At 39.6% G+C, this 57,671-nt stretch carries 46 protein-coding genes (1 of these 46 only partly in view); 20 read left to right on the top strand and 26 right to left on the bottom strand.

Annotated elements, in window-relative coordinates; all coding sequences use genetic code 11:
• Positions 1-370, top strand: the 3' portion of a protein-coding gene (locus tag LOS73_RS00245) for a hypothetical protein (RefSeq protein WP_033030526.1). Its footprint begins 95 nt before the window's first position; only the last 370 of its 465 coding nucleotides appear in the window; its start codon lies off the left edge, out of view; the stop codon is at positions 368-370.
• A 254-nt stretch (positions 371-624) separates the two neighbouring features.
• On the opposite strand, the gene LOS73_RS00250 is transcribed toward LOS73_RS00245, so the two are convergent.
• From LOS73_RS00250 to LOS73_RS00260, 3 genes are all read right to left on the bottom strand, one after another.
• A complete protein-coding gene (locus tag LOS73_RS00250; RefSeq protein WP_457934289.1) occupies positions 625-921 on the bottom strand; it encodes a hypothetical protein in 297 nt (98 codons plus the stop codon).
• Between the two features lie 11 nt (positions 922-932).
• On the bottom strand, positions 933-2,249 hold the full coding sequence (locus LOS73_RS00255) for a tetratricopeptide repeat protein (RefSeq protein WP_457934290.1): 1,317 nt from the start codon (positions 2,247-2,249) through the stop codon (positions 933-935).
• Between the two features lie 77 nt (positions 2,250-2,326).
• Positions 2,327-2,854, bottom strand: a complete 528-nt coding sequence (locus tag LOS73_RS00260) for a sugar O-acetyltransferase (RefSeq protein ID WP_033030529.1) — start codon at positions 2,852-2,854, stop codon at positions 2,327-2,329.
• A gap of 138 nt (positions 2,855-2,992) precedes the next feature.
• On the opposite strand from LOS73_RS00260, the gene LOS73_RS00265 reads away from it, so the two are divergent.
• Positions 2,993-3,757 (top strand): DeoR/GlpR family DNA-binding transcription regulator, encoded by a 765-nt coding sequence (locus LOS73_RS00265; RefSeq protein ID WP_457934291.1) that lies wholly within the window; start codon positions 2,993-2,995, stop codon positions 3,755-3,757.
• 40 nt (positions 3,758-3,797) lie between these two features.
• Entirely contained in the window at positions 3,798-5,618 is a 1,821-nt protein-coding gene (gene glmS, locus LOS73_RS00270; protein WP_033030540.1) for a glutamine--fructose-6-phosphate transaminase (isomerizing), read from the top strand.
• Positions 5,619-5,673: 55 nt separating this feature from the next.
• Here glmS and LOS73_RS00275 read toward each other — a convergent pair whose 3' ends face one another.
• Genes LOS73_RS00275 through LOS73_RS00285 form a run of 3 tightly spaced genes read right to left on the bottom strand, consistent with a single transcriptional unit; the run spans position 5,674 to position 7,127 of the window.
• Positions 5,674-6,027, bottom strand: coding sequence for a hypothetical protein (locus LOS73_RS00275; protein ID WP_131649253.1), 354 nt, complete (start codon positions 6,025-6,027; stop codon positions 5,674-5,676).
• Between the two features lie 12 nt (positions 6,028-6,039).
• Complete coding sequence (locus tag LOS73_RS00280; RefSeq protein ID WP_457934292.1) at positions 6,040-6,960, bottom strand: hypothetical protein; 921 nt, start codon at positions 6,958-6,960, stop codon at positions 6,040-6,042.
• Between the two features lie 20 nt (positions 6,961-6,980).
• Positions 6,981-7,127: a hypothetical protein gene (locus tag LOS73_RS00285; RefSeq protein WP_157847575.1), complete on the bottom strand. Its 147-nt coding sequence runs from the start codon at positions 7,125-7,127 to the stop codon at positions 6,981-6,983.
• A gap of 263 nt (positions 7,128-7,390) precedes the next feature.
• Between LOS73_RS00285 and LOS73_RS00290 the strand changes: the two genes are divergently transcribed.
• Positions 7,391-8,692 carry a DEAD/DEAH box helicase gene (locus tag LOS73_RS00290; protein ID WP_457934293.1) on the top strand — a complete coding sequence of 434 codons (1,302 nt, stop codon included), beginning with the start codon at positions 7,391-7,393 and terminating at the stop codon, positions 8,690-8,692.
• A gap of 77 nt (positions 8,693-8,769) precedes the next feature.
• On the opposite strand, the gene LOS73_RS00295 is transcribed toward LOS73_RS00290, so the two are convergent.
• The 4 genes from LOS73_RS00295 to LOS73_RS00310 form a co-directional block, all read right to left on the bottom strand.
• A complete protein-coding gene (locus tag LOS73_RS00295; RefSeq protein WP_457934294.1) occupies positions 8,770-11,655 on the bottom strand; it encodes a tetratricopeptide repeat protein in 2,886 nt (961 codons plus the stop codon).
• Entirely contained in the window at positions 11,642-12,802 is a 1,161-nt protein-coding gene (locus tag LOS73_RS00300; RefSeq protein ID WP_149613730.1) for an ATP-binding protein, read from the bottom strand. Before LOS73_RS00300 ends, LOS73_RS00295 begins: the two co-directional genes overlap by 14 nt.
• 219 nt (positions 12,803-13,021) lie before the next feature.
• Entirely contained in the window at positions 13,022-14,392 is a 1,371-nt protein-coding gene (locus LOS73_RS00305) for a 5-methyltetrahydrofolate--homocysteine methyltransferase (RefSeq protein ID WP_457934295.1), read from the bottom strand.
• Positions 14,393-14,420: 28 nt separating this feature from the next.
• A complete protein-coding gene (locus LOS73_RS00310; protein ID WP_457934296.1) occupies positions 14,421-16,820 on the bottom strand; it encodes a TonB-dependent receptor in 2,400 nt (799 codons plus the stop codon).
• 140 nt (positions 16,821-16,960) lie between these two features.
• Here LOS73_RS00310 and LOS73_RS00315 point away from each other — a divergent pair, with 140 nt between their 5' ends.
• Positions 16,961-17,359, top strand: coding sequence for a MerC domain-containing protein (locus tag LOS73_RS00315; protein WP_033030558.1), 399 nt, complete (start codon positions 16,961-16,963; stop codon positions 17,357-17,359).
• A 401-nt stretch (positions 17,360-17,760) separates the two neighbouring features.
• On the opposite strand, the gene LOS73_RS00320 is transcribed toward LOS73_RS00315, so the two are convergent.
• From LOS73_RS00320 to LOS73_RS00330, 3 genes are all read right to left on the bottom strand, one after another.
• The gene (locus tag LOS73_RS00320; RefSeq protein ID WP_007377376.1) at positions 17,761-18,009 is read right to left on the bottom strand and encodes a DUF3297 family protein; all 249 of its coding nucleotides are present in this window, start codon (positions 18,007-18,009) and stop codon (positions 17,761-17,763) included.
• A 232-nt stretch (positions 18,010-18,241) separates the two neighbouring features.
• A complete protein-coding gene (locus tag LOS73_RS00325; protein WP_007377377.1) occupies positions 18,242-18,451 on the bottom strand; it encodes a cold-shock protein in 210 nt (69 codons plus the stop codon).
• A gap of 185 nt (positions 18,452-18,636) precedes the next feature.
• Positions 18,637-18,846, bottom strand: a complete 210-nt coding sequence (locus LOS73_RS00330) for a cold-shock protein (protein WP_006792548.1) — start codon at positions 18,844-18,846, stop codon at positions 18,637-18,639.
• An 851-nt stretch (positions 18,847-19,697) separates the two neighbouring features.
• On the opposite strand from LOS73_RS00330, the gene LOS73_RS00335 reads away from it, so the two are divergent.
• The 7 genes from LOS73_RS00335 to LOS73_RS00365 all read left to right on the top strand — a co-directional run bounded on the left by LOS73_RS00335 (position 19,698) and on the right by LOS73_RS00365 (position 26,371).
• Positions 19,698-21,287 (top strand): alkaline phosphatase, encoded by a 1,590-nt coding sequence (locus tag LOS73_RS00335; protein WP_033030560.1) that lies wholly within the window; start codon positions 19,698-19,700, stop codon positions 21,285-21,287.
• A gap of 11 nt (positions 21,288-21,298) precedes the next feature.
• Positions 21,299-23,089 (top strand): alkaline phosphatase, encoded by a 1,791-nt coding sequence (locus LOS73_RS00340; protein ID WP_341604062.1) that lies wholly within the window; start codon positions 21,299-21,301, stop codon positions 23,087-23,089.
• Between the two features lie 139 nt (positions 23,090-23,228).
• Entirely contained in the window at positions 23,229-23,942 is a 714-nt protein-coding gene (locus LOS73_RS00345) for a hypothetical protein (protein WP_457934297.1), read from the top strand.
• Positions 23,943-24,323: 381 nt separating this feature from the next.
• Complete coding sequence (locus tag LOS73_RS00350; protein ID WP_008136059.1) at positions 24,324-24,674, top strand: hypothetical protein; 351 nt, start codon at positions 24,324-24,326, stop codon at positions 24,672-24,674.
• Complete coding sequence (locus LOS73_RS00355) at positions 24,659-25,399, top strand: hypothetical protein (RefSeq protein ID WP_008136061.1); 741 nt, start codon at positions 24,659-24,661, stop codon at positions 25,397-25,399. Before LOS73_RS00350 ends, LOS73_RS00355 begins: the two co-directional genes overlap by 16 nt.
• 64 nt (positions 25,400-25,463) lie before the next feature.
• Entirely contained in the window at positions 25,464-25,985 is a 522-nt protein-coding gene (locus LOS73_RS00360) for a YcxB family protein (RefSeq protein ID WP_457934298.1), read from the top strand.
• 2 nt (positions 25,986-25,987) lie between these two features.
• Entirely contained in the window at positions 25,988-26,371 is a 384-nt protein-coding gene (locus tag LOS73_RS00365) for a hypothetical protein (protein WP_457934299.1), read from the top strand.
• A gap of 99 nt (positions 26,372-26,470) precedes the next feature.
• On the opposite strand, the gene LOS73_RS00370 is transcribed toward LOS73_RS00365, so the two are convergent.
• The 10 genes from LOS73_RS00370 to LOS73_RS00415 form a co-directional block, all read right to left on the bottom strand.
• Complete coding sequence (locus tag LOS73_RS00370) at positions 26,471-28,360, bottom strand: monovalent cation:proton antiporter-2 (CPA2) family protein (RefSeq protein WP_457934300.1); 1,890 nt, start codon at positions 28,358-28,360, stop codon at positions 26,471-26,473.
• A 163-nt stretch (positions 28,361-28,523) separates the two neighbouring features.
• Positions 28,524-30,920: a PKD domain-containing protein gene (locus tag LOS73_RS00375; protein ID WP_457934301.1), complete on the bottom strand. Its 2,397-nt coding sequence runs from the start codon at positions 30,918-30,920 to the stop codon at positions 28,524-28,526.
• Between the two features lie 223 nt (positions 30,921-31,143).
• Positions 31,144-32,037: a DUF4097 family beta strand repeat-containing protein gene (locus tag LOS73_RS00380; protein ID WP_007377385.1), complete on the bottom strand. Its 894-nt coding sequence runs from the start codon at positions 32,035-32,037 to the stop codon at positions 31,144-31,146.
• 206 nt (positions 32,038-32,243) lie between these two features.
• Positions 32,244-34,772: a TonB-dependent receptor plug domain-containing protein gene (locus tag LOS73_RS00385; protein ID WP_457934302.1), complete on the bottom strand. Its 2,529-nt coding sequence runs from the start codon at positions 34,770-34,772 to the stop codon at positions 32,244-32,246.
• A 543-nt stretch (positions 34,773-35,315) separates the two neighbouring features.
• Positions 35,316-36,161, bottom strand: a complete 846-nt coding sequence (locus LOS73_RS00390; RefSeq protein ID WP_008136072.1) for a DUF4198 domain-containing protein — start codon at positions 36,159-36,161, stop codon at positions 35,316-35,318.
• Between the two features lie 34 nt (positions 36,162-36,195).
• Positions 36,196-36,705, bottom strand: coding sequence for a DUF2271 domain-containing protein (locus tag LOS73_RS00395; RefSeq protein ID WP_008136074.1), 510 nt, complete (start codon positions 36,703-36,705; stop codon positions 36,196-36,198).
• Entirely contained in the window at positions 36,705-37,337 is a 633-nt protein-coding gene (locus LOS73_RS00400) for a PepSY-associated TM helix domain-containing protein (RefSeq protein ID WP_008136076.1), read from the bottom strand. The genes LOS73_RS00395 and LOS73_RS00400 overlap by 1 nt, the downstream gene beginning before the upstream one ends.
• A 118-nt stretch (positions 37,338-37,455) precedes the next feature.
• Complete coding sequence (locus tag LOS73_RS00405; RefSeq protein ID WP_033023731.1) at positions 37,456-37,851, bottom strand: YbaN family protein; 396 nt, start codon at positions 37,849-37,851, stop codon at positions 37,456-37,458.
• A 279-nt stretch (positions 37,852-38,130) separates the two neighbouring features.
• Positions 38,131-39,444, bottom strand: coding sequence for a porin (locus LOS73_RS00410; protein ID WP_008136080.1), 1,314 nt, complete (start codon positions 39,442-39,444; stop codon positions 38,131-38,133).
• 97 nt (positions 39,445-39,541) lie between these two features.
• Positions 39,542-40,024 (bottom strand): MarR family winged helix-turn-helix transcriptional regulator, encoded by a 483-nt coding sequence (locus LOS73_RS00415; protein WP_007377393.1) that lies wholly within the window; start codon positions 40,022-40,024, stop codon positions 39,542-39,544.
• A gap of 427 nt (positions 40,025-40,451) precedes the next feature.
• Between LOS73_RS00415 and LOS73_RS00420 the strand changes: the two genes are divergently transcribed.
• The 4 genes from LOS73_RS00420 to LOS73_RS00435 all read left to right on the top strand — a co-directional run bounded on the left by LOS73_RS00420 (position 40,452) and on the right by LOS73_RS00435 (position 46,341).
• Positions 40,452-41,300, top strand: coding sequence for a D-hexose-6-phosphate mutarotase (locus tag LOS73_RS00420; protein WP_033028889.1), 849 nt, complete (start codon positions 40,452-40,454; stop codon positions 41,298-41,300).
• 28 nt (positions 41,301-41,328) lie between these two features.
• Positions 41,329-41,862 carry a PH domain-containing protein gene (locus tag LOS73_RS00425; protein WP_457934303.1) on the top strand — a complete coding sequence of 178 codons (534 nt, stop codon included), beginning with the start codon at positions 41,329-41,331 and terminating at the stop codon, positions 41,860-41,862.
• Positions 41,855-43,402 (top strand): PH domain-containing protein, encoded by a 1,548-nt coding sequence (locus tag LOS73_RS00430; RefSeq protein WP_033028891.1) that lies wholly within the window; start codon positions 41,855-41,857, stop codon positions 43,400-43,402. The genes LOS73_RS00425 and LOS73_RS00430 overlap by 8 nt, the downstream gene beginning before the upstream one ends.
• Before the next feature lie 122 nt (positions 43,403-43,524).
• A complete protein-coding gene (locus tag LOS73_RS00435; protein ID WP_033028892.1) occupies positions 43,525-46,341 on the top strand; it encodes a TolB-like translocation protein in 2,817 nt (938 codons plus the stop codon).
• Positions 46,342-46,357: 16 nt separating this feature from the next.
• On the opposite strand, the gene LOS73_RS00440 is transcribed toward LOS73_RS00435, so the two are convergent.
• Both LOS73_RS00440 and LOS73_RS00445 read right to left on the bottom strand, forming a co-directional pair.
• Complete coding sequence (locus LOS73_RS00440) at positions 46,358-47,503, bottom strand: tetratricopeptide repeat protein (RefSeq protein ID WP_457934304.1); 1,146 nt, start codon at positions 47,501-47,503, stop codon at positions 46,358-46,360.
• Positions 47,504-47,551: 48 nt separating this feature from the next.
• Complete coding sequence (locus LOS73_RS00445; RefSeq protein ID WP_033028894.1) at positions 47,552-48,685, bottom strand: PepSY-associated TM helix domain-containing protein; 1,134 nt, start codon at positions 48,683-48,685, stop codon at positions 47,552-47,554.
• Positions 48,686-48,974: 289 nt separating this feature from the next.
• Between LOS73_RS00445 and LOS73_RS00450 the strand changes: the two genes are divergently transcribed.
• The gene (locus LOS73_RS00450; protein ID WP_033015705.1) at positions 48,975-49,589 is read left to right on the top strand and encodes a PQ-loop repeat-containing protein; all 615 of its coding nucleotides are present in this window, start codon (positions 48,975-48,977) and stop codon (positions 49,587-49,589) included.
• 72 nt (positions 49,590-49,661) lie between these two features.
• The gene (locus tag LOS73_RS00455; RefSeq protein WP_033028895.1) at positions 49,662-50,450 is read left to right on the top strand and encodes a PhzF family phenazine biosynthesis protein; all 789 of its coding nucleotides are present in this window, start codon (positions 49,662-49,664) and stop codon (positions 50,448-50,450) included.
• A gap of 72 nt (positions 50,451-50,522) precedes the next feature.
• Here LOS73_RS00455 and LOS73_RS00460 read toward each other — a convergent pair whose 3' ends face one another.
• Positions 50,523-53,030, bottom strand: a complete 2,508-nt coding sequence (locus LOS73_RS00460) for a zinc-dependent metalloprotease (protein ID WP_457934305.1) — start codon at positions 53,028-53,030, stop codon at positions 50,523-50,525.
• 289 nt (positions 53,031-53,319) lie between these two features.
• Between LOS73_RS00460 and LOS73_RS00465 the strand changes: the two genes are divergently transcribed.
• Together LOS73_RS00465 and LOS73_RS00470 are read left to right on the top strand one after the other, a co-directional pair.
• A complete protein-coding gene (locus LOS73_RS00465; RefSeq protein WP_033028897.1) occupies positions 53,320-54,498 on the top strand; it encodes an efflux RND transporter periplasmic adaptor subunit in 1,179 nt (392 codons plus the stop codon).
• 14 nt (positions 54,499-54,512) lie between these two features.
• Positions 54,513-57,668, top strand: a complete 3,156-nt coding sequence (locus tag LOS73_RS00470) for an efflux RND transporter permease subunit (RefSeq protein WP_033028898.1) — start codon at positions 54,513-54,515, stop codon at positions 57,666-57,668.
• Positions 57,669-57,671: the final 3 nt, after the last annotated feature.

Raw genomic sequence — 57,671 nt, forward strand, 5'->3', positions numbered from 1 at the left:
GCAAAACTGCCCTAAAAAGCAAACAATATTGCTCGCTTCGATGAAAATATCGACAGGAACGTTTTCATTTTTAAAAAGTGATACAAGTAGTGGGTGTACGGAAAAAAGGCTTTCTGCATCAGGTCGAGAAAGCCCGATGTTAGATTGTGGTCAGTTTGATGATTGGCGCTTAGCTTACGACATGGGAAACAATATGTGTGAGTCGTTACACTCAAATATGATGCGTTTTGACAATACATTAAACCCAGATATGCAAATATTTACTCGCTTTGAAGGCCCTTATGAATTTAAAGGGGACGAACATCATCAAAAATTTAAAGCCAACATGGGCGTTACATTAGCGTGTTATATCTGTGATACAGCAAAATAGTTAAACCGTAGCACGAGGTGATATAAGTGATACCTTGTGCTTTTTAATTCTGATTCAGGTTAAGTAACCTGAACTCTGGATAATAAATCTATCTCTAGCAGCTCTTTTCAGCGCTAACTGCGTTGAATTTACTTGCAATAGGCCAGCTATTGACGCGTAAATTCGTCTTGTTTTCATTGAAAATCTCTGGCTAGAGAAAAATAAATTTAAATATCACCATGATTCAATACGTTAGTAAATCTCTTAACCAGAGTTCAAGTTAAATAGTGAGGTGAGGCTTTAGCAAGTACTTCAAGCTTTTGTATTTGTTGTTTTAGTTTATGTAAATCATCATGCTCTTCATTGCAGTGGTTAATAACATAATGTGCGGTTTTTATTATATTACGCCAGCGTGGTTTTTTAGGCAGTGTTTTAATCGCTAAATAGCGCTCTAATGTACGCACCCGCAGCCGACCATCATCAATGTTTACTTTCCACATTTTACTTTCTTCTGCTAGCTCAATTCTTGTTTTTGAGCTTGTTTGTTCCCAAATGCTCAGCGATAGCGTCATAACTTCTACAATTAATTGGCGAGTGTCTTGCTCTGTGTAGGTAGCTTCGTTGGGGCGGCGTTATTCACTGTATTTGGCGGTTTGCTTATTTGTGCTAAATATTTATAGCTGAGCAACATTCCTGCCATAAAGGCACTAAATACTGCTAATACATTATAAAGAGTGAAATAATTATGTTGTGGCTTATTTGGGAGAATATCGGCTTGCTTCAAGCGTAGCTGGTATAGATTGGCCGTATCAGTTCGATTTTGGCGTAACATTGTATTGTAATCTTCAAGCGTACTTAGCGCATCACGGTATTGTTTTGATTGCTGTTGTGATTGAGCGAGTGCGATGTAAAATAACTCTGTTAGTTGGCTGTTTTGATTGTGGTTTTTAGCTAACCCTTGTTTTAATAACACTTGTGCTTCAGTGTCATTACCTTCTAGTTGTTTTAGCTTTGCCTCTATTAATAGCGCCCGTTGGTCGACTTTGTCATTTTGAATAAGGCTACGGGTACGTTTTTGTGTTGCTAGCCATTTATGTGCCTCATTAAGTTTATTTTGAGCTAAAGCGATTTCAGCAAGTAGTAAGTAGGCGCGTGAAGCTTGAGTATGTGCACCACTATTGTTTAACTGCGTAAGCGTTGAATTTATAAGATTTATAGCTTTATCAAACTGTAACTTTTTAAAAAACACCTCAGCTAAGCTTATCAGCGTATGGTTTGCCTTTGTTTGATTGCCAAGTTGTGTATGTAGTAAATGTGCTTGTCGAAATGACACGATAGCATCATCTAATTGATTAATATCTCGCGATATATTACCTAAATTATTTAAAGTAACTGCTTGGCGTTTTAAGTCGTTTAATTGCTTAGCAATGTCGTAACTGTTTAAAAATAAAGTTAAAGCGGTGTCTAAATCCCCAAGCGCTTGATATACATTAGCAAGATCATTCGATGTTTGACCTTCATAACTTAAGTTTTTTAACTGCGTAGCAAGCTTTTGTGTTTTATGAAAATAAGTAAGAGATTGAATATAACCTCTTTGTCTGTATGCATTAATACCGAGTTGTCGCGTTACATGATATTGCTGTGAAATACTTAAACTTTGGCTAAGTAGTTGCTCAAGCTCTGAATTTGCTAAGGCTAAATCACCAGCTTGCCTATACAGTACAGCTAATTCTAATTTAGCCTCAAATGATGCTGTTGAGTGTGGCTTGAGTTTACTGATTTTTTGCTTGCAGGTTAAAATGTCACTCGTTATATCAACAGATTTATTTTGCTCACAAACACTTGCCGATACCGGATAAGAAAAAAGTAAAAATATAATAAAAACAATATTTAGAAACATCACTAAGTACGAGTTGCATTTTTGTTAAATTAAAAGTAACACAGTATTAACTTTACGTCATAAAGATTGTGTGACTATTAAATGTCACGTATTTTTTGTGCTGGATTTCCTACAACCACGGTATTAGCGGTTACGTCTTTGGTGACTACCGAGCCAGCACCAATCACGCTATTATCGCCAATGGTAATACCTGCTAAAACAATAGCTCCCGCGCCAATCCATACGTTATTACCTATAGTTATTGGTGCTGCAAAGTTTTCTTTCTGTAGTCTTTGTTTGGGCTCAACTGCATGAGATACCGCTAATAGCTGAACATTAGGGCCAATTAAGCAGTCACTGCCAATCGTTATTGCACCTTCATCAATTGGTGCATCTAATACAGTGCAATTAATGTTTATAAAAGTACGATCACCAATAGTGATCTGATTGCCGTAATCGCAGTGAAAACCAGCTTCAATTATAACGCCCTCACCACATTCCAAAAATAACTCTCTAATACGTTTTAAGTTGCCTTTGCTCGGACTTTTATTAAATAGGCGGCAGGTGTCGCCAGTTTGTTTGCGCAGCGCTAAATATTCTTTGTTTAAACTAGTAAATACTTGCATGTGGTTTCTTTTAAAATAAAGCTTATGGCATTCTACCTTTATTATTATTTGATTAAAGCTGCTTTAATTTCATTCATTCACTTGTCATTTAACTTGTTTCGTTTAAAATCTAATAACTTTCGAAACGAAACTTAATTTATGACTAAACGAAACACACAGCAACGTCGTCACAATATCTTGGTTCAAGTTAATGAGCTAGGTGAAGTCGTGGTTGAAAAGTTAGCAGAACAGTTTCAAACCTCCGAAGTAACCATTCGAAAAGATTTAACCGCGCTTGAAAAAAGTGGTTTATTGCTGCGCCGTTACGGTGGTGCTATTGCACTGCCTAAAGAGATTGTTAGCGATGAAGTAGATTCAAAGCGCAAAGTAGCGATAGCTAAAGCTGCAGCTGCCCTCATAAAAGATCATAACCGAATTATTATAGATAGCGGGCGCACTACTGCTGCGATGATCCCCGAGCTTGCAAATAAGCGTGGGTTAGTTGTTATGACCAATGCCATTAAAGTTGCGAGTCGTTTACTATCACTTGAAAACGAGCCGACACTTTTGATGACCGGTGGAACATGGGACCCGCATTCTGAGTCGTTTCAGGGGCAAGTTGCCGAAAATGTATTATGCTCTTACGACTTCGATCAGCTATTTATTGGTGCTGATGGCATAGATGTAAAACGTGGCACAACCACTTTTAATGAGCTGGTGGGTTTGAGCCAAGTTATGGCAAAAGCGGCACGTGAAGTAATCGTAATGGTTGAATCCGACAAGATTGGCCGAAAAATACCAAATTTAGAATTACCGTGGAAAATAGTAACCACATTAATAACCGACAATGGCTTAGCTGACGATAAACGCAAGGCAATTGAGGCGTGTGGTGTAAAACTAATTTGCGCAGAGATTATACAATAGCTACTTAGTAGCAAGTATTTAAAAAATTAATGGAGACACTATGTGTGGAATAGTCGGGGCAGTTGCAGAACGTCCAGTAAACAAAATTTTAGTTGAAGGCCTTAAGCGTCTTGAATACCGTGGTTATGACTCAGCAGGCGTAGCATTGCTTGATGGCAACACACTTAATACTGTTAAAGCAGTAGGTAAAGTAGTTAACGTAGAAGCAGCGCTAGAAAAAGCAGGCGTTAGCGGTCATACAGGTATTGCACACACTCGCTGGGCAACACACGGTAGCGTAACAGAAGCCAATGCACATCCACATGTTTCAAATAGCCAGCTTGCACTTGTCCACAATGGTATTATTGAAAACCATGCAAGCTTACGTGCTGCGCTTAAAGGTGACGGCTATGAATTTTTATCAGACACCGATACCGAAGTTATGGTGCATTTAATTCATCAATTACGCCAACAACACACTACATTGTTAGCCTCTGTTCAAGCTGCTGTTAAACAGTTTGAAGGCGCTTTTGGTACCGTTGTATTTGATAAAGACAACGACAACGAAATTATTGTAGCGCGCTCAGGCAGCCCACTTGTTATTGGTTTAGGCCTTGGTGAAAACTTTATTGCCTCTGACCAACTTGCATTATTACCAGTTACTCGCAGCTTCATCTTTTTAGAAGAAGGCGACGTAGCGCGTATTACACGTGACACAGTAGAAATTTTTGATGAAAATGGCGACGCTGTAGAGCGAGAAGTGATTGAATCAAACATTACGCAAGATGCATCAGGCAAAGGCGACTACCGCCATTACATGCTAAAAGAAATTTACGAGCAGCCACTTGCTGTACGTAATACCCTTGAAGGACGTTTAAACGACGACCGCGTAGCAATTGATGCCTTTGGCGAAAGCGCTCAGCAAATATTTAAAGATGTGAAACACGTACAAATTATTGCCTGTGGTACGTCTTACCATTCAGGTATGGTTGCACGTTACTGGCTTGAGCAGTTTGCGGGTGTTAGCTGTAATGTAGAAATAGCTTCTGAATTTAGATACCGTCAGTCGTTTGTACACGAAAACAGCCTACTAGTTACTATTTCTCAATCGGGTGAAACAGCCGACACGCTAGCCGCATTACGCTTAGCTAAAGAGCAAGGTTACATGGCCTCAATGACCATTTGTAACGTACCGGGCTCATCGCTTGTACGCGAATCAGACCTTGCCTTTATGACCAAAGCGGGCGCTGAAATTGGCGTTGCATCGACTAAAGCGTTTACTACGCAATTAGTTGGTTTGTTAATGCTTACTGCGTCTATCGCGCAAGAAAAAGGCCTTGATCAAAGCGCGATTGTAAATGCAATTAAAGTACTTCCAGCTAAGTTAGAAGAAACATTACTACTCGCTGATGGTATTGCAGACCTTGCAGAAGAGTTTGCCGACAAGCACCATTCATTATTTTTAGGTCGTGGCTCGCAATACCCAATTGCAATGGAAGGTGCGCTTAAGCTTAAAGAGATTTCGTACATTCACGCAGAAGCCTACGCAGCGGGCGAGCTTAAACATGGGCCACTCGCGCTTATTGATGCCGACATGCCAATTATTGTTGTTGCACCTAATAACGAATTGCTAGAAAAGCTTAAATCAAATGTAGAAGAAGTACGCGCACGTGGCGGCATTATTTACGTATTCGCAGATAAAGATTCACACTTTGAGTCAGACGACACAATGCGTGTAATCAACGTAAACCACACTGACGACATTATTGCGCCAATTGTTTACACACTGCCATTGCAGCTACTGTCATACTACGTAGCGGTAATTAAAGGCACTGACGTTGACCAACCACGTAACTTAGCTAAATCGGTTACGGTTGAGTAAAATCAATAGGTTGGTAATTACCTGCTAAAGATAAAAAGGCGCTTAATGCGCCTTTTTAATATGTGCGCTCACTTAAGTCATAAGCAAAGTAGCCATAGGCAATTACTAACATCAAACCTAAAAATGATATGTGCATTATACGAGCTAAAATTAAGTCTATAGGCCGCGCGTGTCGCAAAATCGCTTCATCATTAACTATCGTAGCTTTTACTGACTTTTGCCGTCTAATAACTTTGCCATACATGCTTACTCTTATGCCTATTCCTTTGTCCCAAAGCGGCTCATGTACCCCTTCTTCGCGCAATTTTCTCTCAATGTGTTTCATTGTAATGCGAGTGAAGCATAAGGTTGAAATAAGATAGCTCATTATTATTGGTAAAGAGATAAATAAAAATATTTTTTCAGGCATTACATACATAATTTAAAACCAGTCAATGCTTGAGCTTAAATCATATAATTCGCCAGAAATAAACTTACCAACTTCATCACCCGCTTTACCGACCATGAATCCAGCCCCGAGGCCGGCTCCAATTAAGATAACCCAACCAACTGGCCCCATGGCAATTGCTATACCTACACCAGCTGTAACTGTTGCACTTCCGGCGCCAATGCCTGCGGCTGTCCCTAAACCAAGCCCTGTTGTTTCAACAATGGCACGTCGCTGCCAATCTTTACCTGCTTTGTAATCTTTATAAACGCTATCAGCTCGAAGACCAGCATCAACAGCAATGATAAACTTTCCTGCAAAATTAGAATTTTGTTCTAGTCTACGTAAGTGCTGTATGTTAGCTAAAGAAGTTAATTTGAGGGGAGTAGAAGTTCTTGCGCTTCTTGCTGTATCAATGCCTCGCTGTGCACTAGACCATATATTACCTTTCGCAGATGCTTTCACCTGGCCTTTGAATTTGACCATTTCCCTCTTAAATACAGTATTAAGCTCTAGGTGAGCTTGCTTAGCTCTGTTACCTAGCTTGATTAGTTCTAACTTAGGTTGTTTGTTTTGCGATGCTTTTCTTATTTCAATTAAGCTAGTTTGGTATTTTAGAATTGCTTTTCCAAATGAGCTCAATCTTACTTGGCTTGACTCTAGGGAAGTAAATGCCGCACCAGTAGCGGCAATAGCGTCAAAATTTCTACCTGAAAATTTTAGTTCTGTCAGTTTTCTTACTTTGTCCACGTATGGGGAGATTTCTGCGTCATATAGTGCGGCAATAGCCAAGGCATCTTCATCACCGAAGCTGTTTACTATAGTGCTGACATTTCTTTTTGTATGCTGAGGCCAAGACACAGTACTGTCAAGTGCGCAAGCTATGTCAGGACGAGAACGCCTAAAGTCGCTCATATCCCCAGACTGTGGGGATCTTAAAATAAAGGGGTTCCTTGAGGTATAAAATTACCTATAATATGAGGGTTATCTTCTCTAAATCGCTTTAGTTGCTCTAAATCACTGGTGTTAAATGGTAGACTTGCTCTGCTTTTTGTATTAAAGCATAAATCAAATTGAGACATGATATTTCCTTGTATCTAAAATTTATCCATCAGATTACAAAAAATAACACACCTGAAATGTTGAAATCAAGAGTACAGCGTGTTTAAGTTATTTTCGTAATGATTGATCTATTTGAAAAATAGTATTAATACAAAGCAATATCCAGGGGATAATCGTTGAATAAAACAAGGTTCATTTTATTAAAACCACTAATCTCTACTTAATAAGCGCTAAATACGCTAAAATTGCAGGCTACTTTTTTAGCAATAAGCCCGTAATAAATATGACCTCAGCCATAAGCCCTAGCACTTTTTCCGAACTTGGCCTTATTCCAGAGCTATTAGCTCGTTTAACCGATTTGGAATATACCCAGCCTACACCTATTCAAGCTAAGGCTATACCTAGTGTGCTTGCGGGTAGTGACCTAATTGCAGGGGCAAATACGGGCTCGGGTAAAACAGCAACGTTTGCATTACCTATGTTGCAAAAAGCTTTCCTAGAGCAGGGCGCTAAAAGTACTGCGAGCAAAGGTAACTTTGTAACAGGGCTTATTTTAGTGCCGACTCGTGAGCTTGCTACTCAAGTGGCCGATAGTGTTAAGTCGTATTCTGCAAATTTTAATGGTGCGATTAAAACGGTTGCGGTGTTTGGTGGTGTGTCGGTTAATACACAAATGCAGGCGCTACGCGGCGGCGCTGATATTATTGTGGCAACACCAGGTCGTTTACTCGATTTAATCTCAAGCAATGCTATTAAGCTCGATAATGTAACTACCCTTGTGCTTGATGAAGCCGACCGTATGCTAAGCCTTGGCTTTACCGAAGAGCTGGCTAATTTGTTGGCTCTTATGCCTGCTAAAAAACAAACTATGTTGTTTTCAGCGACTTTCCCAGAGCAAGTAACCCAATTAACGCAAGAGCTGCTAAATAATCCAGTTGAAATACAAGTACAAAACAAAGAAGAGAGCACACTTGTACAACGCGTGTTTACGGTAAATAAAGGCGAAAAAACCACTGTTTTAGCGCATTTAATTAAAACCCATAAATGGCGCCAAGCGCTGATCTTTGTGAACGCTAAAAAAGATTGTGAGCACTTAGCCAGCAAACTTGAAAAACGCGGTGTTAATGCACAAGTTTTCCACGGCGATAAAGGCCAAAGTGAGCGTACTCGGGTAATAGAAAAATTTAAAGCGGGCGAAATCGAAGTACTTATTGCAACCGATATTGCAGCTCGTGGTTTAGATATTGAAAAGCTGCCAGTGGTAATAAACTTTAACTTACCGCGCAGCCCTGCTGATTATATGCACCGTATTGGCCGAAGTGGCCGTGCTGGTGAAGTTGGCTTAGCGTTATCACTAATTGATTACGAAGACTTTCATCACTTTAAGGTGATTGAGAAGAAAAACAAACTACGCCTAGAGCGCGAAGAGGTAACAGGCTTTGCCGTAAACCAAGCCAACCTTGATGCCGCTGATGCGCTTAAAAACGACAAGCCAATGGCCAAGCCTGAAGGCACAGGTAAGAAAAAGAAGAAAAATAAAGCCAACCAAGAAGATGACGTATGGAGCGGCTGGCGCCGTAAATAAAACTATTTTATGACGATAGAAAACGAAAAAGACGCGATGGCGTCTTTTTCGTTAAGCTTATAAAACTTAGAGAACACTTAAGTCAGCGCATATTTTTCCTCAAATTCAGCCGCTTGCTGTAAAACCTCATCAACACTTTCTTGTAATTCACTGCCCATTTTAGTGAGCTCATGGGGGAAGTCATCTTGCATCAAGGTCATCAAGGCATACCAAACAGGTTTGCACTTATCTTTTAAGGCGTAATTGGGTAATTCTAGTAACTCTTTTGTTTTATAAAGCTGTTTTTTAGCGATAAGCAAAGTTAAATAAAGCGTAATGTCATAATCACTGTGCTCTCGATCCATATCTAGCCATTTTAAAAACATCTCGTGACTTTGTGATAGGTTTTCTCCCCAAAGTAAAATGGTAGTGAGAGTATGAGTGTTAAAATAATCAGGTTTTCGTTCATAATCAGTTCTAGCTAGCTGCAATGCCTCTTTCAAGTTACTGCCTAGTTCAAAATAAAGCCAAGCTAACTGATTTATAGCATCGACAACTCCAGCATCAACTGCTTTGATAAAACTGGCTTTAGCCTTATCAAGTTTTCTTTGCTTTTGGTATAAGCCACCTAAATTAAGTAACGCATCATGATCACCACTTTCTGCAGCTTTGATGTAATAAATTTCTGCTTTATCAAGTTTATTCTGCATTAAATAAAAGCTGCCTAAGTTAAACAGTGCATCTACAACGCCATTTTCTGCAGCTTGTAAATAATAACTCTCAGCTTCATCAAGGTTACCTTGCTCTCGACAGGCATTACCTAAATTAAGTAATGCATGGTTATCACCATTTTCAGACGCTCTTAAAAAGTAATCCCTAGCTTTATTTAGCTTTCCTTGCTTACTATACAAGTTACCTAAGTTAAATAGCGCATCTCTATCACCACTTTCAACTGCTTTTAAAAAACAATCTACAGCTTGCTCGAGCTGTCCTTGATCTTGGTATAAATTACCTAAAGGAAGTAGGGCTATGGTGTGGCCTTCCTCGCAGGCCTGCAGATAGCAAGTTTTGGCTTTCTCAAATGAGCCACTCTCACTATATAGTTCACCTAAACTCAGGTATGCTTCGCTCTCGCCAAGCTTGCAGGATTCAATAAAGCAGCTTTCTGATTTTTCAATTTTCCCTTGTCGTTTGTAGAGTAGTCCTAAATTAAATAAAGCATTTACATCGTTATTCTTTGAAGCTTTTAAATAGTAATACTCAGCTTTATCAAACTGACTTTGTTCTTCGTGCAAATAACCTATATTTGTTAGTGCATTATCAAAGCCATTTTTAGCAGCTTTCAAATAGTACTTCTCTGCGTTATCAAAGTGTTTCTTTTTATGGTACAGGAGGGCTAAACCAAATGCAGCATGGTCAGCACCACGTTCAATAGCTTGTAAGTAATAATATTCGGCTTCATTAAAGTTCCCATTGTTTGCATACAAATACCCTGTAAAAAATAAAATTTCAGCGCTATTTTTTTGCGATTTTATGAGTAGTTTAATTGCTTCATCGGTCTTTTTTTCATTATATAGTTGTTGCGCTTTTTTAATAGTTTCTTTGTCTGATGCTGAAAGGTCATTTATGAAACTAGAGTTTTTTGAAGTTAAATAGGCTTTGGTGCTTTCCTTCATTTCATGTTCGATGTGTATATCTAAACCAGCGTAGCTGAGTGCTTCACACATGTGATAAACGTACGACTCATGAATTTTACCGCCGCGAATAGCGCTCATAAAACCTTTGGCTCTATGCTCAAGATCCGCAGGGCTGCACCACGACGTTAAAAAGTTAACTAGCCACTCGACTTTTTGACGATCTTTTTTACGGCCAAAGCGCATTAAATACCAAATATTAAAAAACCGTTCTTCAATTTTATAAATTTTATTTTTACCAATGGAAATAGATTCAACAATGCCGTACTTAGTTTCTAATTGCTTAAGCTGGGCGGATACAGTTTTACTTTCTAAACGGGTTTTTTTTGCAATTTCTTTAGTGCTTATACCGTCCCAGTTCATTGCTATGGTGTGCGTTATATCTTGTAACGTTTCAGGTAGGTCGTCCATACGGTGTTTATACAAAGGGGTAGCATCATCGAGTATTTTTAATAAGTCATCAAATGCATTACCGCCATCATCGACAAAAATATCAAATAGCATCACCATTGTTCTTGGTACACCACCGGTTAAACGGCGTAAAGTTTCTATGCGCTCGGGGGTATTTTTAATAATATAGGCTATTTTTTTCTTTTGTTGTTCATCGCCCATGCTGACAAGAAAATCAAAACACTCTTGTTTGTTTAAGCCGATAAGTTTAATAATTTTGAAAAACTCGTAAAACGGTTTTCCGTAGTCAAAATGCTGCTCGAGCATTTTGGTTGAACCACCAATGATTTTGAGAGTTGGCGATGTGAGGAGTACTTCTCTGAGTCTACGTTGCTCTTTTTCTTTTAATTTGCCTAGTAGCTCGTCAATGTTGTCTATCAGCAGTAATAGTTTTTTATTTTTAGCTTTTACTGCTTTCTCCAGATATGAAAAGCTTTTTAGTTCGTAATCGGCATCATCAAAATGGCTTTCCATATCATCATGTATGGTAGCAAAGTCACCTTCGGCTGTGCATTGTAAATAATCAGCAATTTCTTCCCATAGGCGACTAAGTGAACGAATTTGATATTGTTCTTCTGAGAATTTTATTGGGATTAAAAGATCAGCTAGCGTTGGCTCAGCTTGTACTGCGAGTTTTATTTTTCTTAATAGAGTTGTTTTGCCCTGACCTCGCTGGCCGACAATTATAAAGTGTTGGCTAGGAACTGTGTAATCACTGTTTTTGATGTCATCAAAAATGTCGTCAAAATCATGATTACGCACAACAAACTTAGCTAAAAATTCTTTTTCATCAATTTCATCAGGCGTGTATTTATAGCGCGAGTAATTAGTTTGCGACATTTTTGTTCCACCACATTCTTAAGATCGGAGAGTTAAATTGATAGGTTTTATTCTCGTCATTATTGTTAATATAGCCATCGTATATTAGTGAGTGCAGGCAATCTTTTGCTTCACTGTCGTTTAAGGTATGTTTACTGGCAGTATTCATAATATCGAGCAAGCTAATCTTTTTTTCGTTCGAAATATCGTTCAGTACTTCTTTACTAAATAAATACTCATTTTTACCTAATGCGGTTTTGAGCTTACTTTGCCAGCTCTCAAAGTGATTGCGATTATCTAGTGCATTATGAATTGCTTGATCAATCACAGTTTGGTCAAGTTTTTGCTCTCTGCGGTATATTTTTTTAATTTCTTGCGTAATGAGTTGTATATAAAACGGGATCAGCCAGTGTATGGTATTAAGTAAATAATCAATATCTGTTTGATTGATTTTAATCTCTGCACTTTGAAACAGTGCTATTGTAAACTTCTCTGCTTCGGGGGGAGTTAAAGGCGGGACTTTTATATTGTTTAAATCGTTGATGTGTTTAATAGCGTCAATTTTGGATACTACGCTTTCTAGACCTATTGAACCTGCGTAGATAAAAGTCACTTTTTGTGAAAACTTTTGATCTTGCCTTAACTCTCTATGGGCTTTGAGTAGGCTTATTGCGTTTTTAGGTTCTTCGTACTTTATTATGTTTTCAATGGTTTGAGCAAACTCATCAATCATAATAATGAGCTTTTTATCATGATCTAAATCTTTAATTAATCTGTGAAAAGCCTGCTTGTGATCTAGCATTTTGCCATCACCAAACTCAACGCCGTCCATCGTTATTGAAGCTATTTTTATGCTTTTAATTTTATCCCAGAAGTTTTTAGTTTTTGTTTTCAGGCTGGCAATGAAGTCTTCTTCCATTAGTGCATTAAAAACTTTTGACCAAAATTCTGCCTCGGAATCAGCAGACTCTGTATCAATATAAATGGGGATATAATTTGCTTTAGGTTCATCAACTATTTTATACATTATTGATGTTTTACCTACACGGCGAGGGGCGCAAAGGAGAATATGGCTACCGTTGTCTATTGCTTCCCATATGTCCTCTAGTTCATAGGGTCTATCCCAAAAGTTCGCACTTCTCGCAGCCTGACCAACAATGTTTTTCATATGCATCTCCTGACAAATTATATTTTGTTAGATTAGTTGGCAAATTATTTTTTGTCAAACGTTATGGCAAATTATAATTTGTTATTTTTTAAATTAGAGGAATCGTTTTTAAACGTATATTTGAGTAGATATAAAAAACCCGTGATTAGAAATCTAATTACGGGTTTTGTCATTTTGTGGCTTTGGCCCAAAACTTTAACTGGTCAATACACTATAAACTTAGTGTTCGTGAGCATGCTCTTCTTGTGCTATACCTAACCAAGTGATAGCAGCAGGTGGGAAGGTTAACTCTAGTTCACCTTCCACTTCTAGGTCTTCTAAGTGCACCTGTACAACGTGTTGAGCAATTGGGTCTGCAACGTAAGCAAACTGACTATTTTGCGCCACTGTCATACTAAAATTCATGCCTTCAGGCATGGTTGTTACGTCTTGTTCAGTGATATCAACTTGACCTGCTAGTTCCCAGTGCGTGTGACCGTCGTGCGCATGTGCCTCAAGTACGTTTAAAAAGCCTAAACTGTCGAGTACTAAAAAGTGTTCACCACTGGCTGAAAAAGAATAAGATACAGCACTTGCGCCATCAGCAAGTTGCCATTCTACTTCTTCGATTTCTGCGGTTGCTGGTTTAATAGTTACAATGACAGCCTCGCCTCCGCCATGGCCAGATGCTATGCCAATAAAGCTCTCGCTATCTTCGTGGCCATAAATACTACCAATACGAAGATCGCCTACAGCTACAATGTTTGCTATTTTTTCAGCTTCGTACTCATCACCTTGCTGGTGGGCAATCAATACACCATCGCCACAACCAAATACAACATAATCGTGATTTTGTGCTGCGCCGTGTAAATCGGGGCAGGTTACTTCTAACGTTTGCTCTAGTTCGTAATTACCATCGTGAAGATGATATACACCCACTTGATCGGGAAGTACTTTGGCATTAGATGTGCTACTTGCATCGTCTCGACGAATGGTTGAGAGTAAATGTTCACCGCGAGGCTCAGCTACACCATGCATGTTAATATCGTAGTTAATGCCAGTAAGTGTGGCTGTTGCATTGGTAATATCGTTATCGGTTAATACTTCAACCGAAGCAGAAGCGCCTGAATCTGCATCGCCATCGTAAAATATTGCTAATTGTCCGTCGTGAGTTATTAAGTGTGTAGGGCGGCTGCCGCTTGTAAGCTCGTAACTACTAAACACCGGGCCTTGCTCGTAATCATGTAAATGAGCGCCGTGATCTTCACGCCACATACCGCCGTCTATAAACCCTAGGTAATCTTGAGTACGATTAGCAATAACAGCATAACGAAAGTCAGGTGATGCAGATAACGTGTTTGAGTCATCGTTTAATACAAACGTATCAAGTATTGCGTTATCGTCTAAATCAAAAAAGCTCGCTTCGTTGCTGTCACCTGCCAGAACAGCAAGCCTGCCAAATGAGCTTATGGTATAGCCGTCGTCATGCTCGTCATCTACCACAGCAATAGGATCTTTTTCTACAATGTTGGTTTCTGCATCGCCACAGGCGGTAATTAATGTGCTGCTTACTGCAAGTGCTATCAATTTTAGTTTGAATAATTTGGTCATATTAGTTTCCCTTTATTTAAAATTCTTTTTAGAAGTAACCGCGAATACCAAATGCGAAACTTCGTCCTGGGCGTGGCGCTATCTCTTTTAAAAATGAGCTATGCACGCGTGCTTCTGTATCTGTTAGGTTTGTACCTTTTAAATACAGAGATAGGTCTTGATTAAGTATCGATAGGTCGTAACTCACACTGGCGTCAATTAGGGTGTAACCGTCTGTCGCAGTTTCTTCAGGAGCCGTGCGATCTTGATCTTGGTAGCGAGTTACATGAATATGCGCACTTAATTTTTCGGTTTGGTAGCTAAATTCAGTACCGAAACGCAGTGGAGGTGTGCGCGGCAGGTCACCGCCGTCTTTAAGGCGTGCACGTACATAATCTGAGAATAAATCTAACTTAAACTCATCTGTTAATTGCCACGCAATTTGCGCTTCAAAACCATGTAAAATTACATCATCTGTTTTAAATAAATAAACGGGTAGCTCTTCTGAGTGCTCGTCCTCGTCGTCATGATTGTGCTCATCTTCATCATGGTTGTGGCCACTTTCGGCGTATAAGCCGGTATTTATTTGGTAGTAATAGTTGTCTACTTGGTTATAAAAAGCGTTAAATATAAAGCCAATGTCACCTTGGGTTTTACGAAAGGTTAAATCAATATTATTGGCAGTTTCTAGGTCTATTGTTTGCTCAGACAAGCCTAAATGGCCATCTTCATCTAAATCAAATAAGGCGCCAACTTCATAAGTTGCGGTGCCAATATGTGGCCCAAACGACAATAATTCAGACGCAGAAGGTGCGCGCTCTGAGCGCGATACCGAAAGCCCTAAGTTATAGTTAGGTGTAAAGTCCCATACTACACCGGCCGATAAACTGACTGGCGTAAATTCATGCTCTGCATCAAATACGCGAGTAAAATTGGTTTCTTCTTCGTGATTATGATCGTCATGTATATCAATTTCATTATGTGCATGAGCATCAATACTTGGCAGTAATACATTGCTTGCGTTAAGTTCTACGCGCTCTATTCGGCCACCTAATTGCACTAAAAAGTCGCCAAAGTGCCTTTCTTCCATTAACGCTACAGCAAAGCTTTCGGTCTCTGATGGCGGTGTAAAAGCTTCTTCACCTTGCGCCTCTACATCACTATTTTTATAGTGAAAACTCAAGCCGCCATTCCACTCGCTAAATTGGTTATGTAGTAGGTCTATGCGTAATTCGTTTGTTTCGTTTTTAAAGGTAGTGCCAACAGCGCCACCCTCAATTTCAGCGTGTTCGTAGTCGGTATGGCCAGCGCGCAGATTTACCTTGTTTAGCCACTTATTATTTAGATTGAATTCACCTAGTAATTGCACTTTGGTTTGCTCTAAATCGGCAAATACGCTTTCCTCGTCACTATGCTCACTTTCATCACCATGAGAATGACCCGGAATACCGTATTGGCGATTAAATTGCTCTACTGCTAAGCCAATAAATCCGTTATCCATTAAATAGCTAGCACCAACAGTAAAACCGTCAGACTCTTCATTACTGTTTTCAACAGTGTAATCGCCATTATGGCTTTCACCATCGCTATCTATATCGGCAGCTACAGGCACCTCATAGTCGTTGGCCTCACGCCAAAATGCATCGGCGTAAAAAGCCACCGAGTCTGTGCCTGTGGTGGCATTAAACGAGGCTACTTTTTGATTATCTACTGAGTTGTGCTCTACGTTCCATTCGCCGCGTGTTGTGCTGTCGGTTGGTACGCGATTATCAACTATATTTACAACGCCCCCAATAGCGCCACTTCCGTAAAATAAGGTCGCAGGACCGCGTAATACTTCAATTTGTTGTGCGGTAGAAGCCTCTGATGCTACCGAGTGATCGGGGCCAACGCGCGACACATCACTTACATCAAGGCCATTTTGAGTTATAAGTACACGGGGGCCACTTAGTCCACGAATGATTGGTGTACTCGCCACCTTGCCATGAAAATTGGTATTTACACCGGGGAGTTTTTCAAGGGTGTCACCTAGTGTAGCGGCTTGATCGCGCCTTAATTGTTCGCCTGATAAAACGCTGACTGGTGAGGCTGACTCCATAGCCGACATATGAATTGGTGTTGCCTCAATGTCTATTACTTCAATAGGTGAGCGCTGAAGCGTAAACGATACAGAGCGTGTTTCATCTGTGTCTATAGTAATATCACGATGTAAATGCGCATAACCTGGCGCAACGATGTGAAGCTCTTTGAGTCCATTGTTTAGTTTGGCTATTACAAAGTGACCGTTTTTATCGGTGGTGACTTTTATGTCTGAGCCTTCAAGTTCTATTACAGCATTACTTATAGCGCTGCCTTGTGTATTTACCACTGTGCCTTGAATGGTTTTTGCAAGCACACTCGTGGGCAATAAAGCGGCTATTAAAAGAGCTAACTGTGATCTTTTTTTCATTCTACCTTACTCTTGGTATGTTATATTGTATCAATTGTGCTTCAAATGTTATAATGTATCAAGTGTAATTAACGATTGTTATTTAAATGCTCATGCAAAAGTAAATATTTATTTGTAGACATTGATTAGTAGAGGAAAAAATGAAATCGAGTCAAAGTGTAATGGATCGTCTAGCAATAGGGCTTTCGTTAATGTGTACAGTGCATTGTTTTGCAACGCCAATTATTTTAGTACTTCTACCTAGTTTGGCAGCACTACAACTAGATAACGAACAGTTTCATATATGGATATTAATGGCTGTGCTACCCACAAGTTTACTTGCGTTAAGCTTAGGCTGTAAAAAACATAAACAGTTTAGTTATATGGCTTTTGGGATTGTGGGGTTGTGCTTAATGTTACTTGCTATTTTTATAGGGCATGAAGGTGCAGAAAAGGCGCTAACTTTAACTGGCTCAGCTTTTATAGCTGTAGCACATTGGTTTAACTACCGCCAGTGTCTTAAAAAAGAAGATGAGGATTGTCCGTGCTCAGGTAATTAATCTGATCAAATAGTTTAATGCCTATATTATGGTGGTATAGCTCTCATCGACTAAATGAATATTGATTTATATTAAAGACTCAGCTTTAAAAGGCGAGTTTTATACCAATCAGCAGTAATACTTGATTAATTTGAGGGCTTAAACCTGATGCTAACTGTGTTAAAAGTTTCTGATATACGACTGCATGGATGCAGGAGATAGAGCAATGCAGGAGCAATTAGTGATAACAACTAAATAACGAAATTTTTGCTTTGTAATCGACACGATTTTCTTACCTAAAAATAGCTCACTTAATTAAGCAGATTGGTATTAAATTTAAAAACACTATAAAAACACTATAAAAACACACAAAAAAAGCGACTACCCAATATGGTGTCGCTTTTTTAGTGAATAGTATTAGCTTACTTGTAAAAGGCTTCAACAGTGCCTTTTCTTGTAAGTAAAAGTGGTTGCCCGCGACGATCAAGCCCTTTTGGAGATGCAAATTTTATCCAACCTTCGCTGATGCAGTATTCTTCAACATCAAAACGCTCTTTGCCGTTGAACGTGATACCAATATCGTGTTCAAAAACGTCTTCCACATGATGTGGGCTGCGTGGATTAATAGAAAGGCGATCTGGTAAAGCAGGTTTTGCGGTAGTGTCGTTCATGGTCATATTCTATATTGAATGAAGTATGCGCTATTGTAGGCAATACAAAGCTTTCGCTCAAGAGAGATAGTCGTAAATGTGTTTAAAAATGTACTAATTAATGAGTTGTGTATACAAATGAGATTGAGCTTGGAAAATATTTACAGAGGAGGATTTTGAAGATATTTGACTAAAAAATGATAAAGGTAAAAATATTAATGGGTTATCTCTAACCCACTAAATTGTTTAGCAATTAGATGCAAACAATGTTTTCGGCTTGTGGGCCTTTTTGACCTTGTGTAACAGTAAACTGTACACGTTGGCCTTCAGCTAAAGTTTTAAAACCGTCGCCAGAGATTGCGCTAAAATGTGCAAAAACGTCTGCGCCAGATTCTTGCTCGATAAAACCAAAACCTTTTGCTTCGTTAAACCATTTTACTGAACCAGTAGTTGTATTAGACATAATATGTATCCTAAAAAATTAATATAAGTGTGCCTGAAAAGAGGCAATTGAGCCGGAAAAAATAGTTAACTTGAGGATATCGTGTAGGATTATTACTAAAACAACTCGGTACTAACAAATAAAACAGAACTTCTTTCAAACTAGTATTCAAAATGGGTTATTGCTAACCCATTTAACGAAAGCAATTAGATGCTAACGATGTTTTCAGCTTGTGGGCCTTTTTGACCTTGAGTAACAGTAAACTGTACACGTTGGCCTTCAGCTAAAGTTTTGAAACCGTCACCAGAGATTGCGCTGAAATGAGCGAAAACGTCAGGACCAGATTCTTGCTCGATGAAACCAAAACCTTTTGCTTCATTGAAAAATTTAACTGTACCAGTTGTAGTATTAGACATAATAGTATCCTAAGAATTAATAAAAGTGCGCCTTAAATTAAGGCAATTTAACAGGAAGAAAACATACATTTAACTGAGGATAACGCGAAGGATTATTACTAATATCAACGTGGTACTTACAAATAAATAGGGTTTTCTATCAACCCGATGCGAAGCAGGATAACAGTAAGTTAAGCCGTATACCAAGCTTTATTGTGATTTTATTTTAGAAGTACTACTTTTTTATCTGTTAATTATTAGCCAGTTTACTAACGCCTATGCAGATTTGTTTTTTAAAATTAAATTAAAGCTTTTTAAATCAGTTTGTTATGTTATATGTGGTGTTCTTTGAAGTGAATTAAATAGAAACCTCAAGTGCTTAAAACGTCTATCACTTATCTGTTTAATTTTTATATGGATCTTAGATTATTTAATTGACTGGCTCTAAATTGCAAATTTAGGTGCTAATAATGTAATCCAAAGTGTTTCAGTAATTATTTTAATAATCGATTTTATGTCCACTTTGATGAGTTTTACCTCTTTTTATATTTATGGAGGCAAGCGTAATTAAAAAATAACAAAAGGTTATTGGCGTTTTTAATCACTATATAAAAGGTGAAAAGTAACTACTTGTTATACGGGCGATACTCAGTTCTATCAACATAGGCGAGTGTAACTCAGTCGCTTTAAGCCAGAGTTATAGCATTTAACATGCTGCGTTTTTTTATGTCTTTTTTTTGTAAAGTATTAGTCACTTTTTATTCACCAAAATTACCTTTTTTAGTCATATCTTTTTTCTATAGTGCAGCGGTTACTCATTTGAGATTTTTAACTTCAAGCAAAAAATAACCACTAAACAATGGGAATTATGAATGAAAATTAAAAAAGTCGCTGCGGCAATCGCGCTAACGTTTGCGTTTAGCGCAGTGAGCCATGCAGATGTACTACCGCAAAGCCAAAAAGACAGCAGCTGGTATAGCGCTGCGCAAACTAAACTAACAACAAAAACAGCACAAGCGCAGGCTACACAAGCCACTAAAGCTAAAAATGTCATTTTATTTGTGGGCGATGGCATGGGTATTTCTACTCTTACCGCAGCGCGCATTTTGCAAGGGCAGCGTAATAACCAATCTGGCGAAGAAGGTTATTTAAGCTTTGAAGAGTTCCCATACTCTGCACAAGTTAAAACGTATAACGTAGATGCCCAAACTCCCGACTCAGCAGGCACGATGACGGCAATGATTTCGGGTGTTAAAACCGATGTTGGCGTAATTGGTGTAGATGAAGATATTGAACGCGGCGTGTGTTCAACAGTGGCAGGTAATGAATTACTTACAGCTACAGAGCTTGCTGAAATTAAAGGCCTTGCAACAGGCGTTATTTCTACAGCACGTATTACTCATGCAACCCCTGCTGCAACGTATGCTAAATCGGCTGACCGTAACTGGGAAGACGTATCCGATATGCCAGAAGATGCCGTAACGGGTGGCTGTGAAGACATTGCATCGCAACTGGTTAACTTCGAAAAAAACCTAGAAGCACGATTTGTAGGGACCGACGTAGACGGCCTTGATTTTGTAATGGGTGGCGGTCGTCGTCACTTTTTACCGAAAGACGAAACAGCTAACTCAACAGATGCAGTAAGTGCTATAGAAGGCGACCGTACTGACGAGCGCAACCTAGTGACTGAGTGGCAAACACAATACCCAGATGCTACGTACGTGATGGATCAAACAGGCTTTGATGCAATAGCGGATGACGCCACTAAAGTATTTGGTTTATTTAACGAATCCCATATGCAATACGAAGCTGACCGCGCAAACGATGTAGCGGGCGAGCCTTCACTTACCGATATGACCACTAAAGCAATTGAAGTGCTTGGTAAAAACGATAATGGATTTTTCTTAACGGTTGAGTCGGGTCGAATTGACCATGCGCACCACGCGGGTAATGCATACAACGCGCTTAACGACACCATTGAGTTTGCTAAAGCCGTGCAAGCTGCGGTAGATAACACCAACCCAGAAGAAACCCTGATTTTAGTAACCGCCGATCACAGCCATGTATTTACTATTGCAGGCTACCCTAAGCGTGGTAATCCAATTTTAGGTCAAGTAGTTGCAGTAGGTGCAACAACACCAAGCCTAGCCGCCGACGATATGCCGTACACCACAGTCGGTTACGCAAATGGCTTAGGTTTTAGAAATTTAGGCGACGAGACAAATGCTGATGCAAGTTACACAAGTGCTGCTGTTGCAGGGCGTGTTGAGCTAAATGGCGTTGATACAACAACCCCAGGTTTTCACCAAGAAGCAACCGTACCAATGGGCTCAGAAACACACGCAGGTGAAGACATCTCTTTACATGCTAAAGGTCCTGGTGCTCAGCTAGCCCAAGGTGTAATTGAACAAAACGTTGTATTTCATCTAATTAATCAAGCTCTTGAATTAACTCAGCAATAATGGCGGCTAACATGAACAAATTAACGGTACTTTCTTTGGCAGTAATGGTCGCGCTTGCAGGTTGCTCGAGTGACGATAACAAAAATGAAAATAATATTATCGCAGTAGATAATACTATTGCAGTGGGCTCTGAGCAGTGCATTAATGGTGGCGTAGAGACGCAAGTAGGCGCAGATACCAATAATAACGACGTGCTAGACAGCGATGAAGTTAACTCAACTAATTTAGTGTGTAATGCACCCGCAACGTCGCTAACAAGCGAGCAGTTAGCCTCGCTCACTAGTAATACTTGGTTTAGTGAAGCACAAACAAAATTAGGTGCTGCACAAACAGCCAGTAGCAACATTGTTACTGAATCAGGCAAAGCTAAAAACGTTATTTTATTTGTTGGCGATGGTATGGGTATTTCTACCATAACCGCAGCACGTATTTTAGCGGGTCAGTTAGAGGGCGAAATGGGTGAAGATCACCAGTTAAGCTTTGAAACTATGCCTTTTTCAGGCTTTGTAAAAACATACAACGTAGATGCGCAAACGCCAGATTCGGCAGGCACTATGACCGCAATGGCATCGGGTGTTAAAACCGATGCAGGCGTTATTGGTATTGATGAAGCGGTTGAACGTGGTAATTGTGCATCAGGCAAAGGGCACGAACTTGTTACCTCGTTAGAGCTTGCTGAAATTGCAGGCAAAGCAACAGGGATTATTTCTACAGCGCGTATTACTCACGCAACACCAGCTGCAACGTATGCTAAATCGGCAGAGCGTAACTGGGAAGATATCTCCGATATGCCAGAAAGTGCTGCAACATGTGAAGACATTGCATCGCAACTGGTTAATTTTGAAGCCAACCTAGAAGCACGCTTTAGTGGTGTTGATGTAGACGGTATTGACGTAGTAATGGGCGGCGGTCGTCGTCACTTTTTACCAAAAGATGCCGCGTTTAATTCAACCGATGCAGTAAGTGCTGTTGAAGGGGATCGAACAGATAACCGCGACTTAACCGCAGAGTGGAAAACGCAATATCCAAATGGCACGTACGTAATGGATCAAACCGGTTTTGATGCAATAAGTGACGACGCCACTAAAGTGTTTGGCTTATTTAATGAGTCCCACATGCAGTACGAAGCTGACCGCGCAAACGATGTTGCAGGCGAACCTTCGCTTTCACAAATGACCGAAAAAGCAATAAACGTACTTGATAACAACGAGCAAGGTTTTTTCTTAACGGTTGAGTCGGGTCGAATTGACCACGCGCATCATGCGGGTAACGCTTATAACGCGTTAAACGACACTATTGAGCTTGCCAAAGCCGTTAAAGTGGCGATGGAAAACACCAACCCAGAAGAAACATTAATAGTTGTAACTGCCGATCACAGCCATGTATTTACCATTGCCGGTTACCCTAAACGCGGTAACCCAATTTTAGGTAAAGTGGTTGCAGTAGGTGCAACGGAGCCAAGCTTAGCTGCCGACGATATGCCTTATACAACGGTTGGTTACACAAATGGTGGTGGCTTTAGAAACCTAGGTAGCGAGACCAATGCCGATGCAGGTTACGCGTTTGCACCGGTTACAGGGCGTGTTGATTTAACTGATGTTGATACAACCACACCGGGCTTTCATCAAGAAGCACTTGTACCAATGGGCTCAGAAACACATGCCGGTGAAGACGTAGGCGTTTATGCAATGGGACCTGGTGCACACTTGGTAACAGGCACAAACGAGCAAAGCTTTTTATTCCATGTAATGGACTTTGCCGCTGACTTTGTAAAAACCGCAGACGAAAAACTAGCGCAATAAATACCGGCTAGTTATAAATTTAGTTAAATATATCTAAATAAAAAACCCCGCCTACTTTGCGGGGTTTTTGTCATTAAGCTGACATTTTTAATCGTTATGTTATTGCCATAAACTTGAAATATAAATAAGAGATAGCTAAATGAAAAAAGCGTTATTAATAATTGCCACGCTTGTAAGTACAAGTAGCTTTGCCTCGCAATGTGATATTGATGCTAAGCATTTAAAAGCCGATTATAAAATTACCAACAGCCATAAAGCGCAGCAAAGTAGCGAGTCACTTACCCTTTGGCGAAACAACCAGCAAGTAGCGCATCAAAGTGAAGTAATAACCGAGCTTTGGCAGCACTTAGCCAATAATCAAATACGACCAATACGTTACTTTAATGCCCAGCAACGCGGCATTGAATACCAACCATCTGAAGTACGCGGCGTGCAAAATTGGAGTGCTAAAAGTCAGCTGGTGGATAACCACCTAATAAAAAAAATGACCTTAGTAGGCACACAAGGTAAAGGCTGCGATGAAGTAAAAAACTATACATTGAGCGAAAATGGCAACGACTTTAACCTCGCCTTTTTTACGCATTCAAAATTAGTTAAAACATTTAGTATTAGTAATAAAAAAAGCCAAACAACTACCTTGCTTAGCCTTAATAATGTAAGCACTGATGAGCCATTAATTAGTGCTCAATTTGCACAATGGGATCGCTTTCAAACCACAGATTACGCCGACATTGGCGATAACGAAAATGACCCGTTTTTAGTAAAAATGATAAACCTTGGTTTTATAGAACACAGCGCAACAGGTTTTTATAACCAGCAGGGCGAGGCTATTCAAGGCGGACACCACCACTAGGTTTTAGTTGAGTTTTAATGTGGCGTAAAACGAGCTTGCTGTTTTGGGGGTAAATGTATACTTCAATCAGCAAGCCGTGGTGAGCTACCAATCGCCCTCTAAAATAAAGTGAATTTAAAATACTTCCGCCTAAACAATACCTCGAATAACCGTCCCTTCTTATAAATGAGCATAACTTTTTACTAATTATTTATAGTTGGCAATAACTTACGCTATTTGATACTAATAGAAGTCCACGCAATAGGGATGTTTGCAACAGTGCCTATTAACAAAGCTGTTATATGGGGAATTAAATGCGAGTACTTTTAGTTATATGCTTTGTATGGACTCACTTGTTATTTTCCTGCGGCAATGTTTAAACAAAGTTAGAAGTTGCTTCATATGACAAAGTATATATTTAGTCTTTTATTTGTTTTATTACTATCTGGGTGTGATTTTGAAGTAACTGGGGCCGATGAGAAATTTGGTACACAAAACTTTGTATCTGCTATTTCTCTAATTGAGCTACATAAAACCCGCAATGGGGTATACCCAAACACTTTAGCTGAACTGGATTTTTTAGGTGATTGGGATGGTATTTGGTTGTCCGCTGTTACATATGAAAAAAATGATGACGGCTACAATTTATATCTTGAAAGAGGCTGGGCTGGTAAGCCCACATTAGAGTTTCCTGTAAGCTTCAAGCAAGGTCTAGGTATTAAAAAAACCAATATAAAATGGGTAAAAAATTAATTACCAAAGGTGAAACAGTTGTTTATAAGGAGTTTGCGTTGAGAACACGTATTATGAATTTTATTGAGAAATCTAATCAGGTATTACTATTTATTGCTGCGATAGTTGTAATTTTTGCTATTGGTAAGAGCCTTATTAGTGATCTTTTTAAAAGTGGCTATTCTGCGCCTAAGGTTCAGGTGATTGAACATAGCGTAGCCCTTGATGAAGAACCAAAGTTACAAAAAAATTATATTGGTCAAATCAAAGATGTTCACATTTTAGAAATCACGTCTGACAAAATAATAAATCAAAAACCTTACAGCGCTAATGCTGAGATTATTATTTCATCAGCACTGAGTTTGAGTCGTAATGCAGTAAATTTAATGTTTACTAAAGCTGGCGAGAAAAACAAAGTGTTATTCAAAAATAACGTATTAATTGTAGGCTTTTCTCCGGTTCAATTAAAAGAAACCAGTTACCAAAGCGTTCTAAGTAAAAACATCTTCTCAGTTGTACAAAAAGATACAAATAAAAATGGCTTTTTAAATAGTGATGACCAAAAAGAGTTATTAGTTTCTGAATACGACGGCTCTGGCTTGAAATCTATTATGGATAATATTGAAGGCTATCAGCTAATTAGTAATAATATGGTATTAATTTATACCAAGCCGGAGAGTGAAGCACTTTATTATATTTTTGATGTACTATCAGGTGAGTTGGTTAAGCTTGATACACGCTTGTAGTTAGCTATTTACTTAAACACAAAACTTAATTGTGCGCTAAAAAGCGTTCTATATGGACATTACTATGCTCAAATCTATTACTGTTACTAAAAAGAATTATACCGACTATGCTGATTTTATAATAAAAGAGTTGTGTGCGCCTAAAGATAATAAAGGTTTAGGGTTTATAAAAAACATGATTGTATGGTTTGTGCTAGCCGTTGTTCTTATGACTTTTTTTCAGGTTGAGTCTATTCGCCTTTCTGACTTTCATTGGCCAAGTGGGTTAATTGTAGCAGTGCCATTTTTAATATTAATTATTGTATTTTTATACAATAATTATAAGTTAAAAGAGCAATCAATCCCCAATGAAAATGGCGTAATGATTGGCAATAAAACAATTGAATTTCAAGCTGATGGCATTTGCGAGACTAATCATCTTGGAAGTTACTTTTATAAATGGCAAGCCGTTGAAGCAATGGAAGAAAATAAAGGTGATTTATATATATTTGTAGACAAGTTATTGGCTTTAATAATCCCAGCTAGCACATTTACAAACGAAGCCGAAAAAGAAGAACTAAAAGCATTTATTAAAGCTCATATTTAGTCATGCGTAATTTTATAAATATTTACACCGTCTTAGTGTTTATTTTAATGCTTATACCTATTTCATCAATGGGAAGTGAAGAACCAGCTAACACTACCGATGAAAAATGGGGTAAGTATCTAGAGCATAGAGCTGCTTGGAATAAAATGCTTAAAGAGCGTTATGAAAATAAGTTAAAGCATACTCCGCCAAAACCGCCTTGGATTAAATTTCCAAATCATCATCCGAGCGATATATTTTGGAGAATGGGTGACGGCGAAAGCTACATAAGTGACTATTTTTCTATCTATTTTCAGTACGCTTCTAAGGCTGAAATAAATGCTTATAAGGTTAAATATCCTGAAAACTTAGATTGGCGTGGAACATATAAGCGCTTTGAACACTAACTAAAAAGTACAGCTATGCTTTCAGACAACTTATTTGATTGTTGCACTTATTCACAGTGCTATTAACTCACGCTAATAGCACATATCAGTTTTTAGACGCTACTCCAAATGAGCATCATCAGGCTTTTTAGGTTTACTCGCTACTTCTGTTAAGCCGTCTTCGCAGTCGCCGCTATCGCAGGTATTTAAATCGCTTTGTGCTTGTTTATCTTGTTGCAGCACTTGCTTTAAATCTTCCATGCGTTGGCGCACGGCTACGCCGTAGCTGGCGTCGTCGCCCCACAGCTCGGCAAGTTGCACAACTGCAGCGCGATCGTGGTCTCTAAATAGTTTTCCGGCGCGCTCGGCATCTTGCTTAGTGTTACCTAGTAACTCCAGAGCTTCTACGGCAAGGTTAATAGCAGAGTCGACAGTTTCGCGGTTAAACGCATCTACTTTTAAATTAAGTAACTGATACGCATGGCGGCGGTCGATTGCGCGAGCAACTATTTTAAGTTGCGGGTAGTTTTTATGCGCGAGCTTAATTATCTCAATGGTTTTATCGGGGTTATCAATTGCAATTACCAGCATTTGCGCGGTGTGCGCGCCTGCGGCTTCAAGGAGTTCTTGGCGTGCGGCATCACCATAAAATACGGTATTGCCAAAACGACGTAGTAATTCTATTTGGCTAGGGCTGTGATCAAGTACAGTAATTTCGTAGCCTTGCGCGTGCAGTAAACGCCCCATAATTTGACCAAAACGTCCGTAGCCCGCAATAATTACGTGTTTAGCGGTGCTAATTTGTTCTGGCTTATCAAACTCAGGTAAAGCACTGCTGCTGCGTTTTTGTATTTGCTCATAAACCATAAGTAATAACGGCGCTATTAGCATTGATACCGCCACAACTAAGGTAACAAGGCTGGTTTGCTCGGGCGTTAAAATACTTAAGGTGGTGGTTACGCTTAAAAGTACAAAGGCAAATTCACCCCCTTGGGCAAGCGCTAAGGCAAATAATAACTGCTGTTTACTGTTAATTTTAAAGGTAACGGCAAGGGCAAATAAAATGCAGGCTTTAACTACAATGAGTAAAACCACTAAGCCTATAACGGTACTAAACTCGTTAAATAGCAGTTCAAAGTTAATTGATGCGCCAACAGTTATAAAAAACAATCCTAACAGTAAGCCTTTAAAGGGCTCTATATCGGCTTCTAATTCGTGTCTAAATTCACTCTCGGCAAGTACAACGCCGGCTAAAAAAGTTCCCAAAGCAGGCGATAAACCAATACTTTGCATAACCAGTGCAATAGCGACCACTAAAAAGAGTGCAAAAATAGTAAATATTTCACGCATGTGCGTTTGGGCAATGTATCTAAATAACGGGGCCGATACATATTTACCACCGGCAATAATAGCGGCAATAACCGCAACCGATACACATACTTGTTGCCATACAGGCCAGCTTGCAATAATCGAATCGCTGATTTCTTTTGTGCTAGTTTGCGGGGCAAATGCAAGCAGTGGCAATAGGGCTAAAATAGGAATAATTGCGATGTCTTGAAACAGCAATACCGAAAATGCGTTTTGTCCGGCTTCTTGCTTTAGCCAGCCTTTTTCTTCAAGGCTTTGCAGTACAATAGCGGTAGAGGAGAGCGCCAGCATTAAACCAATGGCGAGTGCGGTTTGCCAATGCATGGCAAAAAACCAATAACAAAATGCAAATATAGCCGCTGCCGATAACACAACCTGTAAGCCGCCAAGCCCTAAAATAGAGTGGCGTAATGTCCATAAACGCGAAGGTTGCAGTTCAAGACCAACTAAAAACAGCATCATTACTACGCCAAATTCAGCGAAGTGCATTACATCGGTTTGATCGCCCACAACACCCAGCGCATAAGGGCCAATGAGTATTCCGGCAATTAAATAACCTAACACAGAGCCCAGTCCGACTCGTTTTGCAATAGGGACAGCTACTATGGCTGCTGCTAAGTAAATTAAAGCAATTTCTAACACGCGTTTATCCTAATAACATCAAGGCTTTTAGAATGGCTTAGCTGCTTATAAAATACAATGGATTATATGGCTCAAAGTTGCTTATTTATCAGTAGTTATAACACTAATGGTTATAACTACTGGGCTAAAAATAGCACTTTATGTTGAAGGGCTTATTTGGGGGCTAAATATTACAAATACTTATAATTGCTGAGCTCGGTTGGCCTGAGTCAGAATGGTAAATAGTAATGTTTGAGCTGATTGTATTTTCAACGTTTGTTTCAATTACTGTTACTTCAAATTCGGCAGATGCAGGTAGGTCGATATCTAATTCGCTATCGAGGTAACTACTTCCGCTTTTTTGTAAAGTAAGTGGTTTTGTTTGATCAAAGCTAAATTGAAAGCTATCTGACGCTAAAAGTGTATCTACCATGTTAAAGCGTAGGTTAACGGTGTCGGGGCCTGAAAACTCAGCACACACAAATACTGAAACCTCAACAGCTTGTAAAACGGGCATGCTATTTTGGCCTATATCCACAGTAAAGTTGCTTTGCGTAATTGCTACGGAGTTGTATTCCCCAGCTGCAAGCCTTTGATCTGATGTTGTTATCGTTATTTTTTCACCTTGCGCTAAATTAACCTCTTCATCAAAAAAGCCATTTGTGTTGGTGCTGTACTGCTGTCCATTAATTGTTAGCTGTGCATTGCTTATAGCGGCTTTTTGCACATTAGTGAGTTGCCCTTTAATACGACCGGTAAGTTGTGCAGAGTTAGTTACTGTAATTGAGAATTGCACACTTTTTGAAAATCCATCAGCATCAGTTGCTATAACGGTTAGCGTGTAACTACCTGTCATATCGGCGATAAATTCGGTAATACTTTGGTTTGTATTGCTTAAGCTGGTGCTCGAGCCTGAAGGGGCTGATAGTGTCCAAGCGTAGTCGAGAGTGGTTCCCTCTGGGTCGTAACTTTGGCTTACATCAAATTTAACTGTATTGCCCACTACATCGTAGCGCGATTGCTCCCCCGTGAAACTAATTACTGGCAGTGCATTTTGTATTACATCAATTGTTAGGGTTTTTGTGTCAGAGAACTGCACGCCATCGTTAGTGCGTAACGAAATAACAACTTGCCCCTCTACTGATGCGCTAAACGTTGGTTTTGATATTGTATTACTGCTAAGCGTTGCTTGGCCTTGCGACGAAATGATTTCCCATTGGTAGCTTAGTGGCTGGCCCTCTGGATCGTAACTATTTGAGGCATCAAGTAAAACTTGTTCATCAACTGTTATGGAGGTTGCATAAGTTACCAAAGTAATAGGCTTTTTATTGCTACTGGCATGCAGTACTGAGGTTGCTTGGTTTGAGCTTAATTGCCCATCAGATACAGTAAGCACTACAACGTAAGCGCCTTCTTTATCGGCAATAATAGAGGGCATTGCTGATGTACTGTTGGTCAGTTGTGATGCACTATTTACAGGCTTGGCTTGTAACTGCCAGTTATAACTCAGCGTATCTCCGTCGGGGTCGCTGCATTGTTGGCACTGCAAAGTGGTTGATTCGTTTAACGTAATATCACGTTCGGATTCAAGTGTTGCAACTGGGGCTTTATTACTTGTGGTAACAGTTAAAGTAACGGATACGGTATCACTTTCGCTTTGCTGATCGGTAACAGTGAGTGAAAGCGCGTAATCTCCAACTGTTGACGCTGAAAACCCAGCGGTATGATTTTTCATGTTTGAAAGAGCTGGCGTGCTGCCCTGGGGTTTTGATGTAATTGCCCACGCATAACTAAGCGTATCGTTTTTATCGGGATCAGTACTTTGGTTACCATAAAGTGTAACAACTTCATTTGGGGCAATTGTTTTATTTTCTACGTTTATAACCGCTTGTGGTGATGAATTAGAATTAAGCGATTCACTTTTTATGAGTACGACAGTGCTTGCTGTATCACCTTGTGAATCAGTAACGGTAAGCTCAACTTTAAACTCGCCTATTTCGTCGGCAACAAACTGGCTTTTTACTTGAGTCGCATTTTCAAGCGTTGCATTACTTGCTACAGGCTTGGTAATAAACTGCCATTTGTATTGATTAATGGCGCCGCTGGTTGTGCTACTTTGCGCGCCATTTAAAAGGACAACATCACCTTGCTTAACGGTTTGTGTGCTACCTGCGTTAGCAATTAGTTGGGTATTTGCAGTAACGGTGAATTGTTTTTGTGCCGGTGTGCTTGAAAGCTTGCCGTCACTCACGGTTAATACTAATTGGTACTCTTGTGCTTCAGATACTGAAAACTCAACGGTACTTTCATTATTAACCGTAATCGGTATTTCTACTTGTTCGTTTTTGCTGGTTAATTGCCATTGATAGGTGAGTGCATCGCCATCGGGGTCGCTACTTTGTGCTGCGCTAAACACGAGGGTGGTATTTACTTTAAACTTCGATTGCTCGGTGGTAATAACCGCAACAGGCTTTGTGTTAGTGCTGAGCGGTTTAGTTACTGTTTTGGAGTCTGAACCACCAGAGCCACATGCAACAAGCGTGAATAGAGTCGTGATTAGAATTAAGAGTTTCCATTTCATAGTATTAATATCCTTTTAATAAAGTCGAATACTAATATGTACCGAAATTAGCTATAAAGCAAAAAAATAAATCAAAATAGGTACTTTTTATATTATTTTAGGAAATAGTTAACGTGAAGCAGTGCTGCTTTTAAATAACTTATACTTTGAGAGGAGTGCTTTATGCCCAGATTGATAGGGCATAAAGTATATTAAATGGCAGTTGAATAACGTTTAAATAAAGTTAGTCAGCTACTTTTACTGAGCCGCTAATATTATCGATACTTACATCGCCCGAGCCCGACTCAGTGATAGTCAGCCCCTTTGCATGATTAACGCGAATATCACCCGAACCATCTTCAATTGTTACGCTTGAACCAATATGCTCAATAAGCAGGTCGCCAGAGTTATCATCAACATTAACTGCACCGCTAATATGGCTTATTACTATATCACCCGATCCATCTTCAACGTTTAGCGAACCGGTTATGTTGCTCACGTGCATTTCGCCAGAACCATCGTCAATAGTTGCATTGCCGCTTACGTTGTTAATGTGAATACTGCCAGAACCATCGGTTAATTCTAAATTACCTGCGATGTTTTCAAGGTTTACTTCACCTGATCCATCGTCAACAGTTAGGTTTTTAGCACCGCTTATCGTTAAATCTCCTGAGCCGTCTTTTACATCAATATTGCTTTGCATAGCACTTATTAAAATGTCGCCAGAGCCATCATCAATATCTAAATTTAGATTACTTGGCACAGTAACCACTAAATTAATACTTGGAGATTGGCCACTGTAAAAGCTAATACCATTACGACTTTTATTTTGGGCAACAAGCTTTGCCTGTTTACCGTCTTGCTCGAGCGTTAGCTCGTATTCGTCTTCAATGTCGGCTGTGTAAATAGTGGCATCAACACTGATGCTGGTGGCCGTTTTTGAGCCTTTTATTTCAAGGCTACCTGCGCCGCTTAACACATTTAAATATTCTAAATTATTGCTTGGCAGTGATAGCTGTTTTGTTTGTTTTACTGAGGCAACGCTTGGCGATATATGAAATACACAGCCACTTAATAATAAAATGCCGCCAATAAGTGAAAGTGGTTTTGTAATGTTAGATACAGTTGATGAGCTCATGTTTAGTCCTTTGGTATTTATTGTTTGTATTTATATAAACAATATAGAGCAAAAATGAGGCCGAAATGTAAGCTGTTGTTTTGTATAGGGTGGTGGTTTTTTATGAAAGTTGAAATACTAATAAGTGGTTAAAATAACTAATTATTAATATAAAAGGATGCGTGATGCATCCTTTTATAATTGCTCTGCTTTTATTAGTAAACTAATTAAAAGCTGTAAGTAATATTACCGTATAAAAAGCGTCCGTCTAATCCGTAAGGTGCATACGGTGTGTACGGGAATATTTGGCCAAAGTCAGAGTAACCAATGTTATCCTCGGTTGCTTGTGGGTATTGATCGAACAAGTTGTTTGCACCAACGGCAAATTTCCAATATTCGTCTGGACGGTATGCCACTTCTAGGTCGGTGATCCATTTAGGGTCTAGGTATTCATCGCGATCAGCTGTAGTTGATATATCAGCGACTTCACCATAACGTGTGGCACGAAGCGTTGTTTGCCATTCGTTAAAGTTCCACACTGCTGATAGGTTCCATTTGCTATCTGGCGTGCCTTCTTCAAAGCGACCTACTTCACGACGTGCAAACACTACGTAGTCGTCACCTAGTGAGTTTAGTTCGCTTGGGTTGTCGTTTACGTGTGTTACTTCGGTATCGTTAAAGTTAGCTGCTACGTTTAAACGTAAATCACCTAAGTTGTCTAAATCTAGGTTATAAGTAGCAACAATATCAACACCTTGCGTGCGTGAGTCGATAGCGTTGGTAAAGTAGCGTACGCTTTCGGTATTTAGCTCACCGGCATTTTGTAGTATTTCAACAACTGCATCGCCCTCTAAGTTTTCAGACAATACAATACGGTCATCAATATCAATACGGTACGCATCAACGGTTAAGCTAAAGCTGCCTTGCGTGTACATAAAGCCCGCAGTAACGTTTACTGACTCTTCTGCATCTAGCGGCTGAGCACCTAGCGCTTGCGCTGCTGCAGAATCGGTTGGGAATAAACCAACTTCAAATGGTTGGTTGTTCTCAAGTACGGTTGATATTTGGCGGTACGAGCTTTGCGCTAAAGATGGCGCACGGAAACCGGTGCTAATTGCACCACGCAGCGATAGGTTTTCTGTAATGCTGTAACGCGAAGCAAGTTTAGAGGTAAATGTGTCGCCAAAGTCGCTGTAATCTTCATAACGACCCGCTAAAACGACGTTCCATTTTTCTGTTAAGTAGGTATCAAACTCAACAAATAAAGCGATGTTATGACGGCTTTCGTCAGTCGCACTTTCTGGTCCAAAACCAGCAAGTACTTGCGCGCCACCGGCTGCAATTGGGTTGCCGTCGCTATCAAGTGCGGTGATGTAAGACGCTTCTTCGCCTTCTTCTATTTTGTAGCTTTCGTGGCGGTATTCAGTACCTACGGTAAAAAATACGTCATCAGGTAAGCCTAAATCGAGTGTGGTATTGGCTGTTGCGTTTACTAAAAACTGATCGTAAACCAGTGCACCGTTGTCAAATTCGGTTGGGCTGTCGGCACCTAGTGATGTGTTAATACTATTTACAACACCAAAGCCAAAGTCGTTGCGGCCGTAGTTGGTACTTACATCCCATGTCCAGTCGTTAGTTTCACCTTGTAAGCCCAGTGCAAATGAGTAGTCTTGTACGTCTGTTTCAATTTGCGGTAAAAAGCCATCTGGGTACACTTCTAAAACGTTACGGCTGTCTTTTGCTCGGCGGTAAAAACCACCTGAATTACCTTCACGCTTTGAGTAGCTACCAAATGAATAAAGGTTTAAGCCGTTATCTAAATCGTAACCCATGTTGTAAAACAACGCGTAATCTTCAAGGTCTGCTTTACCAAAGCGGTGGTTGTAACGATCGATAGTAAATTCACGTGGGTCTAGGCTGCCATCATCAAGGCGACTGTATTGTTCGCGAGGGTCAAAACCTGAGCGTTGCGTTGAGTCGTTATCACGGTACTCAATAGATACGTTTACAAAGCCGTTATCAGATAACGCAAAACCAGAGTTTGCGCTAACAGTGCGTGTTGCACCGTCGTTTACTTCGCGGTCGCCACCGGTATTAAACGCTAAGTCGCCGTTTGCATCTGCGTAGGTGCTTTCTAGCTGAGGTACGCCAGCCATTTGAGTATCGTATTTACCGTACGTTACGCTTACGCTACCGCCTTCTGAGGCATCTTTAAGTACAATGTTAATTACCCCAGCAATTGCATCAGAACCGTACTGTGCGGCTGCGCCATCACGTAGTACTTCAACACGCTTAATGGCTGATGTTGGAATCATGTTCAAATCAACAGCGGTAGAGCCTCGGCCAACAACACCTGCTAAGTTTAATAGCGCACCGGCATGGCGGCGTTTGCCATTAATGAGCACTAGGGTGTGATCGGGTGCTAATCCACGTAAAACAGCTGGTTTTGCATGGTCAGTACCATCACCCATAGTGGCACTTGGGTAGTTAAAGCTAGGTACTTGGTTTGCTAGTATTTGGCTTATTTCTAGCTGACCCGTACTTTGCATATCACCGCTGGTAATAATATCTACAGGTACTGAGCTTTCGGCAATACTGCGTAGGCTTCTGCGAGTACCGGTAACCGAAATTACTTCGATATTCTTTTCTGCTTGAACATCTTGTTCTGCAGCAAATACAGAAGAATAGGGTGCACTAAGTGCAGAAGAAACGGCCAGGCTAAGTGCTACTTTTTTGGCTGATAATGGCTTTAACATGATGTTGATTCCCTTGAGGGCTGCTGACTATTGATTTTAAAAAGGAGCGCATCATATAGAAGCGACTACCCTAGTGCAAAGATAAAAACTATCTAAGATATTCTAAGTTGTTAACAAGTAAGCTGGGGCGTGTTGCCTTGGTGATTGAATTTGCAGCAGTATGTTTGGCTTTTAGGCAAGGCAGAGCCTATGTAGTGTGGTTACTCCCCATAAATAGGCGATAACGCAGCATAAATGCCAAACATACGCTGCCCTTTGGGTTCTTTCTAGGAACGATTAACTCTTTGTTACTCAGTTTTTACTTAGCCCACTAGGTTACAAACCTCGCGCCGCGATTAAATCGCTCCTAGATTGAACAAATTTCAATCCACAAAGGCCAACACGCCCCAGTGTTTACGCGCGATATAGGCGTTTGGATCGTTGTAGTTGCAATCTTGTGTCGAATGGTTGCGAATTCAAGGGGATTTTAGATAAAAGTTAGTAATACGTAAGAAGGCCAAGCAAATGCTTGGCCTTTCAATTTTTTAAATTTAGTAATTTAAATTATTCAGGGGCAACTTCAAGCGTTGTAAATAATGCATAACGTCCTGCATCTACGCCTTCTTCATTTACGGTAACCTTGTTAGAGGTTTCGATTAGGTATAGGCCTGGCTCTTTCCACGTAATTGTAAACATCCCGTCTTTATCGGTCGTTACTTTTACTTCGCCACGCTCGTTACGGTAGCGTGTGTCGCCTTTTAAAATACTTACTTCAACGCCTTCACCAGCAGATTTACCATCTTGTAGTAACTGAAAACGTGCTTGTTCACCTACAAATAAATCGTTTGGATGCGTTGGACCGCTAAGCTCTAAGCCTAAACCTAACTGTGCAGGTTTTGAGGTGCCATTTCGGCTTACAAATGTATCTACTGTTGAAACAACCTTCGTTGTCGTTACATCTTTTGCATTGCTTGGTAATTTTGCGTCTGTTTTTTTACCAAATACGCGCTTGCGCTTACCTTCTTCATTTTTGTAGAAGGTCATGTACATTGGCTTTTGGGTCATTGCAATGTGGTAAGTGCCTTGCTCTGTTAAGCTTACAGCAGCTGAGCTTTTACGTTTTAAGTAATAAGCACGAATGGTGTCGCTTACTGGCTCACCATTAGGCGCAAGTGCCATTAATAATGTGTCGTCGTACTCGGCGCCTTTTTCTTTAGGTTTAAAGGCTTTGTCTGGTGCAAATATTTCGTTAGAGATACTAGCGTCAATCATTACGTAATGCGCTTTATCGCCTGATAAAGATGTATGCGAAGGTAGTAACCAGCGTCCGTGTGCACTTGCTGAAGTTGACACTAAAGCAGATAAGCTCAATGCGCCGATTAATGCGGTTTTTAATAAATTAATTTTCATTGTATTTCCTTAAATTCAAATGATTAAGTAGCAGCTACTTAGTGCTTACAGTGACGAAGCTTTTAGAAAACTCGTTTTTACCATCAATTGTCAGCTTGCCTGATTTAGTTAAATCGAGCTCAACGCGGGTGTAGTCTCTGCCGCCTTCTTCGCGTACAACTTCAATATTTAGTAAGTATTTACCTGGTTTTACTGGGTTACCGTCTAAATCATTACCTTGCCAATTTATGGTGTAAGTACCCGCGCGCTTGGTTGCGCCGCTAATGCCGTCAAAGTTGGCATCGCTTTTACCGGCTTTACGCCACCATTGGCGTAAGTCTTTAAACCATTCTGCTTTTTGCACCCAAAGTGCAAGCGTTGTAACGTGTTTGCGCTCAGGAGTTTCAAGCCAAACTGCAACGTAAGGGCGGTGATACGGTTGCACTTCTAAGTCAGGAAGCGTTAATTCAATCTCTAGCTGTGATGTTTGCGCATGCGCTGTTGTTTGAAAAAACGCAGCTACGAGCAGTAATGCGGCGCTTATAAATAATTTAAATTTAACCATTAAGACACTCCTTTTATTTGTGGAACCCAACATAAATATATAACCAGTGGAGTTGCCACTCCCAGTAAAGTTATCCATATTCCTGCTAAGCGTTTTTTTCTATTTTGAAACAAAATAATCATGCCGGTGATGGCAAATATAATCATTAGTACGGCAGATATATCAATCACCCAACTCCATATTTCACCGCTGTGGCGGCCTTTATGTAAGTCGCCAATAAGGCTTAAAAAGCCACCTGTTTGGTAATCAAGATTTAGCTCGCCAGTTGTAAAGTCAAGCTCTGCGTAGGCAAACCCAGCAGGTAGTGGGTAGTCGAGCATGACAAGCGCGTCTTCTTTTTCCCACTCAATGCTTTTTACTTTTGTAAGTGAATATTGCTCGGCTAGGTAAGCTTCTATTTCAGGGTAAAGCGTAGGTAACGTATTTAGCTGTTCATTCGCTTTGGTAACTAACTCAGCTGGAATTGCCGCCGTTACTTGGCCGTTATTTTTATCGTTTTTAAGCCAGTCAATGTGGTTGAGCACAATGCCGCTAACGCAAAACAAAATAAGCAGAAAAAACAAAGCTGTAGAAATATAAATATGTAGAGCGCGACTTGTACTATACAAAGTTCGCTTATTAATAAACGCCATAAATAGTTTAATATTGTAAAATTTACAACATGATAATGATTTGCATTAGTCATTACAAATTTACTTACTTAACTTTACATTAAGATTTTACAAGTGGAGGGTATTTGTAGGTATACGTTTAGTACTTAGGTGGAGTAGAGGGCCTTAAGATAAGGTAAATCATTACCGATATTTCTATCGCTGCAACGAGGTAAATAACCCAAATAGGGGCAGTAGAGTACAGTAAAAATATAAACCCAATTAACATGCCAATGGCGGCATAACATTTTGCTTTAACGGGAACCACTTTGTGAGCTTGCCACTGTTGTAATGTAGCCCCATAACGAGGATGGTTAAGTAACCAGTGTTCTAGCGCGGGCGATGAGCGAGTAAAGCAAGTGAGCGCTAAAATGAAAAATATAGTGGTGGGCATAACAGGCAGTACAATGCCAATAATACCAAGTGCAACCAGTATCAGCCCTAGCATTTTTAGCCATAAATTTTTATAACAAACAAAGGCCGCTCTTATATTCACTTATGCTCATTTTGTTTAATTACGGATACATTAAATTGTAGGCTAATTGAGGCGTAATTCGAAGTACTTATGCCAATTTTATTAAAAACATGATGATTATATAGTATTAAATAGTGGACTCATTTCGTTAAAAGTTTTTGCTTGGTTTTAGTGCGGTTTTTAATCATTAAATAGACCAAATATATAAGCAGATTGGTATGAAATAACAACAGCACGCAATAAAAAAAGGACAAATGTATTTTGCCCTTTTTTATTGTTGAATAGATTATGTGCGACTTTTTAGAAGTAGTAACCTAAATTTATATTGAAGCGACGCTCTGTATCGCCATCTCCTATCATTGTTCCGCCAATAAATGGCTGGTTACGCGCTTGAACATAATCAAAGTAGGTAAAAAAGGCACCGGCCGATACACTCACACCTGTTATATTCATCCATGTATTGGCGCTATCGTCTGATTTGTCGTATATGGTGCTGTAGTCGTTATAAAATTGTAGGGCATTTACAGGCCCCCATTCTACCGAATAATTGTAGGCAACGTTAAGGCTAGACATAGTTGCCTCGCTTGAAATCGTATCGTAATAGGCATAGGCTGCAACCGAAATACGATCACTTTGATCGTCTAAGTCGTAGTCATACTCGCCATGTTGAAGCTGAATATTCCAGTTATTAATCTGACTATCAAGGTGTACAGCCCATGCACCATAACTACCTGCTCGATCTACACCGTCATGTAAGCCGCCACTGAGTAGTGAAATACCAATATCTGTTGTTATGTTTTTATTGTGCTTAATTTGATATGTTGCACGCCCAGCAAAGGTATTGTACTCACCAAGCTCATTAGCTGGTTCTGCATATGTTCCTTCGCTTGCACTGCGGCTACCAACAATATCATAAGAATAACGATGGCTTTTATCTGATGCTGATCCGTCAACACCGCCAAGCTCGTCATTTTTGAAAAAGCCTAAGTCTAATTTCCAGTTATCTTTCAATTTGCGTTTAACGACAACACCTAAATCAAAATCATCTTCTAGGCCAATATAATAGTTGCTGCTAAAAAAGTAGTTATGAGAATTATAAGGACCGTTACCAAATGGCACTTGTGTAATGCCTGCTTGCGCTTCCCAATCATTTGTAAACTCATAACCTAGATAGGCATATTTAATTACGGTCATATAATCAAAAAAGCGAATTTCACCATTTACTGAGATATCGTTAATTTTTCCTGATACATTTAAACGAAAAATATCAAAATCGAAATCACCGTCACGATCTTTATTATCTTCATCGTATGAGGCCACGCTATAGTTAGCGCGAATTGCACCACCGAATTTAATACCGTCGTCTTTTTTTACTGGCTCTACAACAGTTGCTGTTTGCTGAGCCTTTTTACTAATTTTAGCAACTTGCTCTTCATGCTTTTTATTGATTTTCTGTTGTTTGGATTTCTCTTCGATTAATTGATTTTCGAGCAGCTGCATTTGCTGTTTTAGTTGTTTTAATTGGTTTTGAAGGGTGTCGAGATCCGTGGCGTAAGAAGTGCCAGTAACACCACTTAAAATTAATGCTAACGTTAATTTAGAGAGTTTAGTCATAGTAGCTGCTCAGATGTTGATTAAAAAATAAAAAATTCAAGGCGTCAAAAAACGCCTTACGTTTAGAGTAAGTACAAAACTTATGTGTTTTTATTATTTATTCTTTAGGAGCTTGAGTCAGCGCACCAACTTCTAGTAGGGGAGATGCATCTAATTTGTCAGCATCCATCATTGCGGCTACGCGCTGCATTGACGAGAGTAAAAGACTCTGTTCCCATTCAGCAAGTGCAGAGAACTTTTCAATAAAGTGTTCTTGCAATGGCTGAGGTGCTTTTTCAAGTAACTCTTTTCCTTTTTCTGTGAGGTATAAGCTCACTCGTCGTTTATCCATTTGACTGCGTACGCGTGTTACTAAATCTCTACTTTCGATTCTATCGAGAATATTTGTGACGGTTGCTGGGCTTAAATTGACATTTTGAGCAATACGACTGGCAGTTATGCCGTTTGTTTGGGAAACTTCCTGCATAATAAGCAGTTGTGGCCCTGTTAAACCCGCTGTTTTATTTAGTTGCTTAGAGTGCAAATCAATCGCACGGATCACTTTACGTAAAGAAACTAATAACTCGTCATATTTCTGCATTTTTTTATCTCGTCGAAAAAGCAATAGCTTGCCGTAATCGCGAAATGTTACACATCAAATAAATTGAATTCAAATTATATATTGTATTTCAACCCGCTTTTATTGGTTTTTAATGCTTAGAGCAGAAACTAATGTAAAATTATATTGTTCAAAATTTATTAAATATTCTTAGCATCTTGTATACATTAAGTTGCGCACAGTACGTAGGTTGTGAATAATTGGCAAGTCTTATTACATAGACTTTAGTATTGTTCATCTACAGCTGTTAGTACAAAGTAATTGTTTGTGAGTTTACTGTAGATGTATTAATCGGCAATGAACAAATTCAGCAATCAATATTTAATATCAATAGCGTATACTTTAAGCATGCATTATTGTTTTTGCACAAATATTAAAAATCTTTAGTATCAGTATTATAGGGGAAGGTATGAAATTATCGCCATCAGTTAGCATTGAGCAAAGCGAAACCGGTCTTGAGTTTATTAAAATAGCTAGTGCAAAGTGCGATGCAAAAATATTTTTGCAAGGTGGGCAAATTACCGAGTTTATTCCTAAAAATAACAAGCCGCTTATTTGGGTGTCACAGAGCGAAACCTATCAAGAAGGTGTAAGTATTCGAGGTGGTATTCCAATTTGTTGGCCATGGTTTGGTACACATGCTAATGATGGATGGCCAGCCCATGGTTTTGCGCGCACAAGCGTATGGCAAGCCGATGAAGTACACGAATCTGATGAGCAAATTACAGTTAGTCTGAAGCTACCCATGAAACTTGTTAATACAACGTATTGGCCGCATCAGTCCGCATTCAAAGTTGAGTTTGTGTTAAGCGATAAGTTACAGGTTCGCTTGACGACCACTAACTTAGGAAGTGTGCCATTTAGCTTTACTCAAGCACTGCATACCTATTTTCCTACCTCAGACATTACAAATACTCATGTTGATGGGTTGCAAGGCGCGCAATATGTTGAGTTTAGTGAGGGGCCATTTGTACAAAATGACATTGTAAGCTTTGAGCGCGAAACCGACATGGTTTATACACAAGCAAATACAGAGCAAACCATTAATACGCCAGAAGGTGTTATTAATGTGAGCCGCGAAAATTCAAGTTCGTGTGTACTGTGGAACCCATGGATAGAAAAGTCAAAACGCTTATCTAACTTTGCTGATGATGAATATAAAACAATGCTCTGCCTAGAGGCCGCTAATGTTTTAGGCGATAAAGTAACGCTTGAGCCAAAACAAAGCCACACCTTAATAACCACCATTAGTTGGTAAGTAATTAAAGCAGTAATAGGGATAAATAGTGTTTAACAATCAACAAATAATGGATTTGCCAAAGCATGGTGATATTAGCTTTAAGCCGTTGGCTAACAAAGCGTTATTACATGCGCAACTTAGCTCGCTTCTGTTTTATATTCCGCTAATTGGAGCGCTTATTGCTGTTTGTTATTTTAATGAAGCCTTTGCTAATAAGGCACAAACGTATTTGCTAATTGGTATGCCTATTTTGGTGGCCATATCTATGGCGTACAACATGATAAGTGTGAGGTTGCGAGGTTTTGCAGTGCGAAATCATGACATTGCTTTTAAAAAAGGCGTTATTTGGCAACAAGTGACGGTATTGCCTTTAGCGCGTGTACAGCATATGGAAATACACCAAGGGCCAATAGAGCGAAAACTTAGCCTTGCGAGCATTAAATTATTTAGCGCTGGCGGTGTAAGTGCCGATTTACAAATTAGTGGGCTAACCCATGATGATTGTAAAAATATGCGCCAATTTGTACAAAATTACCGTCAAGACGACGCAGCTACTCAGGCAACTTTAGTCGATGAGTAATACAATTATCGAAGATAAAGCGAGCCCTATTTACTGGCAAAAAGTATCGCCCTGGGCACTTTTATACTTTGTTGTGCACTTTAGTGTGCGGTTTGTAAAAGATGGCCTTTTAAACTTACTGCCCATGCTTGTGGTGTTTGTTACTCAAGTAGAAAATAAATTATTTTGGGCACAGGTTGCAGGCGGTCTTGCGCTGATTTTGCTACTTATTTACTCATTTTTATATTATTTAAATTTTAAGTTTTCTATTAGTAGCGACAACGAAATATTGCTTAACAAAGGTGTATTTAAAAAAGAGCGACTTACGCTTAAATTTGGCCGTGTGCAAAACGTTAATATTGCCGAGCCATTTTATTTTATCCCTGTAAACTTAGTTAATTGTATTTTTGATGCCGCAGGCAGTGTGTCACAAGAAGTTGTTTTACCTGGCGTCACTCAAGATTACGCACAGCAAATGCGTAAACAAATATTTGATTTTAAAGCGCAGCAACAGCAAGAAATACAAAATACTGAACAAAGCGAAACAGACACTATCGAAAACAGCCTAAGCATTAGTAATAAAGAAATAGCCAAATTTGGTTTAATGTCGAATATGGCTATTTTAGCAATCGCTGCTGTTGCCCCTTTTATAAACCTGATTGTTGATTTTTTAGAGAAGCAAATTATTGCGAAAGTAGAAGGCTTTTATCAACAAGAGCTTGGCATGCTGGCAAGTGCTGCTACTTTTGCGATGATCACCTTAATTGTTTTGCTAGTTTTGGTCGCTGTGATGCTATCGGTGACTATGTCGCTTATTCGTTTTTATAACTTTGAGCTTTATTTTAAAGGTCAAAAGTTTAAACGTATTGCTGGCTTGTTAGAGCGCCATCAGCTTTCAATGAGCATGGATAAAGTGCAATCTATTGTTATTAAACAAAACCTAATGGGGCGATTACTAAAGCGATTTACCGTGGAGTGTTTACAAGCAAGTAGCGGCGGAATAGCAGCCGGTGTTGCAGCTAAGAAAAATAAACAAACCTTAGTATTACCTGTATTAAATAGCGAACAAGTTGATAGTGTATGCCAATGGATTTACCCGTGGTTTAATAGTAAAAAACTCGCTTTTAAGCGCGCAGAGCGAGCGCTTTTGTATAAAAATTTAGGCTTTTATTCATTGTTACCGAGTGCACTCGTGTTTGGCTTTTGTTTTATTGCTGATATTAATACTCTGATAAGCCTTGGTGTTTTGGTGGGGTTTTCTGGCTTGGTAACTTTATCGTATCAGCGTTATGGTTATTACATGCATGAGGATAATGGCCGATTTTACATGGTTGTACGTAAAGGTATGATTGGCGTTCACTACCGTGTTTTTGAGCTTTATAAAGCGCAAAGTGCGCGCAGTATAAGTACGTACTTAATGAGAAAATCAGGCTTAAAAAGCCTGTATATACAACTTGCTTCAGGCTTTGCATTTATGCCTTATATAAAGCAGCAAGATGCTGACTTTATTATTGATTTTACAATCAAACAGATTGAGTCAGATACTCGCAGCTGGATGTAAATCACCCTAATAAAACATGTGTAAATACTCATTTTCACATGTTTTATTACACTTTCTTACTGCCCATGAAAGACATTTAATAATACTCTAGATGGTATTAAGGAATTCTTTTAGGGACGCTCATGAAAAAAACACTTATCGCATCGGCTTTATTACTAGCAGCACCGAGCTTTGCAGCCGATTGGCAAACTATTCATACCGAACATTTTAATGTTCACTACAGTGTTGAGCATGCTGATTTTGCTAAATCAACTGCAGCAGAGCTTGAAATAGTACGCATCAAAGTGCTTGAGCAGCAAAACCGAGCACTTGATAAAACAGTTGATGTAGTGGTGTTTGATCCCCTAAATGCGGCAAATGGCTTTGCGCTACCTACCTCAAATAATCCTGTAATGGCGCTTTTTACAACCCCACCACAATCCGACACCGTTATATCAAACAGCGCTGGCTGGCAGCAGTTACTTGTACTGCATGAATATATTCACTTAGTACACTTAGCACAGCCAACACGCAATGACTGGCAGCAAAAAGTACGTGGCATATGGGATTTATACGACTTAACCTACAGTGATACACCGCGCTGGGTAGCCGAAGGTTATGCCACATTGATTGAGTCTAAAATGACGGGCCGTGGGCGTTTATTTGATAACTACTCAGAGTCAATACTGCGAGAATTTGCTCAGCAAGGTGCTTTGCCAACCTATGGGCAATTAAATGGCGAGCAGGGCTTTATGGGCGGCTCAATGGCGTATTTAATGGGGAGCCGCTTTTTAAATTGGCTAGAGCAAAACTATTCAGAGCAAACACTCGATAGTGTTTGGACGCGAATGCAAGGCGTAAAAACGCGGGATTTTGATGAGGCATTTGGCGGTGTGTTTGGGCAAAGTGCAGCCAAGCTATATCGTCGATTTATAGCTGAATATACCTATAAAGCAATGCAAATAGAGCAAGGGGAGGTGTTACTTAATAGTGAACTTTGGCTTGAGCTAAATTTATATGCAAGTAACCCCGCACTTTCAAAAGATGGTAGTAAAATTGCGATTGTTGAGCGAGACAAAGAGAGTAATACCAAGCTTATAATTTATAGCACGGATGACAACATTAAAGCGCAAGAAGAGTTTACTAAAGCGCAAAAAGAGCTACTCGAAAACGATGCACAAGACATCCCCGATACAGCGCCAAGTGTGTTTAAGCGCGAACAAAAACAAGTGCTTAATCAAATTAATCGAGCCGGTATTGCAAACCCTCAATGGGTAAATAGCACAACGTTATATTTTAATGCGTACAGCAATGAAGAGTCGGGTATTTATAACAAAGTGTCTGACATATTTAGCTATAACACTGACACTGGAAATATTACACAACTTACCGAACTTGCTGGTATACGTCGTTTTAAAGTAACCAGTAACGGCGAAACCTTGTATGGCGAGCAAATAAGAGATGGCTACTCTGAATTAGTAAAGGTTGAACTCAATACGCAAACCATCACACCATTATTTACAAAAAGCCTTGAGACAACTTACGATTACCCAATACTCAGTCCTGATGAAACTAAATTAGCTTATTTATCAACGTCATTAAATGAAAACTGGCAGTTGTATATACAAGATGTGAGCGGCGAACAACAGCAACTAGTACCTATGCCAAACGGGTATCAATATTTAAGCCAGCCGAGCTTTAGTTTTAATGGCGAGTCACTTTACTTTGTTGCAGGCTTAAATAGCGCCACCGATATTTACAATTATCATATTAAAAGTAAAACACTCACCAAGTTAACCCAAGGACAAGAGGCCGTTGCTCACCCAATTGAAATGGCTGATGGCTCGTTACTCTATTTTTCGATAACCGCAGATGGGCCAAATGTAAAAACACTGCCAAAAGCTATAAAAAGCACTGTAGTTACTGAATTTTCGGCTAACAAAAAAGCACCGCTGCTAATTGTAAACGAACATACGCTTCCAAAAGCTAAAATATATACGCACCAAACAACGCAGCAGACAAATTACAACGTACTCGATCAGCACGCTACTTTTGCACTAGGAACACAGTATTATTCGGCTTCTACCAGTTTGTTAGATTTAAGCATTAAAAGTAGCGACTTATTAAAGCAGCTCGACTTGCAAGCGGGATATAGCACTGATTTACACGATGGAGCACTGCACGGTGGTTATGTGCAGGCAAAATATAATGCGCTTGATGTAAAACTGAAACTTGCACTGTTTGACTATGATTTAAATACATCGCGCCAGTACCAAGCAAGTTTAAATACCGACATAGATGCCCGTGGTGGTTTTGCTGCAGTAAGTTACCCAGTTAAATTTGGGCAGCTAAGTTTAACGCCAGAGATTGCCTACAATTACACTGATTATAAGATAAGCCATAAAAGTTGGACGCGTTTAGGCGTTGCTCAAAATTGGCAATATGATCGTCAAGATTTTGCGATAGGCCAAAGTGTTTATGCGAGTTGGTACGATGGCAGTAGTAAAAGTAGCAATTGGCAAGGCTACGATTTAGCCGCCAAAATTTTTGGTAAGGCGTTTGGTATTCCTCTTTATGCAAACTTTGATCAAAAACAGCGTGATGACAATAGCCTTGCATTAGGTGGTTTTAGCTCAAATCTTATTAATCAGCAACAAAGTAGTGAACATGTACTTTCATCTGATCTGCCCTTTTACAGCGCAACTGCAAAGCGCTATCAAGGCTACGGTGGCGGCTTTAGCCTTAAAGAAGGCATGCCGTGGCTTTATTATAAGCAACATCAACTCGACGACACCGTATACGCACAAAGCTACGGCTTAAAATACCAAGGTGATTTTAGCTTTGGGATGGGGCCTGCGGGCGTAAATGATTTAACCTTTAATATGGGGCTGTCGCGAGTAGAAGGCGTCAGTTTTGAAGATGAAATGCGTGCTTGGCTGAGCTTCTATTATTCGTTATAAATATTAATCGGCTAAGTTACTTTTCCATCTGCAAGGATAGTAACTTAGCTTGATATATATCGAGCTTTTGGTTATCACGCTCTAGTTTAATTGCTTTTTCAAGTAAGGTTTGTGTTTGTTTGGTATTGCCTTGTCGATAGCGAACTTTTGCGAGTTCCAAGTATAACTCAGCAATGTAAGGCGCTTTAGTAATGGCTTGCTCAAGGTTTGCTTTAGCTTGATGAACGTGGCCAGCTTGTAAGTTGTTTTTAGCGATCACTAATAATTCGTATGGGTCTTTTTCTTTATTAACTAATTGTGAGGTGAGCTCTTTAACAAGCTCTTTGTCGTCTAACTCTTCAGCTAAAAGCTTATAGTTGCTGATTAAATTAATGCTTATCTCGTTATTGCTAAGTGCTGTTTGGTAGATGTTTTTAGCGCTTTGTAAATCACCAACTCGGCGATGTAAAATACCAGCTATGTTAAATAGTTCTGCATCATTTGGTGTAAATTTATTCGCTTGTAAAATAAGAGAGTAAGCCGTATTAAATTGTTTTTTGACAAGTGCGTTTGCCGCTAAGTTACTATAAAACTTAGCTAGCAAATCGTTATAAGTTGCACTACCAGAATAGATACTACCTTGAGTCGGGAAATAGTCTATCAGTGTTCCTGCTCTAATAAATTCGATATAATTATCTTCTTTCTTTACTTTGGGAGCATATACCTTTGTCCTAAAGTGATTAGCCACATAGACTATGTTGCTTTCTTTGGCATACACCGGTTCGCTGGTCACTTCCTGGAAACTTGTATCGAGACTTAAGGTTTGTGCGTAGCTTTGTGTTAGTACCGCTAGACTAATGCAATTACCTTGCGATAATTTAAGGGCTTGCTTTGAAGTAAGTGTATCGCCATGGTACTTGAAGTTTTCTAACCGACCTTCTAGATAATTAAAAATAACTTGATCAGCTCGGGTATCTGCTAGATTTTCATTTGCATAGGTTAAGAATTTTTGCTTTTCTGCTTGAGGCAATTCAAAAATGCTTTGCTCGGTTGGTGTGTCCAAGCGCTCAAAAAGCGAATGATTTATAAGACTGGATAACTGTACTTTTTGAGCCGCAGTAATTGCGGGTGTATTTTTACATGCAGTTAAAAAAAGACAAAATATTAATATTATAAACTTCATAAGCCACCTCAATGTGAACTTTGACTTTACATTGAGGTGGTTTTCAAATCAAGCGTTAACTATGCCTCGCTTATTTGAGCGATTTACCTGTGACTGTTTTTTACGTTTTCGGCGGGTAAACCATAAGTAAAAGCCGGTTCCGGCTAGCCATACTGGACTTAAGCCAATTACACACCACAGTATTTTACTAGTAAGACCTGCAAAATAACCAAAGTGAAGTTTTCTGAAGCTATCAATTACTTGCCAGCCAATACCAACTTCGCGAATATCCCAGTTGACCATGTGGTCACCAGTCAATTTATTGTAGGTAACAGTATTGGCGTATTCACTGGCAAGCGGGTTGGCAGTTTTAACTTCTCCAAATACGGTAATATTTTCATCCGGTTCTAATGGCATAACCAAAAAAGTGCTATTAAAAGTAGTTATTTGTTGTTTGCTATTATCTAAAATATCTTGAAACGAGATATCTGCACTATGTAGCTTTTTGGTTAGCACAAAATGTTCTTCTTCTGCGTGCTCTATTACTTCGTGATACCAAACAGCCCAGTTAAAGTAGCCACCTGTAATCGCTAAAATAATAATGATAGGGGAGCCAATAACACCGGTCATTTTATGGATATCGCTAAGGACTATTTGTAGTGTCGCACGCCAGCGTACACTAAACAGACGTTGCCAAAACTTGCGATAAATAATGAGGCCTGTAATGCCTAAGATTAATAAAAACAAAGCAAAAAAGAAGCCTAAAACAGTACCTGTTTGGCCAGGTAAACTTTTTAAGTCATTTAGTAAAAATGTGTAATGTAGTTCTAAAAACCAATCAGTAAAGTAATGGCTAGTGCCTACTGGCTCCGATAAAATATCACCTGTGTACTGGTTTAAATGAAACTTATACCATTGCTCTGTACCGCGTTTAACTAAGTAAACCCGATCAGCAGTATCATTGTTAAAAATCTCCCAGCTACCCACTAGATACTCAGGGTAAGCATGTTCTGCTTTAGCGATTAATTTATCGATTGTTATACGCTCTGGCAACGCTTTTACAACAAAGTGACTATCAGGCATAAGTAAGCCATCTATTTCACTTTTAAAAACTAATACACTGCCTGTAATACTAATGACAATGAGTGGAATGATTGCAATAAGGGCAATCCAGCTGTGGATCTTAAAAAGTATTTTTCTCATGGATGGTTTTATATGCAGTAGCTAATGACCTGCGCATGATAACAACTATCATTTTTATTTGTAAGTTGCAGTAATGAATTTCAATAAAACAAACAAACTGTGAACTTAATTCTACGGTTTTTGTATACTCAGCTTGCCAGTACCTAAAATAAGTTTTTGCTATTTAGTTGAGTTAAATTTACGCGGCTCTACAATGCCGCGCTCATAGTAAAAGCCTTTTAAAACATATGTTTAATAAATGTTTTTATTTCCATTTCTAGTTAACATTTATGTAACGAGTGAGGTTGCTTTGGCGCATTATTTGCCTATATTGTCTTCTTTTATTTTGGTTTTTAGTTTTTTACCGCTACTAAACAAAATTCGAAAAAATCGTAGTGTCTCAGGTTTATCACTATTGATGATGACGTTTGGGTTAGCGCAAAGCCTTTATTTTATAACCTACAATATTTACTTTGAGCGCTATTATATTGCATTACCATTTATTGTAACCGGTGCGTTAAGCGGGCTTATTTTGTATTTTTTTGCACGTTTCAACGCAGCTAAACGAGAGCGCGTACAGCTGGTTACTATGTTAGGTTTTTCGTTACTGCCCTTTTCACTGCTTTTGAATTCAAACCTCGATACTGCAACGGTATTAAGCGCTTTAACGTATGTTGGCCTTGTGATGAGTTCGGTACGTGTTATGCCGCAAACTTATAAAACATTGCGTACGGGTAATGTAAGTAATTTAAGCGCGCGCTACTTTAGCTTGCAGTTTATTGCTGGTATTTGCGGCTTAGTTGTTGAGCTTTCAAATGCAGCCACAAGTACTGCGCACTTACTTATGTTTATTATGTTGTTGCTTACAAATGCTGTGCAATTTGGCTGTATGCAATATTATAGAGTGCGACCTGTAATGGCTTAAAGCTAAAATAAAAGTGCTAATTGAGTTTAGGTGTGGCAGTTTTAAGCTATTAATCATTACAAAGTTTAAACAATGCAATTAACTATTCATCAAATTGATGCGTTTACGAATGAGTTATTTAAAGGTAACTATGCGGCAGTGATCTCATTGAAATCGTGGTTAAGTGACGATTTAATGCTAAAAATTGGCGCAGAAAATAACGTATCTGAAACGGCTTTTACCTGCCAGCAAGACGATGGCAGTTTTGTTATTCGCTGGTTTTCGCCGTTAATGGAAATCGACTTTTGCGGTCATGCCACACTTGCGGCTGCCTATGTTTTATGTGAAGAGCATAATATATCGCAAATTCGCTTTATTGCTGATGCGGTGGGCGAGCTGATCGTTAATAAAAACGCTGATGGCAGCTTTGCAATGACCTTTCCGAAACAAGCACCGGTTGAAGTGCAAAATGTACCGCAGCAATTGCTTGATGGCTTGTCTATACAACCGAGTAAAGTGCTTAAAAACCGCCAAGCTTACTTTGCTATTTATGAAAATGCCGATCAAATACTTGAATTAAAAACTAGCTCAGAGCTTTTAAAAACGCTTTATCCACTTGATGTAGTGGCCACTGCTCCGAGTGCTGAATATGATTTTATATCTCGTTATTTTTGGCCTGCAAGCGGTGGCGACGAAGATTATGTGACAGGTTCTATTCATACTGGCTTGGCACCTTACTGGGCGCTGCAATTAGGTAAAACTACGTTAAGCGCTTATCAGGCTTCAAGCAGAGGCGGGCAGCTAACTTGCGAAGTGGGTGATACAACCGTCACCTTAACCGGGCATGCTGTAAGGTATTTAAAAGGCACTATTTATATTTAATCTTTATTGTTCTTGTTATAAAAAAGGCCACGTTTAACGTGGCCTTGGTTTTACTCAATTGTTAGAGCTGCTTTACGCTTCTAGCGCTTTTGCAATTAAGCGATCAATATATTTTTTATGCGCTTTAGTCGCAGTATCTGATCCCCATGCAACACTGGTATCGGCTATTTGAGTTAGCTGATATAACGCAGCGGTTTTAGCTAGGTTATCAAATTTACTTGCTTTACCAAGGCCTGCAATCGCGATTAGCTGGTTAACATACTCAATTTGTAAGTTGTGGCTAATAGAGTTGGCGTCTTTGCTTTTCACAAAAATGCTGGCAGTTAAATCTTGCATAAACTGAGTTAGACTATATTCATTACCGTATAGAGCGGTGTCAGAAATACGCAGTAACACAGCAGGGTGTAATAGCTGCGCAAGTACAGACTTTTGCATGCCTAAAATCATTTTGTGTGCTTTAGGGTCTTCATTTTTACCAAAGTGATTAAAGCCACGACGTTGCAGCTGTAAGTAGCTATAAAGAGGTTGCATGTTTTGTAGTACATCTGGTGCAAATACAAACTTTGCGAGTATATCCATCGCTTGTGTTTGACGCTCAAGCGATACCGGTGTAAATGGTTTATCTGCGTTTGCATCACCCACTACAGCGCGCTCAACGTACACACCACCAATCTGGCGAGAAACAACACCTGCTTGAGCTCGGTATTGACCAAATAAGCTATTAGCAGAGGTAACAAGCTGTTGGTAAGACTCACCTTTAACCGTTGCTTTATCTTTTAGTTCAGTAAATAGTTTATTGATAAGTGCCATACGATCTGCGCCATAGGCTGCAGGGTTTGACGACAAATCACCAATCATTACACGTGGATCGATATGGCGACCTGGTGCGCGCATGTCGTCGGCATCGTTACCAAAGGCAAGGGCATGTTCACTTGAACGAGCAAGTATTTTTTCAAGTCGAGCTTGCTCAGCAGCTTCATCTGCAAGCGCTACGCTGTAGCCGTAGTTAATTGCCCAATCATCATAAGGACCTGGTTTTGTTTGAAAAATATCACCTTGCTGCACACCAATTGGGGCAATGTTAGCCGGTGCATAATCCATAACAGAACCGGTTACTATGCCTTGGGTTTTGTTTTTGTCGTGTACTTCTTTTTCATCCCACAAAATAGATGATTTCATATTGTGGTTAAGACCTAAAGTATGGCCTACTTCGTGAAGTACCAGTTGCGTTAAACCTTGGCGAAGCATTTCTTTATCTTCAATTTTGTCGCCGCTAGCAAGGCCTTTGGCAAGCATTAGATTTTGTTGAATCTCATGCCCAAGAGAGCAATTTAGCTCGCCGGTATCTGTTGCTTCACCGTGGCTCATTGTTCCTTGGGTGAAAAGTGTGTCGTAAATCCAGCGGTTTTTCATAAATACAAACTCAAGCATAATGTCTGAGCCCAGTATTTCGCCTGTTAATGGGTTAGCAAGTGCTGGTCCGTATCCGCCAAATGGAGGCTTAGGTGACGAAGTCCAACGTAGTACGTTGTAATTAATATCGCCCGCATCCCAATCCGCATCGTCTGGTTGTACTTTTACTTCCAGCGCATTTTTAAAACCGGCTTTTTCAAAAGAAGTATTCCATGTTAAAACTGCATCACGAATAGTATCGCGCCATTCAACTGGTGTCGTATTCTCTATCCACCAAGTAATTGGTTTTACTGGCTCTGAAAGTGTTGCACTAGGGTCTTTCTTTTGTAAGTCCCAGCGTTTTATAACATCTTGATAAGGTGCCCAATCGGTAGATGTCATTTGATCAAATTGGTTGGTAAAATAACCAATGCGAGCATCATCCATACGGGGTGCATAATTGTTGCTAGGAAGAGCAACAAACGAGTGCTGCACTTTTACCGATACACTGCGAGGATCGCTTACTGCATTAGAGCCACGTACAGTAGGGCTTGGGTTAGTAAATACGTAATCAACTACTACGTCTAAGTTATTAGGGTATGGACGCTGTTTAATAATGCGTGATTTTTTATTGTCTAGTTTACCTACTTTAAAGCGTTTTTTAGCGTTTTTATCTGCTGGATTTGGCGTAGGTGATACTTTATGAAGTGCTTCGCTTAAAAATAACTTATTTACATTAAATGCTATTTTACCGTCTTCTTCTTTTTCTATTTTAATGCTCGCAAGTACCGCTTCACTAATATTGGCATCACTCGCTTTTGAAATCGCACTGCTTTCGTCAAATTTGTAGCGAGGTGTTTTGCTAATAATATCGATACGGTCAAAGTATTTTCTAAATTCAATTAACTTAGTTTCACGGTATGCACCACGATAATGGCCTGCATCTGTAACGCCATCGACAGTGTGCGCAAAATACACAAACGGCGTATTGAGTTGGGATTCGTTAATCACCATAAGGTGCTTACCGGTTTTTTCGTCTTGATAAAGGCTAAATATACCGGTAAATTCGGTTTGTCCTTTGATCATTTCGCTAAGTGTTTTTGACTCTTTTTCGTCTTTTTTATCGGCTGCAAATGCATGGCTGCCAAACGCTAAGCTAAGCGCAAGGGTGATGGACGTTAATTTCATTTTGAGACTTTTAATATTTGTTAATTTAATTGGACTGTACGTAAATTAATTTAATTTCGCACATCTTCGCGATGAAATTTAAGCGTTCAAAGCTAATTAATTGATATAAATAAATAAAAGTTTGTAACAAAATATAACGAATGAGATGAATCACCATTTTATTCATCTTTTATACTTATATAAAGTTGTAATTTATATGTATTTGCAACAGTTGCTTACAAATGTCATCTTAATGTTTCGTATAGCTCTGGTATTATGGTGTTAATAGAATTTTAGGGATAAATAAGATATGCAATCAAATTCACTTAGATGGGTTTTTCCATTCGTCGCGCTTGCTTTAGGTATCGTTGGTTTTATGGCAATTAACGCTATTGCAAAAGAATCAGAAAAAAAAGAAGTTATTGATGCTCGTCCAACGGTGCAAGTTGAGCCTGTGGCAGCAAATGATCACCAAGTTATCATTAATAGCTACGGCGAAGTAAAACCACTTGAAAATACACAGCTTTCGGCGCAGGTGTCGGGCGAGGTGTTAAGTTGGCATCCTAATTTTGTAGCCGGTGGTGTAGTTGCTCGTGGCGAGACGCTATTTACTATTGAAAAAGATAACTACGAAGCAGCAGTACTTGTTGCAGAGGCCGAGCTTGCTCGCGCGCAAGCGGGTTTAATTGAAGAGCAAGCTCAAGCGCAAGTAGCCGAAGACGAAGCCAAGCGCTTTCCAAGTAAAGCGCGCACAGATTTATTTTTACGTAAACCTCAAGTGCTCAGTGCACAAGCATCTGTTAAGTCGGCGCAAGCTGCATTAAAGCGCGCGCAACGTGATTTGGATAATTGTGATGTAACAGCCCCTTATGATGCGTTGGTGATTAGCCGAAATATAGGTGTTGGACAATTTGTTACTATGGGTTCGCAAGTTGCTGAACTCAATAATATTGAGACCGCTGAAGTGATTATTCCTATCGCAGGATTCGATAGCGTTTTTTTGCCAGAACGTATTAAAGGCATTACCGCAACGATTATTCAAAAAGGCCTAAACAGCTTTACCCGAGAAGGTGTAATTGACCGCGACCTAGGAATTGTTGATAACGCTACGCGTATGAGCAGTTTAGTGGTGCGTATAGAAGACCCATACGGTCTTAAAAATAAACAACCAGCGATTAAGTTTGGTAGCTACGTACAGATAAATTTTGCAGGTGCAATGCTTAATAATATTTACCGTTTACCGCAAGAGTTAGTTAATAACAAAACCGTATGGATCGTTAATGAAGAGCAGCAACTTGAGCCACGCAAAGTCACAGTTATTCGTGAAGAGGGTGAGTACTTTTACATCAGTGATGGTTTGCAAGCAGATGATAAGTTGGTGATTACGTTGCCAGAGTATCCGCAAAAAGGCATGGCTGTAAAAATTGCGGGCCTTCAAGATACTAAAAAAACAGAGGCACTTGAAAATGCTTCCACTGAAAAATTATAAAGGTAGGCTGAGTTATGAGTAACACTGAACTACCAAATACAGCGTCTAACGCTGAAAAACAAACCGGTATTATTGCTTATTTTGCCAATAACTCCGTTGCTGCCAACCTAATGATGATTTTTATTGTGGTGATGGGGATTATTAGCTTTCTAAATATCCAACGTCAAATGTTCCCTAATGTAGAAATTAACTACATTAATATTGAAGCTAACTATCCTGGCGCTTCACCACAAGAAATAGAAGAAAGCATACTTATAAAAATAGAAGAGTCACTAAAAGATGTGACCGAAATTAAAAAAGGCGTGTATCGCGCATTTAGAAATGGCGGTACAGCAAGCCTGGAAATAAACACCGATGCAAAACTTACCGATGTGCTTGATAAAGTAAAGTTACGTGTTGATGGTATAGCAACGTTCCCAGCCGGTATGGAACCGGTCACCATAAGTCAGGTTGAGTTTAGGCAAGATGTAATAGGTATGACGCTTGTTGCTGACCTACCTCTTACTGAGCTTAAGCCTATAGCAAACCAAATAGAGGATGAGTTACTACAGCTGTCTAACGTGTCGTTAGTGGTAAACGATGTTCCTCTTGATGAAATAGCAATTGAAATAGAACCCGATACGCTTCGTCAATATAACCTAACCCTTAGTGATGTAATGAATGCAGTGCGTCGTTACTCAGCTAACTTTTCGGCGGGGCAATTAAAAACAGACGCAGGTGTTATTTCTGTACGCGTCGAAAATCAGTTTTACTCAGGTGAAGAATTTAGACAAATACCGGTAAAAATAGGGGCTAATGGCGCTAAAGTGTTACTGCAAGATATTGCCGTGATTAAAGATCAGTTCACTGAAGGTGAGCGTTACTTTAAATTCAATGGTGAAAATGCAGTTTATATATCGGTAAAAGCGACTGAAGAGCAAAGTATTATCCCAGTTGCTGATTCAGTAAAAGCATTTATAGAATTAAAAAACAAAGAGCTACCACTGGGGGTTCGTTTAGAGCCACTAATGGATTTTACGTATTACCTAAATGCCCGCTTAGACATGATGGTTACAAACCTCATTCAGGGCGCTATTTTGGTTGCAATTATGCTATCAATCTTTTTACGCTTTAAGTTGGCATTATGGGTGATGATTGGTTTGCCAGTGTGCTTTTTGGGCGCAATGATGATGATGCCATTGTTTGGTGTAACCATTAATATTTTATCACTTTTTGCCTTTATTATGGTGCTAGGGATTGTGGTGGACGACGCCATTGTCATAGGCGAAAGTGCCTACACCGAAATAGAAAAAAAAGGCGGTGGTGTTGTTAATGTGGTTAATGGCGCAAAACGCGTAGCAACCCCTGCAACTTTTGGTGTACTAACTACCATTGCAGTATTTGCTCCGTTTACGTTATCTACAGGCCCAGAAAGTGCCTTCTTTTATGGTATAGCTGTGGTGGTAATGTTGTGTTTAGTATTTAGTTTGATTGAATCAAAGTTGATACTGCCAGCCCATATTGCTCACACTCATTTTTCACCAATAAAAGAGGGTGGCTGGCGAGATCGGTTTAATACGCGATTTTTTGGTTTTGTAAATGGCCCATATAAGCGCTTTGTTATACGTTGTGTTGAATGGCGTTGGTCAGTGTTATTTTCATTTATTGCCCTATTAATCGTAACCTTTGCTTTAATCTCATCAAATCAAGTTCGTACTGGGTTTATGCCAAAAATCCCGCATGACTACCCACAAATAAATCTAGAAATGAATGACAATGTATCAGACATACAAACAATAAATGCTATTCGTGAAATAGAGGCGATGGTGATTGCGATTGATGAAGATACCGAGCGCAAATATGGTCAAAAGCTCATAAGAGATATTTTAGTATTTAACCAAGGGCGCACCGAAGCCCAAGTGCTTGTACCTCTTGTTGATGAAAGTGTACGTCCTTATAACGCGTTTGAATTATCACGCCGTTGGCGCGAGGCCATGCCTGATATTGCCGGTGTTAAATCATTAACCATTTATGATGATGTAAATGGAGGAGGCAGTGACGGCGAATTTGGTTATTTATTATATGGCTCAGATATTGATACATTAAATAATGCTGGTCGTCGCTTTATAGAATTGCTGCAACAGCAAGAAGGTTTGTTTGATATTAGCTCAACAATAGACCCTGCCAGTAAAGAAGTGCAAATGAGCCTAAAACCGGTCGCTTACGACTTAGGTTTAGATTTGGCTTCTATTGCTAATCAAGTTGGGGCAAGCTTTTACGGTGGTGAGGCTCAGCGTGTTATTCGAAACGGCGAAGAGGTGCGTGTAATGGTACGTTACCCTAAACTGACTCGAGAGGCATTTTCGTCACTTAAGCATGCGGTTGTTACTACCCCGCAGGGCCGTGAAGTACTGCTTGGCGATGTAGTTGAACTCACTGAAACACCGGGTATTAGTTATATTCGCCGCGAAGGGGGTTATCGTACAGTGTATGTTTATGGCAACATTGATGAGGAAGTGATTGAGCCAAACGAAGTTGTAGATCAAATTAAAGAAAAATTACTACCACAACTTAAAGAAGAGTACCCAAGTGTTAAGTCAGAACTTGGTGGCGCCATTGAAGAGCAACAAGATCAAGCTAATCAGCAGAAGATGTTTTTCTTCGGCGGTATGATTTTGGTGTATATTTTATTAGCCGTACCCCTTAAGAGTTATGCGCAACCACTTATTGTTATGTCGGTGATTCCATTTAGCTTAACGGGAGCAATATGGGGGCATTACTGGTTTGGTTTGGATATAACTTTAATGTCTGGCTTTGGTATTATTGCTGCAGCTGGGGTGGTTATAAACGACTCACTCGTTATGACCGATTATGTGAATCAAGCCCGTAAAGCAGGTGTTAGTATTAAAAATGCTGTAATAGATGCCGGTTGTGCTCGATTCAGACCTATATTACTTACTTCAATCACTACATTTGCAGGCGTATTGCCCATTATGTTTGAAACAAGTTTGCAGGCTAAGTTTGTAATACCTATGGCGGTAGCGCTTGGTTTTGCAGTGATGTTTGCAACATTAATAACACTTATATTGGTACCATGTTTGTATATCATATTAAGCGATATTGGTAACTTGTTTAAGCGCTTGTCGGGGCTTATTAAGCGTATATTTAAACGCAGCCCAGTTAAGGTTTAGTTT

The sequence above is a fragment of the Pseudoalteromonas sp. SCSIO 43210 genome (genome assembly GCF_054133285.1).

Bases quoted from the DNA above. Each gene is read 5' to 3' on its own strand.
- LOS73_RS00360 (WP_457934298.1), top strand. From the start codon at position 25,464: ATGCTCAAATCTATTACTGTTACTAAAAAGAATTATACCGACTATGCT.
- LOS73_RS00330 (WP_006792548.1), bottom strand. From the start codon at position 18,846: ATGTCTAATACTACAACTGGTACAGTTAAATTTTTCAATGAAGCAAAA.
- LOS73_RS00410 (WP_008136080.1), bottom strand. From the start codon at position 39,444: ATGACTAAACTCTCTAAATTAACGTTAGCATTAATTTTAAGTGGTGTT.
- LOS73_RS00250 (WP_457934289.1), bottom strand. From the start codon at position 921: ATGACGCTATCGCTGAGCATTTGGGAACAAACAAGCTCAAAAACAAGA.
- LOS73_RS00420 (WP_033028889.1), top strand. From the start codon at position 40,452: ATGAAATTATCGCCATCAGTTAGCATTGAGCAAAGCGAAACCGGTCTT.
- LOS73_RS00255 (WP_457934290.1), bottom strand. From the start codon at position 2,249: ATGTTTCTAAATATTGTTTTTATTATATTTTTACTTTTTTCTTATCCG.
- LOS73_RS00355 (WP_008136061.1), top strand. From the start codon at position 24,659: ATGGGTAAAAAATTAATTACCAAAGGTGAAACAGTTGTTTATAAGGAG.
- LOS73_RS00315 (WP_033030558.1), top strand. From the start codon at position 16,961: ATGAAATCGAGTCAAAGTGTAATGGATCGTCTAGCAATAGGGCTTTCG.
- LOS73_RS00320 (WP_007377376.1), bottom strand. From the start codon at position 18,009: ATGAACGACACTACCGCAAAACCTGCTTTACCAGATCGCCTTTCTATT.
- LOS73_RS00465 (WP_033028897.1), top strand. From the start codon at position 53,320: ATGCAATCAAATTCACTTAGATGGGTTTTTCCATTCGTCGCGCTTGCT.
- LOS73_RS00455 (WP_033028895.1), top strand. From the start codon at position 49,662: ATGCAATTAACTATTCATCAAATTGATGCGTTTACGAATGAGTTATTT.
- LOS73_RS00445 (WP_033028894.1), bottom strand. From the start codon at position 48,685: ATGAGAAAAATACTTTTTAAGATCCACAGCTGGATTGCCCTTATTGCA.
- glmS (WP_033030540.1), top strand. From the start codon at position 3,798: ATGTGTGGAATAGTCGGGGCAGTTGCAGAACGTCCAGTAAACAAAATT.
- LOS73_RS00265 (WP_457934291.1), top strand. From the start codon at position 2,993: ATGACTAAACGAAACACACAGCAACGTCGTCACAATATCTTGGTTCAA.
- LOS73_RS00400 (WP_008136076.1), bottom strand. From the start codon at position 37,337: ATGGCGTTTATTAATAAGCGAACTTTGTATAGTACAAGTCGCGCTCTA.
- LOS73_RS00285 (WP_157847575.1), bottom strand. From the start codon at position 7,127: ATGTCTCAATTTGATTTATGCTTTAATACAAAAAGCAGAGCAAGTCTA.
- LOS73_RS00290 (WP_457934293.1), top strand. From the start codon at position 7,391: ATGACCTCAGCCATAAGCCCTAGCACTTTTTCCGAACTTGGCCTTATT.
- LOS73_RS00300 (WP_149613730.1), bottom strand. From the start codon at position 12,802: ATGAAAAACATTGTTGGTCAGGCTGCGAGAAGTGCGAACTTTTGGGAT.
- LOS73_RS00380 (WP_007377385.1), bottom strand. From the start codon at position 32,037: ATGAGCTCATCAACTGTATCTAACATTACAAAACCACTTTCACTTATT.
- LOS73_RS00325 (WP_007377377.1), bottom strand. From the start codon at position 18,451: ATGTCTAATACAACTACTGGTTCAGTAAAATGGTTTAACGAAGCAAAA.
- LOS73_RS00275 (WP_131649253.1), bottom strand. From the start codon at position 6,027: ATGCCTGAAAAAATATTTTTATTTATCTCTTTACCAATAATAATGAGC.
- LOS73_RS00280 (WP_457934292.1), bottom strand. From the start codon at position 6,960: ATGAGCGACTTTAGGCGTTCTCGTCCTGACATAGCTTGCGCACTTGAC.
- LOS73_RS00335 (WP_033030560.1), top strand. From the start codon at position 19,698: ATGAAAATTAAAAAAGTCGCTGCGGCAATCGCGCTAACGTTTGCGTTT.
- LOS73_RS00260 (WP_033030529.1), bottom strand. From the start codon at position 2,854: ATGCAAGTATTTACTAGTTTAAACAAAGAATATTTAGCGCTGCGCAAA.
- LOS73_RS00430 (WP_033028891.1), top strand. From the start codon at position 41,855: ATGAGTAATACAATTATCGAAGATAAAGCGAGCCCTATTTACTGGCAA.
- LOS73_RS00385 (WP_457934302.1), bottom strand. From the start codon at position 34,772: ATGTTAAAGCCATTATCAGCCAAAAAAGTAGCACTTAGCCTGGCCGTT.
- LOS73_RS00440 (WP_457934304.1), bottom strand. From the start codon at position 47,503: ATGAAGTTTATAATATTAATATTTTGTCTTTTTTTAACTGCATGTAAA.
- LOS73_RS00340 (WP_341604062.1), top strand. From the start codon at position 21,299: ATGAACAAATTAACGGTACTTTCTTTGGCAGTAATGGTCGCGCTTGCA.
- LOS73_RS00460 (WP_457934305.1), bottom strand. From the start codon at position 53,030: ATGAAATTAACGTCCATCACCCTTGCGCTTAGCTTAGCGTTTGGCAGC.
- LOS73_RS00295 (WP_457934294.1), bottom strand. From the start codon at position 11,655: ATGTCGCAAACTAATTACTCGCGCTATAAATACACGCCTGATGAAATT.
- LOS73_RS00365 (WP_457934299.1), top strand. From the start codon at position 25,988: ATGCGTAATTTTATAAATATTTACACCGTCTTAGTGTTTATTTTAATG.
- LOS73_RS00395 (WP_008136074.1), bottom strand. From the start codon at position 36,705: ATGGTTAAATTTAAATTATTTATAAGCGCCGCATTACTGCTCGTAGCT.
- LOS73_RS00310 (WP_457934296.1), bottom strand. From the start codon at position 16,820: ATGAAAAAAAGATCACAGTTAGCTCTTTTAATAGCCGCTTTATTGCCC.
- LOS73_RS00305 (WP_457934295.1), bottom strand. From the start codon at position 14,392: ATGACCAAATTATTCAAACTAAAATTGATAGCACTTGCAGTAAGCAGC.
- LOS73_RS00350 (WP_008136059.1), top strand. From the start codon at position 24,324: ATGACAAAGTATATATTTAGTCTTTTATTTGTTTTATTACTATCTGGG.
- LOS73_RS00390 (WP_008136072.1), bottom strand. From the start codon at position 36,161: ATGAAAATTAATTTATTAAAAACCGCATTAATCGGCGCATTGAGCTTA.
- LOS73_RS00375 (WP_457934301.1), bottom strand. From the start codon at position 30,920: ATGAAATGGAAACTCTTAATTCTAATCACGACTCTATTCACGCTTGTT.
- LOS73_RS00435 (WP_033028892.1), top strand. From the start codon at position 43,525: ATGAAAAAAACACTTATCGCATCGGCTTTATTACTAGCAGCACCGAGC.
- LOS73_RS00470 (WP_033028898.1), top strand. From the start codon at position 54,513: ATGAGTAACACTGAACTACCAAATACAGCGTCTAACGCTGAAAAACAA.
- LOS73_RS00415 (WP_007377393.1), bottom strand. From the start codon at position 40,024: ATGCAGAAATATGACGAGTTATTAGTTTCTTTACGTAAAGTGATCCGT.
- LOS73_RS00345 (WP_457934297.1), top strand. From the start codon at position 23,229: ATGAAAAAAGCGTTATTAATAATTGCCACGCTTGTAAGTACAAGTAGC.